At 50.2% G+C, this 47,099-nt stretch carries 40 protein-coding genes (1 of these 40 cut by a window edge); 23 read left to right on the top strand and 17 right to left on the bottom strand.

Annotation, left to right across the window (positions count from 1 at the left end; genetic code table 11):
* Positions 1 to 121: 121 nt before the first annotated feature.
* From EHT25_RS24140 to EHT25_RS24130, 3 genes are read right to left on the bottom strand one after another with little or no spacing between them, the layout of a single operon-like run.
* Positions 122 to 1,768 carry a M1 family metallopeptidase gene (locus tag EHT25_RS24140; protein ID WP_124877721.1) on the bottom strand — a complete coding sequence of 549 codons (1,647 nt, stop codon included), beginning with the start codon at positions 1,766 to 1,768 and terminating at the stop codon, positions 122 to 124.
* Between the two features lie 39 nt (positions 1,769 to 1,807).
* On the bottom strand, positions 1,808 to 3,994 hold the full coding sequence (locus EHT25_RS24135) for a S9 family peptidase (RefSeq protein WP_124877720.1): 2,187 nt from the start codon (positions 3,992 to 3,994) through the stop codon (positions 1,808 to 1,810).
* 4 nt (positions 3,995 to 3,998) lie between these two features.
* Positions 3,999 to 4,862: an AraC family transcriptional regulator gene (locus EHT25_RS24130; RefSeq protein ID WP_124877719.1), complete on the bottom strand. Its 864-nt coding sequence runs from the start codon at positions 4,860 to 4,862 to the stop codon at positions 3,999 to 4,001.
* 213 nt (positions 4,863 to 5,075) lie between these two features.
* On the opposite strand from EHT25_RS24130, the gene EHT25_RS24125 reads away from it, so the two are divergent.
* From EHT25_RS24125 to EHT25_RS24070, 12 genes are all read left to right on the top strand, one after another.
* Positions 5,076 to 5,987, top strand: coding sequence for a dihydrodipicolinate synthase family protein (locus EHT25_RS24125; RefSeq protein ID WP_124877718.1), 912 nt, complete (start codon positions 5,076 to 5,078; stop codon positions 5,985 to 5,987).
* Positions 5,988 to 6,012: 25 nt separating this feature from the next.
* A complete protein-coding gene (locus tag EHT25_RS24120; RefSeq protein ID WP_124877758.1) occupies positions 6,013 to 7,014 on the top strand; it encodes a 4-hydroxyproline epimerase in 1,002 nt (333 codons plus the stop codon).
* The gene (locus EHT25_RS24115; protein WP_124877717.1) at positions 7,011 to 8,258 is read left to right on the top strand and encodes an NAD(P)/FAD-dependent oxidoreductase; all 1,248 of its coding nucleotides are present in this window, start codon (positions 7,011 to 7,013) and stop codon (positions 8,256 to 8,258) included. Before EHT25_RS24120 ends, EHT25_RS24115 begins: the two co-directional genes overlap by 4 nt.
* Before the next feature lie 224 nt (positions 8,259 to 8,482).
* Positions 8,483 to 8,803 carry a hypothetical protein gene (locus tag EHT25_RS24110; RefSeq protein WP_124877716.1) on the top strand — a complete coding sequence of 107 codons (321 nt, stop codon included), beginning with the start codon at positions 8,483 to 8,485 and terminating at the stop codon, positions 8,801 to 8,803.
* A gap of 474 nt (positions 8,804 to 9,277) precedes the next feature.
* Positions 9,278 to 10,417: an FIST signal transduction protein gene (locus EHT25_RS24105; protein WP_124877715.1), complete on the top strand. Its 1,140-nt coding sequence runs from the start codon at positions 9,278 to 9,280 to the stop codon at positions 10,415 to 10,417.
* A 3-nt stretch (positions 10,418 to 10,420) separates the two neighbouring features.
* Positions 10,421 to 11,944 carry an ATP-binding protein gene (locus tag EHT25_RS24100; protein WP_124877714.1) on the top strand — a complete coding sequence of 508 codons (1,524 nt, stop codon included), beginning with the start codon at positions 10,421 to 10,423 and terminating at the stop codon, positions 11,942 to 11,944.
* Positions 11,945 to 11,982: 38 nt separating this feature from the next.
* Positions 11,983 to 12,363: an Hpt domain-containing protein gene (locus EHT25_RS24095; RefSeq protein WP_124877713.1), complete on the top strand. Its 381-nt coding sequence runs from the start codon at positions 11,983 to 11,985 to the stop codon at positions 12,361 to 12,363.
* A gap of 306 nt (positions 12,364 to 12,669) precedes the next feature.
* Positions 12,670 to 13,065 carry a response regulator transcription factor gene (locus EHT25_RS24090; RefSeq protein WP_124877712.1) on the top strand — a complete coding sequence of 132 codons (396 nt, stop codon included), beginning with the start codon at positions 12,670 to 12,672 and terminating at the stop codon, positions 13,063 to 13,065.
* 57 nt (positions 13,066 to 13,122) lie between these two features.
* The gene (locus EHT25_RS24085) at positions 13,123 to 14,304 is read left to right on the top strand and encodes a sugar transferase (RefSeq protein WP_124877711.1); all 1,182 of its coding nucleotides are present in this window, start codon (positions 13,123 to 13,125) and stop codon (positions 14,302 to 14,304) included.
* The gene (locus EHT25_RS24080; protein ID WP_124877710.1) at positions 14,283 to 15,236 is read left to right on the top strand and encodes a glycosyltransferase family 2 protein; all 954 of its coding nucleotides are present in this window, start codon (positions 14,283 to 14,285) and stop codon (positions 15,234 to 15,236) included. Before EHT25_RS24085 ends, EHT25_RS24080 begins: the two co-directional genes overlap by 22 nt.
* Before the next feature lie 12 nt (positions 15,237 to 15,248).
* Complete coding sequence (locus EHT25_RS24075) at positions 15,249 to 16,448, top strand: glycosyltransferase family 2 protein (protein ID WP_124877709.1); 1,200 nt, start codon at positions 15,249 to 15,251, stop codon at positions 16,446 to 16,448.
* Positions 16,449 to 17,408: 960 nt separating this feature from the next.
* The gene (locus tag EHT25_RS24070; RefSeq protein WP_124877708.1) at positions 17,409 to 20,927 is read left to right on the top strand and encodes a carbohydrate-binding protein; all 3,519 of its coding nucleotides are present in this window, start codon (positions 17,409 to 17,411) and stop codon (positions 20,925 to 20,927) included.
* 96 nt (positions 20,928 to 21,023) lie between these two features.
* Here the strand turns inward: EHT25_RS24070 and EHT25_RS24065 are convergent, their stop codons facing one another.
* The 8 genes from EHT25_RS24065 to EHT25_RS24030 all read right to left on the bottom strand — a co-directional run bounded on the left by EHT25_RS24065 (position 21,024) and on the right by EHT25_RS24030 (position 29,631).
* Entirely contained in the window at positions 21,024 to 21,803 is a 780-nt protein-coding gene (locus EHT25_RS24065; RefSeq protein ID WP_124877707.1) for a glycosyltransferase family 2 protein, read from the bottom strand.
* A 34-nt stretch (positions 21,804 to 21,837) separates the two neighbouring features.
* Positions 21,838 to 22,620, bottom strand: a complete 783-nt coding sequence (locus EHT25_RS24060) for a glycosyltransferase family 2 protein (RefSeq protein WP_124877706.1) — start codon at positions 22,618 to 22,620, stop codon at positions 21,838 to 21,840.
* Positions 22,621 to 22,622: 2 nt separating this feature from the next.
* On the bottom strand, positions 22,623 to 23,624 hold the full coding sequence (locus EHT25_RS24055) for a T9SS type B sorting domain-containing protein (RefSeq protein ID WP_185731467.1): 1,002 nt from the start codon (positions 23,622 to 23,624) through the stop codon (positions 22,623 to 22,625).
* 16 nt (positions 23,625 to 23,640) lie between these two features.
* Positions 23,641 to 24,540, bottom strand: coding sequence for a glycosyltransferase family 2 protein (locus EHT25_RS24050; protein ID WP_124877704.1), 900 nt, complete (start codon positions 24,538 to 24,540; stop codon positions 23,641 to 23,643).
* Between the two features lie 24 nt (positions 24,541 to 24,564).
* Positions 24,565 to 25,092: a PKD domain-containing protein gene (locus tag EHT25_RS24045; protein ID WP_185731466.1), complete on the bottom strand. Its 528-nt coding sequence runs from the start codon at positions 25,090 to 25,092 to the stop codon at positions 24,565 to 24,567.
* Positions 25,093 to 25,188: 96 nt separating this feature from the next.
* Complete coding sequence (locus EHT25_RS24040; RefSeq protein ID WP_124877702.1) at positions 25,189 to 26,625, bottom strand: MOP flippase family protein; 1,437 nt, start codon at positions 26,623 to 26,625, stop codon at positions 25,189 to 25,191.
* 24 nt (positions 26,626 to 26,649) lie between these two features.
* Positions 26,650 to 28,872, bottom strand: a complete 2,223-nt coding sequence (locus EHT25_RS24035; protein ID WP_124877701.1) for a GumC family protein — start codon at positions 28,870 to 28,872, stop codon at positions 26,650 to 26,652.
* Between the two features lie 9 nt (positions 28,873 to 28,881).
* Positions 28,882 to 29,631: a TolC family protein gene (locus EHT25_RS24030; protein WP_229311781.1), complete on the bottom strand. Its 750-nt coding sequence runs from the start codon at positions 29,629 to 29,631 to the stop codon at positions 28,882 to 28,884.
* Between the two features lie 463 nt (positions 29,632 to 30,094).
* Between EHT25_RS24030 and EHT25_RS24025 the strand changes: the two genes are divergently transcribed.
* Both EHT25_RS24025 and EHT25_RS24020 read left to right on the top strand, forming a co-directional pair.
* Entirely contained in the window at positions 30,095 to 31,297 is a 1,203-nt protein-coding gene (locus EHT25_RS24025) for a glycosyltransferase (protein ID WP_124877700.1), read from the top strand.
* A 13-nt stretch (positions 31,298 to 31,310) separates the two neighbouring features.
* Entirely contained in the window at positions 31,311 to 31,952 is a 642-nt protein-coding gene (locus EHT25_RS24020) for an acyltransferase (RefSeq protein ID WP_124877699.1), read from the top strand.
* A 7-nt stretch (positions 31,953 to 31,959) separates the two neighbouring features.
* Here EHT25_RS24020 and EHT25_RS24015 read toward each other — a convergent pair whose 3' ends face one another.
* From EHT25_RS24015 to EHT25_RS24005, 3 genes are all read right to left on the bottom strand, one after another.
* On the bottom strand, positions 31,960 to 33,675 hold the full coding sequence (locus EHT25_RS24015) for a GMC oxidoreductase (RefSeq protein WP_124877698.1): 1,716 nt from the start codon (positions 33,673 to 33,675) through the stop codon (positions 31,960 to 31,962).
* A 13-nt stretch (positions 33,676 to 33,688) separates the two neighbouring features.
* Positions 33,689 to 34,261, bottom strand: coding sequence for a gluconate 2-dehydrogenase subunit 3 family protein (locus EHT25_RS24010; RefSeq protein WP_124877697.1), 573 nt, complete (start codon positions 34,259 to 34,261; stop codon positions 33,689 to 33,691).
* A 135-nt stretch (positions 34,262 to 34,396) separates the two neighbouring features.
* Positions 34,397 to 35,863, bottom strand: coding sequence for an O-antigen ligase family protein (locus EHT25_RS24005; protein WP_124877696.1), 1,467 nt, complete (start codon positions 35,861 to 35,863; stop codon positions 34,397 to 34,399).
* 518 nt (positions 35,864 to 36,381) lie between these two features.
* On the opposite strand from EHT25_RS24005, the gene EHT25_RS24000 reads away from it, so the two are divergent.
* From EHT25_RS24000 to EHT25_RS23990, 3 genes are all read left to right on the top strand, one after another.
* Positions 36,382 to 36,789, top strand: a complete 408-nt coding sequence (locus EHT25_RS24000) for a response regulator transcription factor (RefSeq protein ID WP_124877695.1) — start codon at positions 36,382 to 36,384, stop codon at positions 36,787 to 36,789.
* Between the two features lie 279 nt (positions 36,790 to 37,068).
* Positions 37,069 to 38,295, top strand: a complete 1,227-nt coding sequence (locus EHT25_RS23995) for a glycosyltransferase family 2 protein (RefSeq protein ID WP_124877694.1) — start codon at positions 37,069 to 37,071, stop codon at positions 38,293 to 38,295.
* Positions 38,296 to 38,352: 57 nt separating this feature from the next.
* On the top strand, positions 38,353 to 39,549 hold the full coding sequence (locus tag EHT25_RS23990; RefSeq protein WP_124877693.1) for a glycosyltransferase family 2 protein: 1,197 nt from the start codon (positions 38,353 to 38,355) through the stop codon (positions 39,547 to 39,549).
* A gap of 103 nt (positions 39,550 to 39,652) precedes the next feature.
* On the opposite strand, the gene EHT25_RS23985 is transcribed toward EHT25_RS23990, so the two are convergent.
* From EHT25_RS23985 to EHT25_RS23975, 3 genes are all read right to left on the bottom strand, one after another.
* A complete protein-coding gene (locus EHT25_RS23985) occupies positions 39,653 to 41,365 on the bottom strand; it encodes a GMC oxidoreductase (protein WP_124877692.1) in 1,713 nt (570 codons plus the stop codon).
* 14 nt (positions 41,366 to 41,379) lie between these two features.
* Complete coding sequence (locus EHT25_RS23980; RefSeq protein WP_229311780.1) at positions 41,380 to 41,934, bottom strand: gluconate 2-dehydrogenase subunit 3 family protein; 555 nt, start codon at positions 41,932 to 41,934, stop codon at positions 41,380 to 41,382.
* A 365-nt stretch (positions 41,935 to 42,299) separates the two neighbouring features.
* Entirely contained in the window at positions 42,300 to 42,917 is a 618-nt protein-coding gene (locus EHT25_RS23975) for a DUF4242 domain-containing protein (RefSeq protein ID WP_124877691.1), read from the bottom strand.
* Between the two features lie 339 nt (positions 42,918 to 43,256).
* Here EHT25_RS23975 and EHT25_RS23970 point away from each other — a divergent pair, with 339 nt between their 5' ends.
* From EHT25_RS23970 to EHT25_RS23945, 6 genes are all read left to right on the top strand, one after another.
* Positions 43,257 to 44,285: a dienelactone hydrolase family protein gene (locus EHT25_RS23970; protein ID WP_229311779.1), complete on the top strand. Its 1,029-nt coding sequence runs from the start codon at positions 43,257 to 43,259 to the stop codon at positions 44,283 to 44,285.
* Positions 44,286 to 44,305: 20 nt separating this feature from the next.
* Entirely contained in the window at positions 44,306 to 44,878 is a 573-nt protein-coding gene (locus tag EHT25_RS23965; protein WP_124877689.1) for a YeeE/YedE family protein, read from the top strand.
* Positions 44,879 to 44,893: 15 nt separating this feature from the next.
* Positions 44,894 to 45,376, top strand: coding sequence for a YeeE/YedE family protein (locus EHT25_RS23960; RefSeq protein ID WP_124877688.1), 483 nt, complete (start codon positions 44,894 to 44,896; stop codon positions 45,374 to 45,376).
* A 109-nt stretch (positions 45,377 to 45,485) separates the two neighbouring features.
* Positions 45,486 to 45,698 carry a YgaP family membrane protein gene (locus EHT25_RS23955; RefSeq protein ID WP_124877687.1) on the top strand — a complete coding sequence of 71 codons (213 nt, stop codon included), beginning with the start codon at positions 45,486 to 45,488 and terminating at the stop codon, positions 45,696 to 45,698.
* A 33-nt stretch (positions 45,699 to 45,731) separates the two neighbouring features.
* A complete protein-coding gene (locus tag EHT25_RS23950; protein WP_124877686.1) occupies positions 45,732 to 46,367 on the top strand; it encodes a Crp/Fnr family transcriptional regulator in 636 nt (211 codons plus the stop codon).
* A gap of 72 nt (positions 46,368 to 46,439) precedes the next feature.
* A protein-coding gene (locus EHT25_RS23945; RefSeq protein WP_124877685.1) for a sulfite exporter TauE/SafE family protein crosses the window boundary here: on the top strand, positions 46,440 to 47,099 show its 5' portion. It continues 138 nt past the right edge of the window; only the first 660 of its 798 coding nucleotides appear in the window; its start codon is at positions 46,440 to 46,442; its stop codon lies off the right edge, out of view.

Genomic DNA, 47,099 nt, shown 5'->3' with positions numbered 1-47,099 from the left:
CCGAACAGAGCCGTTAAGCCCCGTTACGCCGATGGTACTGGAGTCACTTCCGGGAGAGTAGGTTGCCGCCACCACAGAATACCGAGTCCGCATCTAAACCAGATGCGGACTTTTTTTTGCATTAGGGTTTTAGCTGAACAAATACGTAATAATTGGGATCACTGGTCAATCGAGTAACTCCCGACGTTTGTAACGTTTGCCAGTCTGTAGATGGGTTTAAATTTTGAACTGGTCCCGAATTGTTTAAACAGACTTGAAGAGGCATATTGAATCCCGCGACGCAATTGGTCCAACGGTATTGCACCTTATTTTTTACAATTTTATACTCTAAAGTGGGAATGCGGTTATCCCGCAGGTATTGATCGAACACCTTCTGGAGATTTATCGCCGATTCCTGGCTGATGTATTCCTCAATCTGCTTGCCGTCGACCGTCTGGTGGTAAAACGTTTTATTAAGTCCCCGCAGAATTTGCCGCCATTTTTCGTCATTTCCAATGATCTGGCGGATAGTATGCAACATATTCCCTCCTTTATAATACATGTCGCCTGATCCTGAACGGTTTACGTTGTAATAACCAACGATAGGTCTGTCGTTGCGGATTAAAGCCCGAGTTCCCATAACATAGGCTGATCCGGCATCTTTTCCGTAATAGTATTCGGTAAACAGGTTTTCAGAATAGTTCGTAAAGCTCTCATGAACCCACATATCGGCAATGTCCTTATACGTAATGTTATTGGCAAACCATTCGTGGCCGGATTCGTGGACGATGATGAAATCCCAGAGAAGGCCAAAACCGGTACCAGACAAATCCCGGCCCAAATACCCATTGCGAAAGCGGTTTCCATACGTTACCGAGCTTTGGTGTTCCATCCCCAGATAAGGCGTCTCCACCAATTTGTAACCGTCTTCATAAAATGGATACGGGCCAAACCAGTGTTCAAACGCTTTCAACATCGGTTTTACCTGCTGAAACTGCCGACGTGCCGAATCTTCGTGTTCGGGCAGCGCATAAAAATCCAGCCTCAATGGTCCTTTTTCGCCCTGAAAAGTGTCCGACCAGTGAACGTAATTACCGACATTGAGATTGACGCCGTAATTGTTGATCGGATTACTGACAAACCAATCGAAGGTATGGCTGCCATCCCCATTTTCGGTAACCCGCTGTAGACGACCGTTTGAAACATCGCTCAGATCCTTTGGCACGGTAATGCTGATGAGCATGCTATCCGGTTCGTCGTACATGTGATCCTTGCACGGCCACCAGGCGCTGGCCCCCAAACCCTGGCAGGCTGTTGCGATAAACCATTGCCCGGCTTTATCCCGTTTCCAGACAAAACCGCCATCCCAGGGAGCCCGTTTGGCAACGTGGGGCTTTCCGCCATACGAAACGATCAACGACTCTTTTTGCCCCGCTACCTGCTTTTTCTGAAGCGTTACAAAATAGGCGTTCCCGTCCTGCCGGAACGATAGCTCTTTGCCATCCTGCACAATTTTCTGAACGCTGAGTGGCCGCTGCAAATCGATTTGCAGCGTTTGGCTGGGTTTCAGAACGCGGTACTGAATGGTTGTACTGCCGCTGATTGCGCTGTCGGCCGGATTCAGTTTGACCTGCAAATGATAAAAGGCCAGATCCCACCAGGCCCGTTCGGGAGTGATGGAACCGCGCAGCGTATCGTCGTGGGTAAACGCAAACTTTTGGGCGGAAGCCGCAACCGAAAAGAACAGGCCGAGCAGCAGCCAGGCGGTTTTATGAAGTTTAGCAGTCATAAGGTAACGTAAACGATATGAAAATTAACTTATTGGGCATCAGCGAGCGCCGGGCGGACAGTTCCTGAGTAAATAATTGGTGTAGAGCGTGCGAAGATGTTTGGTTGTCCCTTCACCCTCCGAAATACCGTGTGTTCGGTTTGGATACGGCATGACCTGAAACTGCTTATTATACTTAACGAGCTCATTGATAATTACTTCTGCATTGGAGTAATGCACATTGTCGTCGCCCGTTCCGTGAATATACAGCAAATTTCCCCGCAAGTTTTTAGCGTAGGTAATGGGGGAACCCGCCACAAAATCCTCTCGATTTTCCTGGGGTAATCCCATATAACGTTCCTGATAAATGTTGTCATAAAATAGCTGATTGCCAACAGCGGCTATGGCAATGCCTGTTTTGTAAATTTCAGGATATTGAAACAGCAATTGAAGCGTGGTCGATCCTCCTCCGCTCCAGCCCCAAACCGCTACCCGACTTGTATCCAGATAGGCCCGTTGTTCGAACAATTTTTTGGCACCCATCGCCTGATCGCGGACATTAATCCGGCCTATTTGGCGGTAAATGGCTTTCCGCCAGGCTGCCCCTTTAAGCGTCGGCGTTCCCCGGTTGTCCAGCGCGACGTAACAATAACCCGCTTTTGCCATATCGCCATCGAATTGTGCGTTGCTACCTGCCGAAAAAACATCGTTGGTCGTTGTGGAAGCCGGTTCGCCATAGACAAAGAAAACCACCGGATACTTTTTCGTACTGTCAAAATCAACTGGTTTTCGCATCCAGCCATCCAGTGTAATTCCATCGGAAGTTTTGATCGTAAAAAACTCGACATTTCGTGGCGTTTGCGCAGCCGAAGAGGGGCGGGGAATGGCCCGAACGACCTGGTGATCCGGCAAGCGAACCCACTCGGTTTTCATGGGAACCCGGTGGCTATTGAACGAATGCTGCGCAAACTGGCCGCCGGGCGCGATGTCATACGTGTGCGTGCCCACTTCACTGGCCGTTGAAATCCGCTCCAGTTTCCCTTTCCCGTCCATTTTCGTCCGGTACAGATACCGCTGTGTCGGCTGATTGGGCGAGGCAATGAAATAGATATAGCGGTTTTTTTCGTCAATAGAGCTGATGTGGGCGATGTCGAAGGGCCCCGGTGTGAGTAGTACTTCCTTTTTACCGTCGCGGCTGAGTTGGTACAAATGCCGCCAGCCATCCTTTTCAGAAACCCAAATGAACGATTTGCCGCCGTCCAGCCATTCCCAGCCGCTCGGATTGCCCCGGTTCCAGCTTTCTTTCGTGTCGATCCAGGTAGTGCTGGTTTCTTCGTGAATCGGTGTGACCGACCCATCGGAAGCCTGGGCGACGAAAACGATGCTGTGATTTTGTTTTCGGTTTAACTGCTGAATAATCAGTTCATTGGTACTGGGAAACCATTCCATGCGAACGAGGTAGTGCTGCTGCGGATCGCCGGGAATAGCCAGCCAGCGGGTTTCGCCACCCGTTGCCGGAACAACTCCAATGCGGGCAGGCGACGGCGATTCGCCCACTTTGGGGTATTCGACCGGAACCACGCGTGAATACACCGAATCGGTCGTATTGAGCATCAGATAGTCGCGGATGGTGCTGGCATCGATCTGCCAATAGGCAATCTGCTTGCTGTCAGGACTCCAGCGAAAACCGTCACGACAGCCAAATTCTTCTTCGTAAGCCCAGTCAAAGGTGCCGTTGATGCGTTTACGCGTACCATCGGTGGTTAATGGAATCGTTTTTTCGGTTGCGATATCTTCTACAAAGAGGTTATTCCGGCTTACATAGGCCACCTTGGTTCCGTCGGGCGACAGCTTGGCGTAGAGCAGCGATTGACTGGGTTGACTCTTCCCCACCTGCCGCAACTGACCGGTTTTTCGGTTGAGCAGGTAATAATCACCGCGGCTGTTGTAGCGCCAGACCCGGGCCGTATTCGTGAAAATCAAGACGGTGGAGGAGTCCCGGCTAAAGGCAAAACCGGCTACGGTCAGCGGTTTTGTGGTACCAGCGGGCGTCAGTTGTTCTTTGGAAACCAGGGTTGTTTCCTGTCCGGAGACGACGGCGGTTTGAACGATGGATTCCCGATTAACCGACAGATAAGCTTTGCCGTCGGAAGTCCAGCGTACTCCCTGGGCTTGTGCCATCAATTCCTGATTTAAACTGGTAACAATAAGTAAACCGAGAAGAACGATTCTGATTATCAGCTTCATAGTTTTAAAATAGGGCTTTGATGTACTGACCGGGTGTCAGGTTGTTGATGAGTTTAAATTGGCGGTTAAAGTTGGATAAATTCGTATAACCACACGAAAAAGCAATTTGACTGATGGGTAATTTGGATTCCTGCAACAGCCGGCACGCGTGCTCAATGCGTACCTCGTTGAGCAGTTGCGAAAACGTTTTCCGGGTATGAAGCCGGAAAAACCGGCAAAAAGCGCTGGGCGTCAAATGCGCCTGAGCGGCCACATCTTCCAGCGTAATCGGTGATGCGTACTGGTTCAGAATAAATGTAAAGACATTGTCCAGCCGCTGATGGTCGTCGGGTCGGCGGGGTTGTTCGTAGGCCGTCATCGACAGGAGTTCCCGGTTGGGGTCGGAAGCCATGCGGTCCAGAACCGTCAGCAACGTCATCAACTGCTCGAAGGGCCGGAGCGTGTGCAACTGCTCCAGATGCGTCGTGGTGGAAACCGGTTCGTTAAATCGAATCCGGACGCCGTGCCGGGCTTCCTGAAAAAGTTGATTGAGATGATTCAGTTCCGGCAGGCCGAAAAACGATTCCTGTAGCTGTTCGGGACGCAGGTATACCGAATAAGAAAGCGCTTGATGGGCGGTTTTTTGGGCGAAATAAGCCGGATCATTGCGGAAAACATGGGGCAAATTAGCTCCTAAAAGCAGCAGATCGTAAGGCCGGAATCGGTCGATGCGGTCGCCGACCACCTGCGTTCCTACACTTTCCTTGATCAGCGTCAGTTGCAATTCCGGATGAAAATGCAGCCGGTCGTAAAAATGCGGGCCATCGTCGACCTGCACCCGAAACGAACGGTCATCAACAGTAGGTACCCGAAACAGCAACGGTTTCATCTGGTCTGGGAAAAGCTTAGCGATACGCGGCTGAACAAAGTAATGATAAAACGAATAAGTGGTACACAATTGGTCGAATAACTGCGTTTAAATGGGTAAACTGGTAAAAATAATATTAGTATCAATCAACTCCTGTGAAGTTACCCACGCTTCTTTTTACCAATTTTGTTTACCTGACTTCTGACAATCAACTCTGATTTAATCCTGCATTTTATGGCTATTAACGTAAACTGGAAAGGCGTTTATCCCGCCCTGCTCACGCCCTTCACGGCCGACGACGAACTTGATTTGCCGCTGTTTGCCAAAAACTTACACGCTCAGCTCGACGCGGGCGTTCACGGAATGATCATTGCCGGATCGCTGGGCGAGGTCAGTACGCTGAGCGGGCCGGAAAAACTGGCGCTGCTGGAAACCGCCCTGGAAACCACCAACGGCCGGGTTCCGGTAATCATGAACGTTGCCGAAGCGGTTACGAAGGATGCCGTTCGGGGCGCGCGTGAAGCCGAAGCCGCCGGTGCCGATGGCCTGATGCTGTTGCCGCCCATGCGGTATTTTGCCGATTCGCGCGAAACCGTAGCGTTTTTCAAAACCATCGCGCAGGAAACGTCGCTACCGATCATGATTTACAACAACCCGGTCGATTACAAAATCATGACGACGGTCGCCATGTTTGAGGAGCTGGCCGAATTGCCAAACATTCAGGCGGTGAAGGAATCGACCCGCGATCTGACCAACATTACCCGCATGCGGAATGCCTTTGGCGATCGGTATCGGATTCTGGGAGGTGTTGATACGCTGGCGCTGGAAGCACAACTGTCGGGGGCCGACGGCTGGGTAGCCGGACTGGTCGATGCGTTCCCGCAGGAGACCGTTGCCATTTTTGAACTGGTCAACGCCGGACGGATTCAGGAAGCACTCGCTATTTACCGCTGGTTTATGCCCTTGCTGGAACTGGATATTCAGCCTAAACTGGTGCAATACATCAAGTTAGCCGCAGCCGCAACGGGTATTGGTTCGGAATACGTTCGGGCTCCGCGCCTGACGCTGGTGGGCGAAGAGCGGGCGCGCGTGCTGGCCGTTATCGATGCTGCACTGGCAACCCGACCCACCTTACAAGCGGTTTAAGCACGGTTTTCGGACATACGGTTTTATGAATTACAACTTTTATTGCATCGATGCCCACACCTGCGGCAATCCGGTTCGGGTGGTGACGGGCGGCAGCATTCCGCACCTGACGGGGGCGACGATGAGCGAAAAGCGCCAGCATTTTCTGCGCGACTACGACTGGATTCGGAAGAGCCTGATGTTTGAACCGCGCGGTCACGATATGATGTCGGGCAGTATTTTGTACCCGCCCAGCGACCCGGCCAACGATGTGGGGGTGTTGTTTATCGAAACCTCGGGTTGCCTGCCCATGTGCGGCCACGGAACCATCGGAACCGTGACGGTCGCGATTGAACAGGGGCTGGTGGTACCCAAAACGCCGGGCGTCCTGAATCTGGAAGTGCCCGCCGGTCTGGTACGGGTCGAATACCGGCAGGAAGGCCGCAAGGTGAAGTCCGTGAAAATCACCAACATCAAATCGTATCTGGCGGCTGAAAACCTGACCGTCGAATGCCCGGACCTGGGAACCTTGACGGTCGATGTAGCCTACGGCGGTAATTTCTACGCCATCGTCGATCCGCAGCCGAATTTTCCCGGTTTGCAGCATTACAAAGCCGAGCAACTCATTGCGTGGGCGCGGGTGATGCGGCAGCGGATGAACGAGCAGTACACGTTTGTGCATCCCGAAAATCCGACCATCAACGGTCTGAGCCATATTTTGTGGACCGGCGAGCCGCTGGCGGCTACTTCTACGGCCCGTAATGCGGTTTTTTACGGCGACAAAGCCATTGATCGTTCGCCCTGCGGTACCGGAACTTCGGCAAGGCTGGCGCAATGGTACGCCAAAGGCTGGTTAAAACCGGGCCAGGATTTTATTCATGAAAGCATCATCGGTTCCATTTTTACGGGCCGGATCGAGCAGGAAACCGAGTTGGCGGGAAAACCAGCCATTGTTCCGAGCATCGAAGGCTGGGCGATCATCCACGGGTTTAACCACATCATGCTGGACGAAGACGATCCGTACGTCCACGGTTTTCAGGTCATATGAAACACATCGGGATTATTGGTGGAGGTGTAATCGGTTTATGTTCAGCTTACTACCTCGATAAAGCAGGCTATAAGGTAACGGTTTTCGATCGGAACACGCTGACCGACGGCTGTTCATTCGGGAATGCCGGAATGATTGTGCCGAGCCACATTATTCCGCTGGCACAACCGGGCATGATGGCGAAAGGCATGCGGATGCTACTGAAATCGACCAGTCCATTTTACATCAAACCGCGCCTGAGCGCCGACCTGCTGCGCTGGGGCTGGCTGTTCTACAAACATTCGACGCCCGAACACGTTGAACGCTCGATTCCGGCCTTGCGGGACATCAGTTTGTTGAGTAAAAAACTGTATCAGGAACTGGCTGAATCCGGCGATCTGTCGTTCGGCTGGCAGGAAGTTGGCCTTTTGATGTTGTATAAAAACGCGGCTACCGAACACGAAATGGCCGAGGAAGCGGACGTCGCCAACCTGGCCGGTATCGAAGCGCGGCAGTTGTCGGGGGCGCAGGTGCAGGAGCTGGAGCCGGATGTCCGGGTGAATGTGCGGGGGGCGGTTTTTTATCCCGGAGATGCGAACCTGAATCCCGGCCAGTTGATTCGCTCGCTGGTCGCGTACCTGAAAAAGCGTGGAGTGACAATACTGGAACGGCAGGAAGTAACCAATTTGGGTCAAACCGGTTCCCGCATTACATCCGTGCGAACGGTTTCGGGCGAGCAATCCATCGACGAACTGGTGATTGCCGCCGGAGCCTGGTCGCCGGTGCTGACGCGGTTGCTGGGCCTGTCGCTGCCGTTACAGGGCGGGAAAGGCTACAGTTTTATGCTGCAAAATCAACACCCGACTATCCGGGTTCCGGCCATTATGCTCGAAGCGCGGGCCACGGCCACGCCGATGGGGGCCGATTTGCGGTTTGCCGGAACGCTCGAGGTGGCCGGAACGGATTTGTCCGTTAACCTGAATCGGGTACGCGGCATTGTCAATTCCATCCGGAACTATTACCCCGATATGCCCGCCGAACTGCCGGAAGTGTCGAATGTCTGGAGCGGTTTGCGGCCCTGTTCGCCCGATGGATTGCCGTATTTGGGCCGGGTTTCGGGTTTCGAAAATCTCGTGTTGGCAACCGGGCACGGGATGATGGGGGTTAGTCTGGGGCCCGCTTCCGGAAAAATAGTGGCTGACGTCATCGGAAATCAGGCTCCGGCGATGGACCTGAATACCTTTAATCCGGAACGGTTTCGGTAAAAACAGGAGCGGTTTTTAGTAATTGAATCAATAAACAGCCGGAAAGGGACAGAATTCGAAGAAAAACCGACTTTCAGACATACTATTTGTATTTAAAACCGTTAACTAACATGTAGTTACCTACAAATGAAAAAAATAGTACCTTCCATTTTCTGATTCTACTTGACGTATTTGAAAGAAACGCTCTACTTTTGTGTAGTTATGGACTATAACTATCCCATGCCATGAAAATCAGCCCGCCACAAGTTGGCCGATATTATTACGTTGGGAATGAACCAACGCTTTTCACCGAAAAACTTCTGCAGGAAATCCTGCCGCATCACCGTCCCCAACCCATTCGATTGACCAAGCAGTGGTTAATTGAATTTGGCTTTCGGCCGGATTCAGCCCGCCATTTCTGGTTTTTTCAGGATTTGAAATTAGTCCCTGGTCTCAATTGCTGGCTATGCGTGAGCAGCCGCCGGTATCTGCATTACGTCCATGAATTACAGGAGTGCTTTGCCGATATTTACCAGATGGAACTTCCCCTTAAAATCCAGTCGTAAGTATTTTCATTCGTTAAGCAATTTTACGTTTTACATTCCGTCCCCGCTGCGTACAAAAAATAGTTGATTCTTCGACGTTTGAAGGGATTTAGCACGATATTTGCGTGAGTATGATGTCTGATAATTAAGTGCGGATTAGGTAGAGGATTGACTGAATCAGGCAGCAATGGTGTCGGAATGAACCACCCAAATTGATGGGGAAATTGGCCAAAAAACCGGATCGGTTGTTTAAAGCGGCCAAATGAGTACATTTACGCTGTCTGACAATAATTGCTGGAATCAATTGAAGTTGCTTACTACAAACACGCCACACCACGAATCCCCGGTCGTTGTTCACTAGAATTTCTAAATTTTCAAAATAAGTTACCATTTAGTTGCATCTAGTACATTTTTTGTGATAAACAGGCTCAGATTCCCTTGTCTTGAAACGGTAAGTTTCAACATACCCACCTAACTTTTTATTTCACGATAGAAATGAAACTGAATCAATCTGTTTTTAAAGATCATTCGTGGACTTTTATTTCAGAAACAGCCGGTTTTCTGGCTGATAATGCCCAATTGGTCCTGGCATTCGGGGAGCGGTTTTTGCTGGAAAAATCTGCTATCTACGATCAGTTGCGGGCTCAATATCCCAAAGCCGACATTGTCATTAACTCCACGGCAGGCGAAATCTACCTCGACAAGGTACACGATGGTTCGGTCATTGTGACAGCTATTGAATTCGACAAAACGCGCATTCGAACGGTGCAAATCGATGTCAGTAAACATACGGAGAGTTATGCCGCAGGTGAAAAAATTGCCCGGGCGCTGGACGAACCGGATCTGGCGGCTCTTTTTCTGATTTCTGACGGCAGTTGGGTGAACGGCAGCGATTTAATTGAAGCGCTCAATCAACTTCTTAAACATCCTGTTCCGATCTCGGGTGGCTTAGCCGGCGATGCAGCCCGCTTTGAACGAACGGTGGTTGGCCTGAACCAGAATCCGGCAGCGGGTAAAATTGTCGGGATTGGTTTTTATGGTCAGGACCTGAAAATCGGACATGGATCGATGGGGGGCTGGGATGTTTTCGGACCGGAGCGTGAAGTAACGAAAGCGGAGTATAACGTTCTGTACCAAATCGATGACAAACACGCACTGGATTTGTACAAGGATTATTTAGGCAAATACGCCGAAAGTTTACCGGCTGCGGCCCTGCTTTTTCCGCTTTCCATGCGGGTAACGGCCGATTCGGAACCGCTGGTGCGGACCATTCTGGCCATTGATGAGGAAGCGAAAAGCATGACTTTTGCGGGAGACATGCCCGAAAAAGCGCTCATCCGGTTTATGACGGCCAACTTCGATCGGCTCATTGATGCGTCGGCGGTGGCGGCCCAAACCTCGATGGCGCAATTGAATTTTGCGCCCGAACTGGCGATTCTGATCAGTTGCGTGGGGCGAAAACTGGTCTTGGGCCAACGAACCGAAGAAGAAGTAGAAGCCGCCCGGGAAATATTCGGGACCGATGCGGTGATGACCGGATTTTATTCGTACGGCGAAATCTCGCCCTTACAATCCAACGCCCGGTGTGAACTGCACAACCAAACGATGACCGTAACGGTCTTTTCTGAGAATTAATTTATGGAAACAACGACCCTGCATAAACTGCTGGCCCGACAAATCAATAAGCACCTGACGGAAGAATGCCTGCAACATGAGCGGTTTCAGCAGTTTGTAAAAGCCGTTAACGATTCGTATCTGAACTTTGACCGGGATAAAGAACTGTTCGAACATTCTTCGTTTCTGAACGAAAAAGAATACGCAACGATCAACCTGAAGCTCAAGGAAGAAATCAGTCAGCGTCGGCAGTCGGAAGAAAAACTGATTGAAGCCATCAAATCGATGGAAATTCCGGGTGATGATGAAATGCCGGTTTTTGGTCCCGAAAATCTGGTCGCGTTGGTTGATTTTCTGCAAAAACAGATTGAAAACCGCAAGCAGATCGAGATTGAACTGCGGACGGCGAAAGAAATTGCGGAGAACGCGACGCTGGCAAAATCGGATTTCCTGTCGATGATGAGCCACGAAATCCGGACGCCCCTCAACGGTATTGTCGGCATGACTTACCTGATGAGTCAGGAAGAAGTACCGCCCGCACTGGCCGAAAATTTGAAAACGCTTCAGTTTTCGATTGAGCACCTGCACGCGCTGATCAATGATATTCTGGATTTCAGTAAAATTGAAGCCGGAAAAGTGGAGCTGGAAGAAACCAGTTTTGATTTTAAGCACCTGGTTTCCAATATCAAACGCGCCCATCAGTTTAAAGCCGAAGAAAACGGAACGCGGATCAAGCTGATGGTCGACGACGATATTCCCGACTCGTTGCTGGGCGATTCGCTGCGGATTGGGCAGGTTTTGTCCAACCTGGTTTCCAACGCCATCAAATTCACAAAAAAAGGTACGATCACAATCGAGTTGTCGCTGCTGCACAAAGATGATGAGGTGGCGTCCATTTATGTTTCGGTGCAGGATACCGGGATTGGTATTGCCCCTGAAAAACAGGAGGCCATTTTTGAAATGTTTACACAGGCCAATTCGGCCACGACCCGGCAGTTTGGCGGAACCGGCCTTGGGCTGGTGATAACCAAGCGGTTATTGGAGATGCATGGCAGTAAAATTGAAGTAGAAAGCGAAGAGGGGAGAGGGGCGAAGTTCTTTTTCACCCTCGATCTGCGGATCAGCTCCGGCGTCAAGCAGTCGTATGTGCTGACGGATACCATCAATGATCAAACGCTGAAAGGCGTCCGGATTTTGCTGGTGGAAGATTATCCGGTTAATGTTAAAGTGGCGCTCAAGTTTCTGAGCCGCTGGGGAGTGGTGGTCGATGTGGCCGAAAACGGGCAGATCGGCCTGGAGAAATTCCTGGCGGGTTCCTACGACCTCATTCTGATGGATCTGCAAATGCCGGTGATGGATGGCTACACCTCGACGCAGCAAATCCGGGAAACCGATACGAAAATTCCGGTGATCGCGCTGACCGCTTCGGCCACCTACAGCAACCGCGACCGGGCCATCAACGCGGGCATTAACGACTACGTAACGAAACCGTTCAATCCCAACGATCTGTTTCATAAAATTGCCAAATACTGCCATCGGCTTAATTGAAACTCCATCCACTCCGCACGTTTTAATTTTGGGTAGGTATGTCTAGTTCCATCGATAACCTGACTGACCAGCTGGACCGTAAGCGTTTGCTGCAATTCTACGAGGACGATACTGAAATGATGATTTCGGCCATGGAGATGTTTCTGGACGAAGTGATTCCCAATTTTCTGGAATTGGAAAAACTTGTTGAACAGCAGGATTGGGAGGCTCTAACCAGTTTAACCCACCAGATGCGGCCCTGGCTGGGTATGGTGGGACTGACCCTGCTGGAAAATAAACTCTGCGATATTGAAACGATGGCTAAGCAAAGTCCTAATCTTGAAATTATCATGATATCATGTACTAATTTCAATGAAAATCTGGCACAAATGTCGTCGGTTCTCAAAATGGAATTAGCCGAGTTGTCGAATAAGCTGTAATCTGGAACGGTTTTGATCAATACGGTTTTTTGGGTATAGTTTATGTCTATATTCAGATTGTAAGTTGTTGGAGTAGAGTCAAATAATGCCTTTTTTGAGCATTTTGGCCTATTTTCCGGAAAACCGGGTGATAATTATCAGACAAAATTTAATTCCCTCAAAATTTTAGTATGATTTTTGTTACAAGAAATAATGGTGATCAGTAGGAAAATTTACGTCATCCGAAACTGTTGATTTTGTTTGTTTTTTATACCCGCTCTGTTCACCAATCCAACCGTAATTTGTTATAAGATCATTACCTTTTTTATGGAAAATAAATACCATGTACTTGTTGTCGAGGATGATACCTACATTCGTAAAGTCCTTCTTCATACATTAAAAGCGGAGTTCGTTGTCACCACAATGAACAATGGCATCGAAGCGATGGACTGGCTGGAAGCGGGCAATCCGGTGGATATTATCATCACCGATCTGCAAATGCCTTACCTGAGTGGGCAGGATTTGATCAAGACCATTCGGGCCAGTTCATTAATGCGTCAGGTTCCGATCATTGTACTGTCAACGTTTACGGACAGTGCCACAAAAATTGCCTGCCTGGAACAAGGGGCGGATGACTACATGATCAAGCCGTTCAACCCACTGGAAGTTAAGGCAAAAATCAACGCCATGATGCGTCGGTCGGCCGATAAAAAAGCGGCTTAATCTACTCTCTTAAGCGGAATCAGACCAGCTTTCTACTTCTTTTAGCTCTTCATTAAAATGCTGACGGTTTTAGCCAACGGAACAACTTTTCGGGTCTTGTATGTAGAGGACGACCAGCAGATGGCCGCGGCTTTTTATCAGGCATTTAGCGAAACCGCATCCATTACCATCGTCGCCAGTCTTCAGGAAGCACTTTATTATTTAAAGGCTGACCCCAATATCGATCTGGTGGTTTTTAACGACCGGTTGAACAGCACCTCCTTTCTGAATGCCATTCGGGACAACCAGCAAATTGGCAAGTTGTCAACCATTTTGTTGACGGGCGAATCGGCGGTTGACCTGAATGCCGAACCCTACCGGGGGCGAGTCATTGATGTGTTCCATTATGGGTATTCGGAAGCGGCTTTTCAAACCCGCCTTTCGTACCTGATTCTCAAGAAGCAGTATGCGGAAAAAAAACATTCGGCCGAAGACGAAGAACACGAGCACGCACAGGGCCGTATGCCGATTGGCAAGCGGCTTTTCGACATCACGCTCTCGTTTCTGCTGCTGTTGATGATTTCACCCCTTTTGCTGGTGGTCGCCATTTTGGTGAAACTCGATTCGAAGGGGCCGATCTTTTATGGATCAAAACGGGTCGGAATGGGGTATAAAGTGTTCAGTATGTACAAGTTCCGGACCATGCGGACGGATGCCGATCAGATGCTGGCCAGCATGGCGTCGAAGAACATGTATAACGTGAAAAAGGTCGAAGAAGCCACGGATCAAATTTGTGAGGAATGCCAGCTGGCGGGTGGTATCTGCCAGCGTCCGCTGTTTCTCGACGACAAACAGGTGTGCGAAAAAGTGCATTTCCGCACCGAGAAGGCCAAGGCCATGTTCTCGAAATTCAAGGAAGATCCGCGCGTGACGCGGCTGGGCAAAATTCTGCGGAACACCAGTATCGACGAATTACCCCAGTTTTACAATATTCTTCGGGGCGACATGTCGTTCGTGGGCAACCGGCCCCTGCCGCCCTACGAAGCCGAGAAACTGACGGCTTCGGGATACGCCCGGCGGTTTGCGGCTCCGGCCGGTCTGACGGGCTTGTGGCAGGTAACCAAGCGGGGGGGAGCGGCCGTTTCGGACCAGGAACGCATTCAGCTCGACGTACTTTATGCCAAAAAATACTCGTTCAGGACAGATCTGATGATTGTGATACGAACCCTCAAAGCGGTATGGCAAAAGGAGAACGTCTAGACAGTGTCCCACTGATTTCGCTGATTACGATCAATTACAATCAGGCTGCCGTCACCTGCGCCCTGCTGGAATCGACCCGCCGGTTAAACTACCCGCGTTTCGAGACCATTGTGGTCGATAACGCATCCGTCGAAGATCCGACTGCCCTCATCAAGCAGGGCAATTATCCGAATGTGAAAGTGGTCGTCAGTCCGGAAAACCTCGGTTTTTCGGGGGGCAACAACCTCGGTTTGCAGCACGCGAAGGGCGATTATTTTTTTTTCCTGAACAACGATACGGAAGTGACGCCGGATTTACTGGATCAGTTGCTGGCTCCCTTTCTGACCAATCCGAAAATTGGGATCACCTGCCCCAAAATCCGGTATTACGATCATCCCACCATTATTCAATACGCGGGGTATCATCCGCTAAACCGCTATACCGGCCGGACCTGGTCGATCGGTCTGGGCGAAACCGATCAAGGGCAGCACGACAAATCGGGTATCACCTCGTTTGCGCACGGTGCGGCCATGATGGCCAGCCGCCGGGCCGTTGAGCAGGGGGGCGCCATGAGCGAAGCCTATTTCCTGTATTACGAAGAACTGGACTGGTCGATGCAGATTCAACGGGCCGGTTTTCAGATTTATTACCAGGCTTCGGCCCTGATTTACCACAAGGAATCCCTCAGCGTCGGTAAAACCAATCCGCTAAAAGTTTACTACCACACCCGAAATCGCCTGTTGTTCATGCGCAGAAATGTTGGCGGTTTTTCCCTCTACTTCTTCATTCTGTATTATTTCAGTTTCGCACTGACCAAAGCGGTTATTGTTTATACCCTGAAACGACAGACGGCCTACCTCGTTGCGCTGAAAAATGCGGTTCTCTGGCATTTCAGGAACAAGATTCGACGACCGGAAAAAGAGGTGTTTCCATCAGCGGTTGCCGCGATTTAACGGATCTTTTTTATGGAAATCGTATTGGCTGCCAGCGCCGGGCTTGTTCTGTATACGTACATTGGCTACGGGTTGCTGGTGTGGCTGCTGGTTCGGATCCGGGGCCGTCGCCAGCCGATTGACACGCCTGCGGTTTTTACGCCTGAAGTAACCCTGATTATTCCGGCTTACAACGAACTGGCGTTTCTGCCTTACAAAGTCGCCAATTCATTTGCCCAGCTCTATCCAACCGATCGTCTTCATTTTCTGTTTGTGACAGAAGGGTCAACAGACGGTTCGGACGATTTCCTGCGCAAAGCCTACGGTGCCAGCATTGCGGTTCTGGGCGGTGATGTTCGTCGGGGCAAAGTGGCCGCCATGAACCGGGCCATGCAGCAGGTAACGACGGAACTGGTGATTTTTACCGATGCCAATACGGTTTTGAATCCCGAGGCTGTTCAGAATCTGGTCAACCAGTTTCGTGACCCGAAGGTCGGAGCCGTGGCGGGGGAGAAGCGGATTTTGACCAACGACAGCGAATCGGCGGCTGGTTCGGGCGAAGGTTTATATTGGAAATACGAGTCTTTTCTGAAGCGACTGGATGCTGAACTGCATACGATTGTGGGTGCAGCGGGTGAGTTATTTGCCATTCGAACGGAATTGTACGAACCGGTGGAGACGGATACCATTCTGGATGATTTCATCATTTCGTTGCGAATTGCCGGACAGGGCTACCGCGTAGCCTATGAACCGGAAGCCTATGCCATGGAACGTCCTTCGTTTTCGATCATTGACGAACAAAAGCGGAAAATCCGGATTGCTGCGGGTGGTTTTCAGTCCATTGTTCGTCTGAAATACCTGCTGAACCCCTTTCGCTATGGCTGGTTAACCTTTGAATATGTTTCGCACCGCGTGATGCGCTGGGCCATCGCCCCGCTGTGTCTGCCGGTTATTTTTCTGGCCAACGGTTTTCTGGCCGTTCAAGCGTTTCTGTCACCTTCGATCTGGGCGCACGGCTGGTCGCTGCTCTTCATGCTGCAATGCGGTTTTTACGGCGCAGCCTGGGTCGGATACGGTTTGGAGAAAAAACAGTTAAAGTGGAAAACCCTTTTTGTTCCCTTCTATTTCACGTTCATGAACGCGTGTATTCTGGCGGGTTTAATGCGGTATTTAAAAGGGGCACAATCCGGAACGTGGGAGAAAGTTCGGCGGGCCGATGAAATAAGAGTCTAGGCTTGTCTGATTCGACTTTCCGGCAATTAGGGAGTACGAATTACTTCTTCTGCTATTCGGCGGAGCGCAAATGATCGTAGTATGCGTTTTAAAAATAAATGCTTCCAGTGATAAGAATCACTCACCCGAAACAGTCAAGAACCATTTTAGTTTTAAAGTATATTTTCTGTCCGATATTCCGAAAAGTCTTTCTTTACTTATTTGCACAAATAAGTAAAGAAAGAATAAGCTGATTGATGCTACTTTTAGTATTGACTTGTTTGCTGGTGTAAAAGATTGACTACCTGATTACCAAATCAGATGCGGTTTTTAGAGAAAACAGCCCCATTGAGCAAAGAATGATAAATAATTGGGAGGAGGTAAAGTGGGGCAATGTTTTAAATGCTTTTGGCGTTCACGATGGATTGTCTACTTTTAATCCTTCCACGCCCTCAAGCTGAGCCTCCTGCCCGTTACCATCTGCCCTTCCAACTGCGAAAACAACCTGCACTGCGCTTTGGCGGATTGGATATTATCCAGATTCCAGGTGCGAATGATATTGACTTATTTCCCCGGGAAAACCTGCGCTACAGGTGAAAAGCACATCAAAATAGCCATGCCAATTCCCGAAGGTTAAGGCATTTTCTTTTTAAAAACATAAGACAACAATACCTGACATTAAAATTTTAGTAAATCTTGGGTTAGATCGAAGGAGGATGGTAAAAATATTTTCATATAAGTTTTGGGATTTGCAAGGAAGAGCTGGCTTTGAATTTAAATTTGGTTATAATCTGACTATTTTTCAAATTATTATTTTGTCTGAGAATTGAGCAATTAGATTGCTAAATGTCCATTAAAAATTAATACGAAAAACCGGTATGATTTTTGACAATATTAACAAACAAATGAGTAAAATACTTTGCAAAACTGATATATAATCAGTTGTTTTTTAGTTAAATTCCGTGTATTAATACTTAAAATATGAAACAAAAACTACTTCTCTGTTACCTCCTTATTGCCTGTGTTATTTCTTCGATAGCGGCTATCGCACCCCTTGAGCGTGAGGCTGCGATGAACGGGAATTCGATGTTTATGACCTCCCGTAAAGTCCACTATTATGGTATTGCGTTAAATGCGCTGACCAACTTTAAACCACTCCCCGGGAAAATTGAAGCGGAAAGCTACGACGCCATGAGCGGAGTTTCGACGGAAAATACGTCGGATGTGGGCGGTGGTTTGAACGTGGGCTGGATCGATGTAAACGATTGGATGGATTACAATGTCAACGTTCCAACGACCGGAATCTATACCTTAAAATTCAGATTGGCAACCGGCCAGCCGGATGGCAAGCTGGAACTGCGGAGCGCAACCGGAGCGGTGTTGGGAACCCTGAATGTGCCCCAGAGTGGTGGCTGGCAGGGATGGACCACTGTCAACATGACGGCAGCGCTGACGGCCGGTGATCAGATCGTGCGGGTTTTTGCGAAACAGGGAGCCTGGAATTTTAACTGGTTCGAAGTGGTAGCTGCCCGGACGGTTCCGGCAAAAATTGAAGCTGAAACATTCGACACCTCCGGTGATGTCAAAACGGAAACCACTTCGGATACGGGCGGTGGGCTCGATGTGGGCTGGATCGACGATGGGGACTGGATGGATTACAATCTGAAGGTGGGCTGGACCGGTTCGTATCAATTCAATTTCCGGGTGGCCCGGAGTTACGGCGGAAACGGTACCATCCAGATCAAAAATGCGATTGGTACGGTTTTAAGTACGATAACGGTTGCGCCAACGGGCGGCTGGCAAACCTGGGCGACGGTCAGTGGAACCCTGAATTTGAATGCGGGCGATCAGGTAGTGCGGATTCACGCATTGTCGGGCGGCTGGAATTTCAACTGGTTCCAGGTCGTTAGTCTGACGCCCCCGCCGGTTCAGTCGGTCATTTCCTTTGCGGCATTACCCACCAAAACCGTGGGCGATGCGCCCTTTAACCTGGTAGCAAGCAGTAATAACACCCAAACGCCGATCACGTTTGGGTCGTCTAATCCGGCCGTCGTTTCGGTTTCCAACAGCACGGGTAGCTGGAAAGCAACGGTTGTGAGCGCCGGTACGGCGAATATTACGGCCTCTCAGGCCGGGAACGGTAGTTACCTTGCAGCCGCCAACGTGGTGCAGTCCCAACTGGTGCAGGCAGCTCCGGTGACTCCTCCACCTTCGTCGCTGGGTACAAAAATTACGATCGACCCCAAGCGGTGGTATCAGCTCAACAACATCACCTACGGAATGGACGGGTTATTCGACGGCGTAACGAATGTGGTTGTCAATACCGGTTATGGCAAGATTCTGGAGAATTTCGACGCTTATTATCCGCTGCAGGCAGGGGAGCAAATGACGCTGAAAGGGGTGAAGTTTTACGACGGCGAAGGTGTTATGTCCGATAAACCCATGACGCTTTCCGTCATTACGGATCAGTGGCAGCGGATTCCCATCGCTACCTTTACCGGACAGGAATACAATAACTGGGTCGGGCCGGACCCCAACCGCCAGGCTTCGGGCGACGCCAAGTTTCTGCTAAATACGACGATTACGAACGCCCGGTATCTGGTGATCAATGCCTGGTGGGGGTATCCGACCGAAATCGAACTGTACGGATCGTATACGCCACCGACCAATCCGGTAACACCGGCTCCGCTCAAGTCCATCAAACTAAAGGATGTGATGCACGTCAATGCCTTCGAATGGGACGTGGAAGATGCGCAGACGTCGTTGGTCGATGAGTCGAAAATGACGGCGCTCAAAACGTTCTCGGGCATCCGGCATTACATGGACTGGGAAAAGCTGGAGTCGACCGAAGGCGGTTACACCTTCAATCCGACCCACAGTGGTAGCTGGAACTATGACCTGCTGTACGAGCGCCTGAAGGCCGAAGGCGTGGAGGTTCTGGCGTGTTTGAAGACGATTCCACCCTGGATGCAGGCAACGTATCCGGCTGGCGACCGGGATTCGGAAAATGTGCCGGTTCGGTTTGGAAAAGATTTCTCCGACCCGCTTTCCTACATCGAACAGGCCAAAGTGGCTTTCCAGTACATCGGTCGGTATGGGTACAATCCGAACGTCAATCCTGCGCTGATGAAAGTCAATACGGCCCAGCGCTGGAACGGCGATCCGATCAACACCGTCAAAATTGGATTGGGTTACATTAAGTATATTGAGTGCGATAACGAGCGCGACAAGTGGTGGAAGGGCCGGAAAGGCTACCAAACCGCCTACGAATACGCAGCTAACCTGTCAGCTTTCTACGACGGTCATAAAAACACGATGGGCCCGGCGGTGGGTGTCAAAAATGCCGATCCGAACGTCAAAGTGGTTATGGGCGGTCTGGCCGGTGCCACAACGGGTGCGGATTATGTCCGGGCAATGGTGGAATGGTGCCGCCAAAACCGGGGGTATAAAGCCGATGGTTCGGTAAACTTATGCTGGGATGTCATCAACTACCACCTCTATTCAGACAATGCAAACTCGTTGCAGAGTGGCACTTCGACGCGGGGAGCGGCTCCGGAAGTAGCGATTACGGCCGAGGTGGCCAAAGGATACGTGCAGATGGCGCACCAGTACGTAAAAGATATGCCGGTTTGGATGAGCGAAGCCGGGTACGACGTCAATCAGGGAAGCCCGCTGAAAGCCATTGCGATCGGCAGCAAAACCGTGCTGCAAACCCAGGCCGACTGGATTCTGCGGACGTCGTTGTTGTACGCCCGCGCTGGAGTCGAAAAAGTGTTTCTGTATCAGGTCTACGACGATTATGCGCTCAGTCCCGGTCAGTTTGCTTCAATGGGATTGATCAACACCGACAAGACCCGGAAACCCGCCGGTGACTTTATTTACCAGACTAAGAAAGCATTCGGAGACTTTGTGTTTAAGCAGACGCTGAGTACCAACCCGATTGTGGACCGCTACGAATTGAACGGAAAATCGGCCTACATGCTGGTAGTACCGGATGAAGTGGGTCGGACGGCTGCTTATACGCTGGATTTGGGAACGGCAACGCAGGCCAAAATATACACCCCGAAAGCCGGTAGCAACGCGATGGATATGCAGTTGGTGAACACCACTCAGGGGAAAATCGCCATAACCGTAACGGAGACACCGGTTTTTGTTACTGCTTCTGATGTGGTTGTGAACAACAGCGCAAGCGCCCGGATGGGGATTGATAAAAACCTCGGTTCGGCAGAAAGCATCCGGTTGAACAACGCGATCAAAGTGTATCCGAATCCGACGGTCGATTACATCAGCATTGATCTCGAAAACGAAAGCGACAGCAAACTGGAAGTCAAACTGTTCAGTGCAGCGCTCGGAACGCTCCACAAGGAGATTAATATTGATAAACAGGCCGCGGCTTTTTCTGGAAAGATCGACGTGTCGTCGTTACCAACGGGCGTTTATATTCTCGAAATCAAGCAGGGAGATGACCGGGCTTTCCGTAAAATCCTGAAGTCAAAATAACCGACTTAGAAACCGTTTCAACTGATTAAAAGAAACCGGTCGCAGCATGCTGTGACCGGTTTTTGTTTTGGTAAATAAATGAGGGAGACTGGCGATTTACGGGGCAATGTGAAGGTCATAATTGTATTTAATCTGCCGGTAAACCGTTCGCGCCAGACTAATAAGCGGGTTCGTACTTTGCTGCCGCCAGTTATTTCGCGTCACTGTACTGGGCTCGTCCGACGAATTAATCTGATCGAACATGGAGCTGAAATCCGTCAGGAAAAGACCTTTTCCTTTTTTGCGAATAAACGAAAGACACATTAAATATTCGGCTTTGTCGGATTTGATGCCTTCCACATAGTTGCCAAATTTCTTCAGAAATGTGCTTCTTCGCAGGTGCGGATGATCGCTGTAATAGTAGACTTTATTGTAATTACTGAACCAGGGTTTGTAGAGCATCTGGGAGAAATGCCGGATATATGGGCGCAAATACGGATAGGAAAAATAGGCGTAAAACCGGACGATATCCAGATCCGATTCCTGTTTCATGATCAGCAACGCTTCGCCAAAAAGCTCGGCAAAACTGGCTTTAGGTACGAAATCCTCCTGCACATAAAGCGTATACGGTGTTTTAACGGCCTCCTGACCTTTGTTCAGATTATTGGCTAATCCTTTGTTTTTCGGCGTGCCCACCAGACGGAACTCATACGTTCCCAGCATCTTCTGAATCGCCTGCTGGTGGTCAGGCTTGCTGGCGTCATCCGAAACAATAATCTCCCCAAACGAACACTTTAAATCCTGAAAAGCTTTCAGCAATCGCTCGAGTGAACTGCTCCGGTTGTAGTGAGTGATCAGGAGCGTAACTTCCGGAAAATGATGTTTAAGGGGAGTCATAACAGTGTATCGAAATAGCTTAATGAATCGATTATTATTTGGTAGTGGCTAATTCAAAACTGTTTTTAACCAGCCTGAATTTTAAGTAAAACCACCGGACGAAAAGGAACAGAATACTTTTGTTCTGCCGCCAGTCACTTCGTCCGATGGTGCTGGGTTCCGCCGATGAATTGACCTGATCGAACATCTCGCTGAAATTGGTCAGAAATAGCCCTTTCCCTTTTTTATGCAGGAAGGAAAGACACATTAAGAACTCGGCTTTATCCGATTGAATACCTTCCATATACCGACCGAATTTGTCCAGAAAGGAGCTTCTCCGTAAGTGCGGGTGATCGCTGTAATAATAAAACTTCAGGTGATCGGCGTGCCAGATACCCGGTTTATAAAGCATGTGCGAAAAACCGTTCTTATACGGCTTCATGTAGGGGTACGGATGATAGGCATAAAACCGCACAATGTCCAGATCCGACTCCTGCTTCATGATCATCAGCGCGTCGTGGAAATGTTCGGCAAAGCTGGCTTTGGGCACGAAATCTTCCTGCACATAAAGCGTATACGGCGTCTTAACCGCATCCTGACCCTTATTGATGTTGTTGGCTAACCCCTTATTTTTGGGTGTGCCTACCAACCGGAACGCATACGTTTCCAGCATTTTCTGAATGGCCTGCTGGTGCTCAGGTTTGCTGGCGTCGTCGGAAACAATGATTTCGCCAAATGAACAGTTTAAATCCTGAAAAGCTTTCAGTAAACGCTCTAACGAACCGCTTCTGTTGTAGTGCGTTATCAATAAGGTAACCTCCGGAAAATGATGTTTCATAACTACCTAAATAGTAGAACTTGTCCTCTCTTTGTATATTCTTTAGCCTGATGATTCAGGTCTTCGATGGTATAGTTAATAACCCAGGTGTACAGCCCGGATTCACACGGTTTCTCCAAATAGATTCCATTCCATTTATTCTCCGGATTTGTACTCAGGAAAATTACTTTTCCCCAGCGGTTATAAATCGTTAGTTCCGAAGAAATAATTTCAACGTAATAGATATCCAGAAGGTCATTTATTCCATCGTTGTTGGGGCTAAAAGCATCCGGTACATAAATCTTGGAGGCTCGACAGGAGCTACATTGTTTCAGTTGAATGTCGTCTAAAACAAAGTCATTACCGCAACCACCCAGTTCATTGTTAATCAGGTTGATAACCATTTGATCGGTATTGGCCGGAACAGTAAAAAGGACAGAGCAACGAATCCAGACCGGCGATTGGGTACGGGGAATGATACCCGTATGGCCCGTTTCAATTAAACTCCCGTCAACGGTTTCGATTTGCATCGATAGGTTGGGGTCGTGGGGTATTTCCAATCCGCATGTTCCGGCGGGCATAATCCGGTTTAAATTCAGCACCCACATCGATAATTCGTACGTCGTGCCGCTGCAAAGGCCGGACGAAAGCTGTTTATAAAAACTCCCTTTATAAGGAGGATTAATAACCAGCATATTCCCATTCTGATCATCCGGCGTATGATCCTGATCAACACCGTGCCAGCTTGACGCATAGCAGGTTTTATCAACCGAACTGCGGACGGTATAGTGCCCGTCATTGGGGCAACCATCCGTAACGTAGGTGTACGGAATTTGATCGGGGGTTAACGAATTTATGCTATTGGTACCAAACGTCTGATTGTCAAGAATCTCGGCTGATAACCGATTGCAGGTCTGGGCAAAGCAAACCGTTGAATACGTATTGATAAAAAAATAAATGACAACGAATGCGACGGCTACCCGTTTAAAACCAACAAGCGGAAAGCGGTTTGTACAAAAAGACATGACTTTCGAAGTTGAATCATGACGGCGTCGAACTCGAAGGTGAAAGATAAAAGCCAAGCTCGCGAATGGCCTTCCCGACCCGAACCATAAACGCTTTTCCGAGATTCCCATCGGCAACCAACCGGCGGTCGCTTGTCCAGACCCGGGCTTTGGGATCGGTAACCCGGAAGGTCGCACCCTTGCCCTGCTGTTGCAGTGAAAGCGACATCAACCCGTCTTCGCAACGACCGGTCGGAGGAGGAGGGGTGCCAGCCGCAATCAGTTCAGCGACGGAACCTTCCCGGCCCGAATCCAGTTCAAAACCGCCGATGGCCAGCGCATCGGCCCGGCGAAAGGCGAAATTGAAACCGTATACATTCAGATACGCTTTGTTCCGGTTTCGCACCCAACTGATCAGCTGAGCCGCCACTTCGTAACACGCGAGGGCCAGCCGAGACGACTTGGGACCGGGCAAAAACGAATATAAACCGTACGTACAGGCAATATCGGGCGTATTAAGCGGAGCCGTAAGAGCCTCGGCCCATCCGGCCGGATACAGGCAGTCGGCGTCGGCATTGGCGTGAATCCGACCCCGGGCCGCCATCAGACCTGCCTGACGGGCGTAAGCCACACCGGGTTGTTTCTCGAGAATGGACCGCACCCCACAGCGGTCGAGCAGTTCCTGCGTTCGATCCGACGAGTTGTTGTTAACTACAAGTATCTCCGTCGGCACAGAAACTTTCTGATCAGCCAGCGACGATAAGGTGTTCAGAATGTTTGCTTCCTCATTATACGCCGGTATTACAATGGAGATCTCCGGATCATCGACCTGAAACCGGGCTAATCGGCTCCGGAGGTCGTAAATTCGCTGTTCGGAAACGTTGTCGGCCTGATACGTAAATGTATGCTTGGAAAGCCACCCGGGTAACATACTCATAGCGTTGTCAATTTAGGGTTCTGCTTAACGGGGAAGTAGTTTCAGATTACAGACTCCGTTTACGATGGTGACCGTTCCCGACCAGGAACGGCGTCGGGATTTGGCATAGAACGAATACGTACCTTGGGTGCGGTAGTACGTCACATACCCATCGGTTCCGCAGCCGCCCGGCGTGCCCGTAGGCAGGAATGTCGTAATCGCTCCCTGTAATGTGTTATCCACATAAACTTCAATATCGGTGCTGTCTCCACGGGCGTTGGTCCAGAACATAACGCTTCCGGCCACGTTTACCCCTTCGACATTGATGCTGTTGGCTGCGTCATCGCTTCCGACTTCATTTTTGGCCGTCAGCTGAACGTTATAAATTCCGTTGGTCCGGTATTGAACCGTTGGGTTTTCTTCGGTCGAGGTTTGGCCATCGCCAAAGTTCCATTGGTACCGATCGGCGTGTTGTGATTTATTCGTTAGTTTAAACGATCCGGCTTTACCCGTTACGGCTTCAATGCTAAAATTGGCAATGGGTTTTGGTTTAACGGTAGGCTGGCAACTCATTACGGTTATTAAAATCACAATAAGGCAGCTTAACGAGATGATCAGACTTTTAGTTTGTGTGGCTATTCGTTCTGGATTTTTCATGGTTGGTTTCATTCAGAGAGATTTTCGTAACGCTTTTATTTCAACGAGCGGTATTTTATACATCAGTGTTAAGCCGATGTAAATAAAACCACCTATTAAAATCTGGCTTACGGTATTGATAATTCCTTCGTGCCCGATATAGGTTTTATAAACCGTCAGGATCACATACATAATCAGGCAGAATAAAACCGGTTTGATGAAATTCGAAATGAAATCCTGCATAAAATCTCCGATTAAATAATGAACAATGGCGAAATTAATGGCCACGTTAATAATAGTAGCTGCCAGAAACGCCAGCGCAATTCCCGTAATGCCCCAGTAATGGGCAAATAAGTAGATAAGCGGGATTTTAATAATGAGCGTGGCTAAATTCAAATAGAAGAGCAGGTTCGGTTTTCCTTTCGAAAAAGCCAGTGTAAACAGCGGATGACTTAAACAGCTAAACAGGCTTACAAACACGAAAATTTTGATCAAATCGATGGTTTGCTCCCAACCGGGGCCATAGAACAAAGGAACCAGGCTATCGGCCGTGATGAATAAACCGGCCAGTAGCGGCAGATTTAAATAGCTGATTAGGTCGAGGATCTGTAAATACGATTTTTTTAACTCTGAATTGCTTTCCTTCATCTTGGCAATAAGCGGGTAAGCTACCTGCAAGACAATCGGATTTAATTTCGTCATCGGAAAAACCGCTAACTGATAAGCGATGGTATAATAGCCCAGTAGTTTAACCCCGAGCATATTACCGACAATAATGTTATCGGAATTGGATTGAATAAAACCTAAAACCCCGTCACCTACGTTATAAATACCGAATTTTAAGTGCTCCTTGATGGTGCTGATGTTGAAATACAGTAGCGGTACAAAAAGCTTTATGCCCAGACCGATACAGAGAATGGTTCGGACGGTTTGCATGGCAAGCTGTCCGAAAATTAGAGAGGTCTCTTCGTAGCCGTTGAAAGCCAGTGTAATGGCAACCGCCGTGCCACTAACGGCGCCGGTAATCTCAATTAACGCAACGGATTTGAACCGTAACTCTTTCTGAAGAATGAATAAATAAATCTGGCCGAAATAAATAATGATGAAATAAAAAGAAGCAATCTTGATGACTTTATCCAGCCGGGGCTCATTATAAAACGCAACGACCAACGGAGAGCTGAGAAATACAATAATAAAGATCGTAGTGCCCAGAATCAGCCCCATGAAATACAGGGTGGACAGCACCTTCCGGTCGCTTTCCTGCTTGTAAATAATGGAATTGGAAAAGCCCAGATTACTGAAAATGTAGAAAAAGTTAATAATCAGCGTGCTGACGCTCACCACCCCAAACACGGAAGGTTCCAAAAGCCGGGCCAGAATCGAAACCTGTACGAACTGAAGTACGGTGGAAATAACGGTCGAAATCGTTATCCACTTCCCGCCACTGATTGCTTTTTGTTTATTGTCCATAATCGGAATACCGGCTGGATTGGGTTACGTCAGTTTGCCGTATCGAAGGGTGCGCTGTTGCTCCAGCGACCGCATGGAGCGCTGGAGTTCCACGGAACTTTCCGGTTGGATGGGTCGTTGGCGGGCATCGGCCCGGCTGGGTGCATCGATGTAACTGCCATCGACCCGATTCAAAACCGTCAAAACCGGATGATTGACACTTTTCAGGTACATGCCCAGCAGTTGCTTCTCCGTTCGTGCCCAAATGCTGTTGACATCCGCAATGAGGAGCGAAACCGTGCTGAGGTGGAGCAGATACACCGGAATCGGGCTGGTGATGATGGCCGGGATTTCGAGCAGAATCTTGTCGTATTGCGTGGGGTCAAATTTCTGGCCGTTGTCAAATAATTCTTCCAGATCCGTCAGGTTCATAAAATCCGTGCGACGCGTGTACGGGTAGAATGTAACTCCTTCCTGGTCAACAATTTGTTGTTCATCGTTCAGACGGGGGTAACAATAGGCAATTCGCTGCCCCGATTCGGCGTAAATCCGGGCCAGCCCGTTGGCCGTCCAGGTTTTTCCCTGTTTCGAACGCACGCTGAACAGTGTAATCACCGGCGGATAACTGCGTGTGATTCCGATTTTGGCCAGTTCAATATTGATCGCGCTGCAAAGCTGTTCGAACATGCTGAAGGCCGTCCGACCCGAGATTGAATCGACTGTAAATTTCCGAACAGTGGGAAAAAGGGCGGCAACCGGCCGTCCAATCATCGTTTCGGCGTGTTCCGGCGAACTGATCCGGCGGTCGAACCAATACCGGCAGGCGGCTAATAACAGCGCCAGGAAAATACCGATGGCCCCACCGAGCGCGACAAACAGCCACCGTTTTGATTCGGCCGTAACCGGAAAACCGGGTGGGTCCAGAACCGTTAACGCTCCGTCGACCAGCACATCCTGCCGACGCGTGGTCGCCTGATTCATGCTCTGGACGGCGGCCAGGTATTCCTTTTCGGCAATACCCAATTCGCGGTTGAGTTGCCGGAGCTGCGATTCGAGCGGGCTGTATTGCCGCGTTTTCGCATCGTAATCGTCGATCTGCTTTTTGGCAACCTCCAGTCGGGCGGCCGATTCTTCAAATTCAATTACTTTGGTCAGCCATTCGTTGATCAATAACTGCTGTGGAACGGCATCGGGCGAATCCGTGGCGGCATAGTATTTGGTTGCGATGACCTTCATTTCTTCCGAAATCTGGTTCACCCGCGCTTTCAGCCGATCGATCGTGGCTTTGGGTTGCCCGTACGCCTGTCCATTAATCAACTGATTTTCAGCTTCCGTCAATGCAGCCTGTTTGGCTTTCATTTCACTGTTGACGGCCAACAAAGCGCCCCGCTGTCCCAGTCGTCGGTTCAGAACATCGACGGCGGCTTTGGCGGCTTTATTCTTCATCAACTCCTGGTTGTATTCGTTGGAAATAACCTCCTTCGAATCCGCCATGTTTTTTGATTCTTCCTGAAAATCAAGTACTTTATACTGTACGCTGAAGGCCTGAATGCGGGCTTCGGCATCGTCCAGCTTCTGCTTCGCTTTCTTGAACTGATCGCTGTAATAATTGACAACGGTATTGGTTTCGGCGGTTTTGAGCGACGTATAGCGTTTGTTCAGAATGTCGATGGCCAGACTGATGATTTTCTGGGCGATGGCCGGATCTTCCGATTCATATTCCAGATCGAGCATATCACTCGAATTTTTTCGGCTGGCTTTCAGCTTTTTAGCAATGACGAGCGGGCTGTACTCCGATTCTGGTTTTACAAACAGTTTTTTGATTGGATTGTCGGTTTCTGTTTGCGACAGGCTGTCAATTTTGGCATACAGCCTGCTTTTGTCGTTGATGAGCGAAAGCCGCAGATTTTCCGGAACCGCCTTTCGCAGTTTTTGAAAACCGGGTGCCGACAAAACCGGGAGTCTCGGAGCTTCCAGGGGCAGGTGAAGGGCCAGCAGGCTGATGCCGATCTGGCGCATTGTTTCCTGCGAATTGAGCGTCGTTAATAAATTTTCAAAAGAAGCGGCCGAGTGGTCAATGTAGCCATTTTGGTTGTCAGTCAGCAACGAATAACCCGATGCCAGTCCGGTGTAGAGCGTGGCCTGGGATTTATAAACTTTCGGAATATCCTGAGTAAGGAAAAAAACCGTAACTCCGGTAATGCACGGCAGCAGAATAAACCACAATGCATGTTGTTTTAGGAGTCGCAGGAAAACCCGTGGTGTCATACGAATGGCTTAATTGCGTTTTAAACGTTGAAGTGGAACGCCGACCATGGCTTCGAGGTAATAGATATTCTTCATCAGTTCGCCCTTGGCCGATTCCGTGATCGACTTCACCTGGGCGTAGCTGTTGTTGGCGCTCGAGAGGGCGCGGGGTTCTATTTTCCCCTGTTGCATTTCCGCTTCGGCAACCCGGAACGCGGTGAGCGCCGACTGCTCGTCCTGAATCCGGACCATCAGAACCCGTTGCGCCGTCAGCATATCCTGGTAAACCGTAATCAGGTCGCGCTTCAATTCCATGGCTACCGATTCTTTTTTGTGAATAGCCGCCTGGTAGTTGGCCCGGTTGAGCCGGAGCTGCTGGCGTCGTCCGAAAACATCAAACAGACTCAGGTTGACATTGACACCCGCCCGGTACCCATTGGCGATCTGACCCAGCAAGTCGGACGTATACGTATTGGACGAAAAGATAGCCTGGTTTCCCATCGAGTAATTCACAAAGCCGTTCGCATTCTGCAAAACCTGAAGTTTGGAAACCCGGTAGGCCGCTTCCAGCGAAACTGCCGTTTCGTTTTCCAGCTTAATTAAAGGCGAATGGGCAACGGCCAAATCATAGATGTCGTCGAAGGGCAATAGCTGCCCCGACAAATCCTGCGAGACATCAAGACCGGTTTTGTCGTCCGGTAACGCCATTGCCTGACTCGTAGAGACCGGTTTCGAGACCGGCGCTTTCTGTCCGTAGCTTTGAGCCGTAAGAAAAAGCAAATAACAAGACAGGAAAAAGATCTTGCGGCTGGTTGAAGCCCACAATCCGAAGACGCTCGCCATCATTTTTGAAAGTCTGACAATACTGGTAACAGGAAAGTATTAGAAATAGTAACTGAATAGCAAAAACAATACCACTCTCAAAAAACCGTTTGTCGCCAGGTAATTACTAGTAAAAGGTTTATGTATCTGTAAATCAATTATTTGTATTAAATATCGTGGATTATTAAGGTAAATAATCTTTAATAAATTCAATTATCAGACATTTTTTAAAAACCGCTGATCCTATTTTTTTTAAAATCAGCAGCTTTTTAAGAAGGTACTTTCTATGGAAATTCAAGCATAATATTTGCTTTCAGTCAATCAGGAACGTGCAATTTGGCAAGTTTTATTATCAGACAAGTATTATATGTTTATTCTGCAATTTGATTCCTGTCTAGCATCCACCTAAGCTATTGGTCGAATGAACTTCGTTATCACATCCCGTCAAGCCTGGGAGGAAAAAAATTTAGGAAGTAATATTCGGGATATGGCCCGAAGTTTATCCAACGAACATCAGGTTCTGTTTATCAATGATCCGCTGGATTGGTCGTCGAAATTTGCCAAAGATTCGCCCCGCGTGCAGCAGCGAAGCGCCTTGATCGAGCACAATAAGGGCGAACGACTGGTTCAGGCAGAGAAGAATCTCTGGGTGTTGAGCCCCCAGAGCCAACTGGCTTCGATCAACTGGCTGCCGGATGGCGTGGTTTACGACCAGATGAACCGGTACAACGGGAAGCTGATTGCTGCCGAAATCAAATTGGCACTGAAAAAGCTAAAGTGGGGTTCGTTCGTGCTGCTGAATGATAATGATATGTTGCAGGGATTCTATCTGAAAGAATTTCTGAAACCGCTGGCTGCGGTTTATTACCTGCGGGATAATTTTCTGGCGGTTGATTACTGGAAGCGGCACGGCGAACGGCTCGAACCGAAACTGATGGGCAAGGTGGACCTGGTTGCCAGTAACTCCATTTACCTGGCCAATCAGGCAGCCCGGTACAATCCGAATTCGGTGTACGTGGGCCAGGGCTGTGATTTGAGTCTGTTCGATCCGGCGAAAGTCGGCGAAGTTCCGGCGGATATGGCCGTCCTTCCCAAACCGATCGTGGGTTATGCGGGCGCCTTGACCGGCTTGCGGCTGGATGTTGACCTGATCGAAACCGTGGCCATCCGGCGTCCCGAGTGGCAGATTGTTCTCATCGGTTCAACCGACGATTCGTTTCAGAAAGAACGGCTGGAGGCTGTTCCCAACATTAAGTTTCTCGGTTCCAAACCGTCCCACCAGATTCCGGCGTATGTCGCGGGCATGGATGTGTTGATTAACCCGCAGATTCTGAACGAAGTAACCATCGGAAATTATCCGCGCAAGATTGACGAATACCTCGCGATGGGAAAACCGGTCGTGGCCCTGAAAACGGAGACGATGTCGTTGTTTGAAAAACACGTTTACCTGGCCGAAACCCCCGAGCAGTTTATTACCGGTATTGACAATGCGCTGAACGGAAAGCAGCTTTCAACACCCGAAGAACGCATTGCCTTTGCCCTCGAACACACCTGGGAGAATTCACTGGGACTGATGATCAATGCCATTGAGCAGCTGATTGCGGCACAACCCCAAACGGCCTAACCGGATCGCGTGTATGAATCTGAAAGCTTATATTGACGACCGACCGGGATTCAAACAGTTTATTCACTGGCTGCTGATTCCCCGGCATCAGGCTCGTCCGCGCCGGTGGGTGAGCTGGTTTGTGAATCCATTTATCCACAAACGCCACCGGACGGCAGCGATTCGCTCGTCGGTCCGGCTGGATGTGCTGCCTTTCAACCCGTTTACGCTGGGGGCGCACAGCACCGTCGAAGCGTTTAGTGTGGTAAACAACGGCGTCGGCAGTGTCCACATCGGCGCAAACTGCACGGTCGGCATTGGTTCGGTGGTCATTGGACCGGTTGCGATTGGCGATGACGTCATTATTGCCCAGCACGTGGTGTTGTCGGGGCTGAATCATTCGTATGAAAACATTACGGTATCGATCCGGGAACAACCGGTAACAACCCGGCCCATCGTGATCGAAGCCGAGTGCTGGATTGGGGCCAATGCGGTGATCACCGCCGGAGTGACCGTTGGCAGGCATTCGGTCGTGGCGGGGGGGAGTGTTGTCACCCGCAATGTGCCGCCCTACTCGGTGGTCGGAGGGAACCCCGCCCGGGTTCTGAAACAGTATGATGAAGCAACCGGAAGCTGGATAAAACCGGTTGCCAAATCGGTGGAGGTATCTGAATAGCCGATTTCTACAGGTTTAATTTCTTCATTTCCTCCACGGCGTGCGCACAGGCCCGCGCCGTTAATGCCATGTACGTCAGCGAAGGATTCTGGCAGGCCGACGAAGTCATGCAACTACCGTCGGTGATGTACACATTTTTGACGTCGTGCATTTGATTGAAGGCATTGAGAACGGACGTTTTGGGGTCGTGGCCCATTCGCGCCGTGCCCATTTCGTGCACCGCCGAACCAGGAGGCAAATCATAATAAAATTGCTGAACGTTCCGAAAACCGGCCTTCGTCAGCATTTCTTCCGCACTTTCCTTGATATCTGCCCGCATGTTGATTTCGTTTTCGCGGTATTCCAGTGCCACTTTCACCAGCGGCAAGCCCCACTGATCGGTTTTCTGGTCGTCGAGCGCTACCCGGTTTTCGAAATACGGCAGCGTTTCCCCCCAGGCCCCGATAAACATGGTCCAGGGGCCGGGTTTGGCCAGTTTCGCCTTGAAATCCGCACCAAAACCGCCTTCCAGTTTGTAGCGATCCGACCACTCGGCACGCTCGCCGTCGCCCTGGTAGGCAAACCCCCGCCGGTAATCTTTGCGCTGGGTTTCGGGGCTGATATTTCGAAAACGTGGGACGTAAAAACCGATCGGCCGACGACCGGCGTAATACTGATCGGCAAAGTCGGTGTGTTCGCCCATCGCACCCCCCATCATAAAATGGTCCATCAGGTTATGACCGATTTGTCCGCTTGTATTGCCCAAACCGTTTGGAAAACGGGAAGAAGCCGAGTTCAACAGAATCGCCGAGGTGGCAATGGTGGAAGCATTCAGGAAAATAACCCGGGCAAAATAATCGGTCACGGCTTTGGTATGCGCATCAATCACGCGGACGCCGATGGCCCGGTTGGTTTTAGCGTCCAGCAACACTTCCGCTACGATCGAATCCGGTCGCAGGGTCAGATTGCCGGTGGCAGCCGCCATCGGTAAGGTTGCCGAATTGCTGCTGAAATAACCGCCATACGGGCAACCCCGGCTGCACAGGTTGCGGTATTGGCACGGCCCGCGACCGTTCCAGCCCCGGGTGAGGTTGGCGGTTCGGGCGATGGTCACCAGCCGGTCTTTGTAATGTTGCCGGACTTGCTTTGCAAAATGGGTTTCGATGCAATTCAGCTCCATGGGCGGCAGAAACTGCCCGTCAGGGAGGTGCGAAAGTCCTTCGGCCTGCCCGCTGATGCCGACAAATTTCTCGACGTAATCGTACCAGGGCGCCAGGTCTTTGTAACGAATGGGCCAATCCACGGCGATTCCGTCCCTGGCGTTGGCTTCAAAATCAAGGTCGCTCAGGCGGTAACACTGCCGACCCCAGGTCAGCGACCGACCACCCACCTGATAGCCCCGAATCCAGGTGAACGGTTTTTCCTGGATATACGGATGGTCGCGGTCACTGACAAAAAACGGTTTGGTGTCTTCGCTGTACGCCGAACAACTGCTCTGCACCGGGTTTTCGGCCTGATCCTGCCGACTGCCCGTCAGCCGAAACGGAAAATCCCACGGACTTTTCATCGCGGTGGGGTAATCAGTAATGTGTTCCACATTCCGGCCTCGCTCCAGCACCAGCGTTTTTAATCCTTTTTCGCACAATTCCTTGGCCGCCCAGCCACCGCTGATGCCTGACCCAACCACAATGGCATCATAAGTATGTTCTTTTTTGCCTTTGGTATTCGTAAAAATGGGGTCCATGTCGTTGAGTAGGTTATTTGGTTGCCCAGGATTTTTGGCCGGGCGCGAGTGGAATACAGGCGGCAAAACGCCCGGGAACGAGTTCGTAGGCTAATCCCTGCGTCATGCCCACTTCCGAAGTGCAGTAGCCGATGCAGGTTAATTCTTTTAAAATGGTGAAAAAGGAATTGCCCAGTACTTTCCGTTCCACTTTTCCGGGAAGGCCGCTGAGCGGTTTTCCCTGTTCTTCAAAATGCCGCATCACCTCGTTTTGCTGGGCTTTGCTGCATTGCGCATACGGTTTTTGGTGTACTTCGACGCTGTACGCATCAATGTCCTTCAGGCCGTTGATGAAGCGGTTCTGGCTCACGACGGAGGTGTTTTCCAGGATCATTTTCATGATAAAATCGGGCACGCCGGCGTCGATGGCTCCGGGTGTATCGGTGGCAGGCAGGATGGTTTCGGCGAGCGCGGCCAGCAAGGGCTTCTGTTGGTTGAAGTAGGCAAAGTCGGGCTCCCTGTGCCAGGAAAACCACTTGAAACCGCCGAATGCGGCCACGGTACTTCCAACCAAAGCAATGCCCCAAAGAGCCTGGCGACGTTTCATAAAGCAAAAACCGGTTTATAGTGAAAGGTTTGTTGTTTAGGGTGTGACTGAAGTAACTTAATTGATAGTTAGAGGAATAGCGCCCGGTTTTTGAACTCGTAGGCCATCAATGAAAAACCGGTTAGCTACCTGAAATCAGGCAGGCACGGGTTCCGGTTCCGGCTTTTTAACGGGCGTGTCCCAGCGTTCGCAGGAGGTGAACAGAACGGTGCTGATAAAGATGATGGTGCCGGTCGGGAATTGACCCAAAACCGGGTTGGAATACCCCATCACCATGATTCCCACGAATTCGCACAGGAAAACCCGCATCACTTTGAGCGTCCAGGGGTCCTGTAGTTTCAGGACTTTCCGAACGCCTATTCCGGCGATGGCAACCAGCATCGCTACGTAAATCCAGACGCCGACAATCCCGGTTTCGATCCAGAGTTCAACATACCAGCTGTCCGGGGCAATCTGAGAAGCAAAGTGCCAGGGCGAATACCGTACGCCCACACTTTCAGATGTGCCCAGCCCGGCCCCAAACGGCAGGCGTTTCATCAGCCGGGATAGTTTTTCCTGATTTTGCAGACGAAGAATGAACGATGGATCTTCGAGGGGCCGGACGGCGGTGCGCATGCGCTGGATCTGGTAGTTCCCGCTGCCGATTTCCGTGAATTTTAGAATAACAAACAATGGAATGGCCACAGCCGCCCCGAGGGCCAGTTTGGTAACGTCCCGCTTCAGGAGCAGGTAAAACGGAAAACCGGCGAGAATGACGAACAACGCACTTCGGGTGCCGGAAACGGCAAAACCCCAGAAATAGACTAATGTGAGAAATAAATAGAATGCCTTGTAAATCAGTTTCTTTTCTTCGAGCACCAGAATGAGGGCAACCAGAGTAATCCCGGCCATTTCGGCCCCAAATTGGGCCGCGTCGGAATAGAACGAAAAACTCCGAAGGTGGCCAAACAACAGGTGGGTTTTGGCTCCCACGGTATTCATCCAGATTTGTTCGGCGGTCGTTAAGCCAAGGTATTGCTGTTTGAACGACCACAACGCGGCCAGAAATGACCAGAAAAGCCAGGTGGCGAGCAGGTACTGAATGTCACTTTTCCGGATCGGATTGACCAGAATGATGCAGGCGGCAAAAATCCACTGCATGGAAAACGGTCGGATGTGGAAAAACCAGGCCGGTCGATACGGTGCTTCCGGATTGAAATATTCGAGACAGGTGTAAACAAACCAGAAGCCGACCAGGTAGATGATGGGATGCCGAAGGTTTTGCCACGCCATTCGCTTGCTGTTCAGGAGCAGGCTGATCATGGTGAGGGCCAGAACCCCATCGACCATCATACCGAACGGGAGGCTCAGCGGCAAAAACCGGGCGAAGACATTGACCAGAAAACTGACCTGAATATAAACCAGAAAGCCAACCCGAGGCTCCGAAAGTACGCCGGCAATCAGGACCAACGCTACCGGTACGACCACAACCAAAGCTGCTCCAACCACTTCCAGCTTGCCAATTGCGAATCCCGCCAGCAACGCACAGACCGTTCCGATGAGGCTGAATAGCCAGAACCTGTTTTGTGACCGGTAAGATGAAGAGGCTACTAAATCAAGCATCAGGTAATTGGGAGTCGCCTAGATATCGCACAGGCACAACCACAAAAATCCGGCCAAGATCGGAGCGACCTGGTCTCTTTGTTGAATGGATATAATTTATGCAGAGATAAGTCCAAAATTGTAAAATTTATATTTCTGAAAAATCGAACATGGAAACTTTTTCGTACGTCTTCGGATTTAATGCTTAGATTTAATACTTAAAAAGCAGAAATAATTTACACTTTATACCTAGATTCTGACTTGTTGAAATTATATTTGTCTCGTTGTTTGATAATTGGGGAAGGTACGAAAGGGAAATTATTGAAACCTTCTACTTTGGGACGGTAAAGTACAAATAATTCAAATAATATTAGCTTATTTCAAGTTGATGTTTGTGAAATAGTTAGGCTAGTATTGAAGTTATGTACTGTTAATGTAAACCAGATGGATTTTTATTCTGAGTAATAATTACTATTGAGCAGAATAAAAATTCAAAATACAGTGATCAATTGATTTGAGTAATTGAAGTCCATGCAATCATGAAAGATCTAAAGCTGAATTTACTTATTGCGGAGCAAAATCCATTTTTGGTACGCATTTTACGGCAAACGCTTTCGTCGGAATTTAACATTCAGGTGGTGACCAACGGTGCGGAAGCGATGGAATTTATCGAACAGGGAAAACGGACGGACTTTATCATAACCGAACTGAACCTGCGCCATTTCGATGGCATCGACTTTATTCGGCAAATCCGGGGAAGTCAGCAGCATAAAAACATTCCAATCCTGGCGCTTTCCGGTTCTTCGGATAGCATGCTCCGGGTGAAAAGCCTGGAAATGGGCGCGGACGATTGTGTGGCTAAACCGTTTAATCCGCTGGAAATCAAAGCACGGATGATGGGGATGATCCGGCGGACGGAATACTACACCAATCGCATGATTGCCTGATTCAAAAACCGCCACATTTCGCTTCCCATTTCTTCGAATACCGGACACCGGCGTCGACCGGACAGAACCCTCATTCCGACCAAACGATAGGGACTAGTCCCGTTGATTTTTTGTCAGCTAGCTATATTACAGCACATTTACTAAAAAAAAACAGCTCTGGCATTTATTTTGTCGTAGAATAAATAACGGCATCTTCTCTATTTTATCAGACGAATTTTTTCCTTTGAACGACGACTGTCCCAACGTGAATGATCTATCGGATTACTTCTATTCGTTTCTATGAACTTAACATCTATCATTGAGATTTTAGTTGCCATTTGCATTCTACTGGTTTTTTACACGTATTTGGGTTATGGGATTGTGGTCTGGGGAATGGTTGTGTTCAAGCGTTTTTTTGTCAAACATGCAGCGCCCGTAGCCGGACCGGCGTTTGCGCCTGAGGTGACAATGGTGGTGCCCGCTTTCAATGAAATGGCCTACATCGCGGATAAGGTCAGCAATTGCCTGAATCAGGATTACCCCGCCGATAAGTTACACCTGATGTTTGTCGATGATGGGTCAACCGACGGAACGGGTGAATACCTGGATCAGATTGTAGCCTCTTCTTCGCGCATAACGGTGGTGCGGGGTGGCAAACGGATGGGGAAAATCGGGGCCATTAATAACGCGATGGGGAAGGTTCATACGCCGATTACTATTTTTTCGGATGCCAATGCCAACCTGAACCTGTCGGCGGTCAGCAACATGGTTCGACATTACCAGGACAAAAAAGTGGGGGCGGTGGCCGGTGAAAAACGGATTTTGACGTCCGAAGCCGATTCGGCGGCTGGCAGTGGTGAAGGGATTTACTGGAAATACGAGTCGTTTTTGAAGAAAATGGATTCCGAACTCCATTCCATCGTGGGAGCCGACGGTGCGCTTTTCTCCATCCGTACGGAACTCTACGAAACCGTGGCCACCAATACTTTATTGGACGATTTCATTATTTCCCTCCAGATCGCGGGCAAAGGGTTTCGGGTGATTTATGAGCCGGATGCCTACGCCCTGGAAAGTCCATCGTTCTCGGTTGGGGATGAGAAAAAACGCAAGGTTCGGATTGCGGCCGGTGGTTTTCAGGCCATTAGCCGGTTGTCTTACTTACTGAACATTCTCAAATACGGTATTCTGAGCTTCCAATACATTTCGCACCGGGTGCTCCGATGGGCCGTTACGCCCTTCTGTTTACCGCTGATCTGGCTCCTAAATGGTATCATTTTTTTGAGTCATTCCAACGTGCATTCGCCCACCCAAACCCTGGTTTTCTGGGGTGGTTTGTTACTGGCGCAAACTGTCTTCTACGCCTTTGCCTACATGGGCTATTTGCTGGAAAACCGCAAAATGCGCTGGAAAATCGCCTTTGTGCCTTATTATTTTGTGTTCATGAACTGGTGCGTCATTCTGGGTTTTATCCGCTACCTGAAACAGAACGAATCGGGTATCTGGGAAAAAGCCCGCCGGGCGGTGTAAGAAATTTGGTATAGAAAATGCTATGTTACTAATCGTGCTTAATTAGTTAACATTCTTATGGAGCTGCTCGGGTTGGTTCTGATTTTACTGGTTGGATCCTATTTACTTTTTAATGTAAGCTACCTGCTCATTTGTGCGATAGCGGGCCACTTTGGCGGAAAAGACGACCAACCGGCCACGAAGCAGCCCCGGCAAATCCGCCGGATTGCGGTTTTAATCCCGGCTTACAAAGAAGATACCGTCATTCTGGATTCGGTTCAGGTCAATCTGCAACAAAATTACCCGACCAGTTCGTACGATCTGTTTGTCATTGCCGATTCGTTCAAGCCCGAAACCCTCGAAAAACTGGCGCAACTGCCCATCAAAGTGATTGTGGTAAGTTTCGAGCAATCGACGGTTCAGAAGTCAATTACCCAGGCTTTGCTGCAATTACCGCCGAACGTTTACGACATTGTGTTGATTTCCGATGCCGACAATCACATGGCGACCGACTATTTGCAACGCATCAATCTGGCGTTCAACAGCGGTTGGCGGGCAGTTCAGGGGCATCGGGTCGCCAAAAATACGAACACGAGCGTAGCGGTTTTTGACGCGATGAATGAGGAGGTCAATAATCATTTGTTCCGGGGTGGTCAGCGGGCGCTGGGTTTGTCGGCTTCATTGATCGGCTCCGGAATGGCCTTCGAACCCGAAACCATGAAGCGCCTGATGACCAAAATCCAGTCGGTAGGCGGTTACGATAAAGAGCTGGAAATGTTGCTGTTGAGCGAAGGAATCCGAATTGGATACCTCAAAGAAGCCTTGATTTACGACGAAAAAGTCCAGAATCTGGAAGTGTTCGAACGGCAGCGCACCCGCTGGATTGCGGCTCAGGTTCACTTTGTCAAACTTTATTTTGGCGTCGGTCTTCGGCAGTTGCTGAACGGCAATGCACACGCTTTCAACGCGTTCCTGAAATCCCTGCTCATTCCGCGCGTCCTGTTTTTAGCGTTTTTGTCCTTTGGCTTTTTGGTCGGATTGGTCGTTGGTTATCAACCGGTCTGGGGGTTTTTCGGCATCCTGCTCGCAACCCTGCTGTTCAGCCTGTTGATTTCGATTCCCGGTTATTTGTGGCAGAAGATTTCCATGAAGGACGTGCTGACGTTCCCGCTGCTGGTTTTCCGAATGGTCCGGTCGTTACTGAAGATCAAAGCCGCTGGCAAGAAATTCCTGCATACTCCCCACGGAGAGCCTACGGTGAAAGAGAATATATAGTTGTATCGCGGAGATACGCGGAGAAAAAAGAGTTAAGCAGAGTTTTATATTTCTCCGCTCAACTCTTTTTTCTCCGCGTATCTCCGCGAAATAATTCCCAAACTTACAAATTCATCTTCTTCATTTCCTTCACCGCGTAATCCGCAGCCCGGGCCGTCAGGGCCATGTAAGTCAGCGACGGGTTTTGGGTCGAGGTCGAAGTCATGCTGGCACCATCGGTCACGAACACATTTTTGCAGTGGTGCAACTGGCTCCACTTGTTGAGCATCGACGTTTTCGGATCTTTGCCCATCCGGACTCCCCCCATTTCGTGAATATCTATGCCCGGATTGCGGTTTTCATCGCGAACGCGGAGATTCTTGAAACCGGCCGCCGTGAACATTTCCATCATCTGCTCCTGATAGTCCTTGACCATCTTGTCGTCATTGTCGTCATAGGCAACGGAAAACCGTATTTGCGGAATGCCGAACGGGTCTTTCAGGTCTTTGTCGAGGGCCACGAAGTTCGTCACTTTCGGGATGGTTTCGCCCATCATGTGCGAATTGACGCTCCAGCCGCCCAGCGTCGGATTGGCTAGGCTGTTCTTCAAATCCACCCCAAAACCGTCCTGATTCGTCCGGGACATGCGGTTGGCCGAAAAACCGGCCGCGTAACCCCGCAGAAAGTCGGTTTCCTGTTTAAATACGTTACGGAACCGCGGAATGTACGGGCCGTTGGGCCGGCGTCCTTCGGTGGTCGAATCCAGAAAACCGTCGTATTCGCCCGAAATGCCCGCCCGGTAATTATGAAACGCCACGTATTTTCCCAACACGCCACTGTCGTTGCCCAAACCGTTCGGGAAGCGGTTCGAAGTCGAGTTCAGCAACACCAGATTCGTATTCATGGCTGCGGCATTCACAAAAATGATCCGCGCGTAAAATTCGATCATTTCCTTTGTGTTGGCATCGATGACGCGCACGCCGGTGGCCTTGCCTTTTTTCTCGTCGTAAATAATCGAGTGAACCACCGAATGGGGGCGCAGGGTCAGCTTACCGGTTTTGGCCGCCCAGGGAAGGGTGGATGCGTTGCTGCTGAAATAACCGCCGAACGGACAGCCGCGCACGCAGATGTTTCGGTGCTGGCATTTCGCCCGGCCCTGCTGTAGGTGAATCGGCTGCGGCTGGGTAATGTGAGCGGCTCGGCCCATGATGACGGGACGATCCTTGTATTTGGCCGCCATTTGCTGGCTGAAGTATTTTTCGACGCAGTTCCATTCGTGCGGAGGCAGAAACTCACCGTCCGGTAATTGGGCCAGCCCGTCCTTGTTGCCCGTAATCCCGGCAAACTTTTCGACGTGGCTGTACCAGGGAGCGATGTCGGCGTAGCCGATGGGCCATTCAACGGCGAAACCATCGCGGGCCGGGCCGTCGAAGTCAAACTGGCTCCAGCGTTGGGTCTGGCGGGCCCACAACAGGGATTTTCCACCGACCTGATAACCGCGAATCCAGTCGAACGGTTTTTCCTGAACGTAGGGATGTTCGGCGTCTTTTACAAAGAAATGGGCCGAAGCCTCATGGAAAGCGTAGCATTTTCCGACAATCGGATTCTCCTGCCGGATACCCAGCGGAAGTTGCCCCCGGTGTTCCATCTCCCAGGTGTTGAGCATGGTGGTCGGGTAATCGACCACGTGTTTGACGTCGCGGCCGCGTTCCAGCACCAGGGTGCGTAAACCTTTTTCGGTCAATTCTTTCGCAGCCCAGCCGCCACTGATTCCCGATCCGATCACGATGGCATCGTAGGTAGTTGCTTTTACTGCATCGATTGCAAAATTTGCCATGTCTGTTCGGGCTGCTATTTATTTTGTTGATTTTTTGAGGTCGAATTTTTGGCCACCACCGGCACGCATCCATGGTAGCGACCAGGGACGAACTCGTAGTGCGTGATGTTGTTCATGACGTATTCCGAGGTCATGTAGCCCTGGATAGTCATACCTTTCACCATCGAAAAGAATCCTTTCTGATCCGGTTCCGTGGATTGACTGACGGTTTTGAGCAATTCCGTTTTTTGGGCGGCATCGAGCGACGCGAACGACTTGCTGTAGGTTTTCTGAGCGAGCGCTTCAACCGCTGTCAGTCCTTTGGTCAGGCTTTCCTGCGCCGAAGGTTCCATACAGTCCGTTACGATTTTCTGGATAAATGTATGAACGCCAAGTGCTTTCGCGCCCGGGGTGTCGGTTGTTGGAATGATAACTTCCACGACTTCGGCCAGGAGCGCATCGGCATTCGGAGCCAGAAACGACTGCCCTGACGGAATGCCTGCCCGGTTCCAGCTGCTTGCCCAGCCCGGCAGACTCACCAGCCCACCAACGGCCACCGCCAAACTTTGTAATGCTTTTCGTCTTTCCACGAGGTGAATGGTTAGAAATAGGTTCAGTTTTTAGATACAGTTTTCGGTATTCCGTTTACGGTTTTCGCCGGGCCACCGAAATGTTGGCTAACACCCCGATTTCGCGATTCAACATTCTGTATTCGCTATTCGATAGTAGAAGAATGAACGCGTTACCACTGAAAATGGAAAACCGTATACCAAAAAGGAAAGTAAGATTGGATTTTACCTATAAAAAACGGGATGGATAATCTAACAAAGATAATTAAAAAGTACGATGGAATAGGACAATCGGAAGAGAACTTGTTCGGGGAATGCAAAATGAAAAGAAACAAAAAAAGACCTGTCATGGCTGACAGGTCCTTATTCCCACAAGTGGAACGAAACTATTGACCCTGTTTGACCGGGTGAACTTCGACCGGAATCAAGCCGTGGGCTTCTTTGTGCGTGTTGATGACCGAATTTGCGTCTTTGGCTTCCGAGAGACACATGACCGTACCGGTTTTTTCGTCCACCCAGTAATTGATAAAATTCACGTTGTATTTGCCCTGAACCGCCAGGTCCTTGGCGTGTGCTTCGGCAACGGCTTTGGCCGTTACGTTGCCCGGTCCGAGCTCGTGAATATCCAGAAACAGGGTCGGATTAGCGCCCATCGCTGATTCGTGACCCGTGCTGACGGGCTGGACCCGCGCCGGAACCAGTCCGTGCGCATCCTGGTGGGTTTTGTAAACCGAGGCCGAATCCGGCGACTCCGACAGGCAATAGACCTTACCGGCTGCTTCGTCTACCCAGAATTTAACAAAATTGACACCGTATTTTCCCTGGGTTGCCAGGTCCTTCTTGTGGGCTTCCATCACGGCTTCGAACGTCACCTTGCCCGGTTCGAGGTTATGCACGTCCAGGAAAAGATACTTCTTTTTGGTTGAATCAACGCTTTTGGCATCTTTGTGACAGGAGAAAGAAAGAAGACTCAACGCGATCAATAGTAGGTTTACTGTTTTCATTATTTTACTGTTGTGTGTGAAAGTGTGTATTGCATTTTTGCGCTACAAAGGTCACGCTTTCCGCATTTCCGGAAATCACCGAAAACCGTGATTTGCTATCCCTGAATTCCGTGATTTTTCTCCCAAATGACACTTTCGTCCTCATTTTTCGGCCGTTGTTGGCTTTAAAAACCGCTCATTCGTCCAGGTTCTTTATATTTTCGGAAGCGGGGTTTCGTTTCAATTGCTTTTGTTCTAATTTCAGACCTTTCGAAAATGTATAATTGATAATCAGACAGAACCCGGCTTAATCGTATGAAGCGCACTTCTTCTTCCTCGAAACAAAACCGTCGGCGCTTCATGAAAGCGCAACTGGCCTTTGGTCTGGGCGCCCTTTCCACCGCCGGTAAGCTGTCGTCAGACGATGATTCGATGAGCGACCCTCCGGTTTTGTCCCAGGCTGCTTTAAGCAAACAGTACCAGACCTGCTTAGGTGGCCCATTTCCAAAAGCGACTCCGCTGCTTCCGCAACTCCGGGAAACGATCCGGAAAGATGGCTACCGCATTGAATCGCTGACGTACGAAACGGAACCCAACAACCGCGTTCCGGCCTTGTTATTGATACCGGATTCGGCCACGGCCAGTCGCCCGGCACCGGGCATTGCCGTCTGGCACCAGCACAACGGGGAATACCACCTGGGCAAATCCGAACCGGCCGGGCTGGCCGGAAATCCAATGCACCACACCGCCGTGGCGCTGGTGCGGGAAGGCTACGTGGTGCTGTGCCCCGATGCACTTTGCTTCGAGGAACGGCAGGACCCTACCGGAAAGCTGAAAAAAGGCGATTTCGAACGCTTCGAGTTTCTGCGCGAAGTGGTGCGGGGCCGCAGCATGGCCTGGAAAAATGTGCTGGAAATGCGCCGGGCGGTCGATTACCTGGCCGGTCGCCCGGAAGTAATTGCCAGCCAGCTAGGTTGTTACGGCCATTCGATGGGATCGACGCATGCGTGGCTGGTGGGGCCGCTGGAACCCCGGTTGAAGTGCATTGTTGGCAACTGCTGCCTGCCGAGTTATGCCGCCATCGAACACGAACACCTGCTGCACTGCTTCCCCAACTTTGTGCCCGGCTGGCATCCGTTTGGCGATACGCCCGACATTGCCGCCCTCATAGCCCCGCGCGCCCTGCACCTGAACTTTGGCGAGCAGGATTCCGGTTCACCGATTGATTTTGTGCGTAAAAGCCTGCCCCGCATCGAAGCAGCGTATAAAAAGGCGGGTGCCGCGGGAAATTTTACGTCATTTATTGAAGCCGGACAGGGCCACGTGCTCACCGAAACGATGTGGAAACACGTGAAGGAAACTTTTGCGCGCCATCTGAAGTTCACCTAATCGTAGCGAATAGATAAACTATGGATTTACTGGAATTAATCCGCAAACCCTGGCCGTGGTACGTGGCCGGGCCGTTGATTGGGCTCACTGTGCCCGCGTTGCTCCTGGTCGGCAACAAATCTTTCGGTATTTCGTCGTCGCTCCGGCACCTCTGTGCGGCCTGCGTACCGGCCGGGCTACCGTTTTTTAAGTACAACTGGCGGGATGGAATCTGGAACCTGGTTTTTGTAACCGGAATCCTGATCGGCGGTTTTCTGACGGTTCAGTTTCTGGATAATCCGAACAACATGCAGATTGCTCCCCAAACCGTTGCCGATCTCAAAGCGCTGGGTGTCAGCAGTTTTTCGGGATTAATGCCGTCGGATATTTTCAGTGTCGCTAACGTATTCAACCTGAAGGGCTTCTTCTTTTTTGTCCTGGGCGGTTTTCTGGTGGGCTTCGGGACGCGCATGGCTGGCGGTTGCACATCGGGCCACTCCATCATGGGAATTTCCAACCTGCAAGGACCGTCGGTCGTGGCCACCTGCTGTTTTATGGCGGGCGGTTTTGCCATGACGCACCTGTTTTTGCCGTACATCATGCAATTGTTTTAAAATCGGATCCCAACTATGGAAACTAAACTAGCACCAGATCCCGCGGTGGTCGACGAAACCGGTAACGACATGAAACGGCCGGAAGGGCTGGCCGGAAATCTGAAATACGGTATTCTCGGGATTCTGTTTGGGATCGTCTTTGTCAAAGCCGAAATCGTCTCCTGGTTCCGGATTCAGGAAATGTTCCGGCTGCAAAGTTTCCACATGTACGGCGTCATCGGCTCGGCCATCGCCGTGGCCATGCTGTCCGTCTGGCTGATCAAACGGTTCAAAATCAAAACCATAGCGGGCGAAGAAGTGGTTTTCCACCCGAAAACGTTCCGGCCCGGCCAGGTTTACGGGGGCTTGTTGTTCGGCCTGGGCTGGGCGTTGACCGGCGCCTGTCCCGGCCCACTATTTGCCCAGATCGGAACGGGTTATGGGGTGGTAATCGTGACGCTCCTGAGCGCCATTGCCGGAACCTGGGTATACGGTTTTTTCCGGGATAAACTTTCGTAACCGAACCCACTGAGGCCGGTGGCTACAATTCCCGAAAGTCAGATCGGTTTGTGATATTTATCACAGACATCAGGCCCGGATCTCCGTTACTTCGTCATAAAAACCGGAAATGGAAAAGAACGTAGGTTTTCGTGATAAGGTGGTTCGTTTGCTGATTGCGAGCGTTTTGATCGCCCTGTTTATTGCTGATGTGATCAATGGAATTTGGGCGGTGGTAGCACTGATTGGAGCGGGATTGCTCGTTGTTACCAGCCTGATGAATTTTTGTCCGATGTATGCGGTTTTCAGAATTGCCACGAATCGCCGAAAAAAAGTGTGTTAGGAAGAACTCGGTGAGGTACAGGATAGATAGGGAATGATAAACGACAGTCAGCTGGTAAACCGCGCGTTTCGGGGCGATTTTGAACCCGCCTTAATCGAAGAAATAAACCGGGTCGGGATCTATCAGGAAGTTGAAGAAGGAGATTACCTGATCCGACCCGGTAGTTACATCCGCTCGGTGCCGATCATTCTGAGTGGTTCCGTCAAAATTATGCGGGCCGATGCGGGCGGCAATGAAGCGTTGCTCTACTACCTGAGCGGGTTGGATTCCTGCGCCATGTCCATGACGGGCGGCCCCGCCAATAAGCCCAGTGAAATTACGGCGGTTGCCGAAGAAAAAACCCGTCTGATTTTCATCCCGCTCGAAAAAGTCGATGAGTGGATTTGCCGCTTTCCGACCTGGAAACAGTTTGTATTTCGTACCTACCAGCGCCGGTTCGACGACATGATTGCTACCATCGACAGCATTGCCTTTCAGAAACTGGACGAGCGGTTACTGACGTACCTAAAAAAGAAAACCCAGAGCTGCCAGTGTACGGTTTTGCAGGTCACCCACGAAGAAATTGCCCGCGAAATGGCAACATCACGGGAGGTGATTTCCCGCCTGCTGAAGCAGTTGGAACGGGTGGGCTATCTCAGATTGTCCCGAAACAAAATTGAAATTTTGTAGATCGCTCGCGTCTGTGTGACATATATCACGGAAAAAGGCGGACTTCATGGCGTGCTTTGTTGAAAAAACGGCATGAATTCGCACGAAATCCTGGGCTTTGGGGCGTCGATCCTGATCGGGATGACGCTGGGCCTGATTGGCGGAGGGGGCAGTATCCTGACGTTGCCGGTGCTGGTGTACCTGCTCGGCATCAACCCGACAGTCTCAACCACCTATTCGTTGTTTGTGGTCGGAACCACCTCGCTGGTCGGTGCGGTCCGGTATATGCAGCAACGATTGGTCAATTACCGGGCTGCACTGGCCTTTTCGCTGCCTTCGCTGGCGGCCATTTACCTCACCCGCACGTACGTGGTACCGGCCATTCCGGACCCGGTTTTTTCAACCCCGGTTTTTTATGTCAGTAAAAACGTCGCCATCATGGTCGTGTTTGCCCTGGTGATGCTGGCGGCATCCGGCTCCATGATCCGTCCCCCAAAAACTGGAATGGAGGCTGGCGCGAGCCGGATCAGCCCCTCGTTGCTGGCGGCTGAAGGCGGACTGGTCGGCATCCTGACGGGCGTTGTGGGAGCCGGGGGCGGTTTTCTGATCATTCCTTCGCTGGTCTTGCTGGCCCGTTTACCCATCAAAACGGCGGTGGGAACTTCGCTGCTGATCATTGCCACCAATTCGCTGATCGGATTTCTAAGCGGACTGTCCCGTACCACGATCGACTGGCGGTTTTTGATGGAATTT

It is taken from the genome of Larkinella rosea (assembly GCF_003858635.1).
Classification (GTDB): domain Bacteria; phylum Bacteroidota; class Bacteroidia; order Cytophagales; family Spirosomataceae; genus Larkinella; species Larkinella rosea.
Note: the sequence above shows the minus strand (reverse complement) of the source record. Positions and strands in the feature narration are given on the sequence as shown.

Excerpts from the sequence above, each read along its gene's own strand:
- EHT25_RS24140 (WP_124877721.1), bottom strand. The coding sequence starts at position 1,768 with ATGACTGCTAAACTTCATAAAACCGCCTGGCTGCTGCTCGGCCTGTTC.
- EHT25_RS23990 (WP_124877693.1), top strand. The coding sequence starts at position 38,353 with ATGGAGCTGCTCGGGTTGGTTCTGATTTTACTGGTTGGATCCTATTTA.
- EHT25_RS23985 (WP_124877692.1), bottom strand. The coding sequence starts at position 41,365 with ATGGCAAATTTTGCAATCGATGCAGTAAAAGCAACTACCTACGATGCC.
- EHT25_RS23970 (WP_229311779.1), top strand. The coding sequence starts at position 43,257 with ATGAAAGCGCAACTGGCCTTTGGTCTGGGCGCCCTTTCCACCGCCGGT.
- EHT25_RS24115 (WP_124877717.1), top strand. The coding sequence starts at position 7,011 with ATGAAACACATCGGGATTATTGGTGGAGGTGTAATCGGTTTATGTTCA.
- EHT25_RS24105 (WP_124877715.1), top strand. The coding sequence starts at position 9,278 with ATGAAACTGAATCAATCTGTTTTTAAAGATCATTCGTGGACTTTTATT.
- EHT25_RS24130 (WP_124877719.1), bottom strand. The coding sequence starts at position 4,862 with ATGAAACCGTTGCTGTTTCGGGTACCTACTGTTGATGACCGTTCGTTT.
- EHT25_RS24035 (WP_124877701.1), bottom strand. The coding sequence starts at position 28,872 with ATGACACCACGGGTTTTCCTGCGACTCCTAAAACAACATGCATTGTGG.
- EHT25_RS24000 (WP_124877695.1), top strand. The coding sequence starts at position 36,382 with ATGAAAGATCTAAAGCTGAATTTACTTATTGCGGAGCAAAATCCATTT.
- EHT25_RS24095 (WP_124877713.1), top strand. The coding sequence starts at position 11,983 with ATGTCTAGTTCCATCGATAACCTGACTGACCAGCTGGACCGTAAGCGT.
- EHT25_RS24025 (WP_124877700.1), top strand. The coding sequence starts at position 30,095 with ATGAACTTCGTTATCACATCCCGTCAAGCCTGGGAGGAAAAAAATTTA.
- EHT25_RS23975 (WP_124877691.1), bottom strand. The coding sequence starts at position 42,917 with ATGAAAACAGTAAACCTACTATTGATCGCGTTGAGTCTTCTTTCTTTC.
- EHT25_RS23960 (WP_124877688.1), top strand. The coding sequence starts at position 44,894 with ATGGAAACTAAACTAGCACCAGATCCCGCGGTGGTCGACGAAACCGGT.
- EHT25_RS24125 (WP_124877718.1), top strand. The coding sequence starts at position 5,076 with ATGGCTATTAACGTAAACTGGAAAGGCGTTTATCCCGCCCTGCTCACG.
- EHT25_RS24045 (WP_185731466.1), bottom strand. The coding sequence starts at position 25,092 with ATGAGTTGCCAGCCTACCGTTAAACCAAAACCCATTGCCAATTTTAGC.
- EHT25_RS24075 (WP_124877709.1), top strand. The coding sequence starts at position 15,249 with ATGGAAATCGTATTGGCTGCCAGCGCCGGGCTTGTTCTGTATACGTAC.
- EHT25_RS24050 (WP_124877704.1), bottom strand. The coding sequence starts at position 24,540 with ATGAGTATGTTACCCGGGTGGCTTTCCAAGCATACATTTACGTATCAG.
- EHT25_RS23965 (WP_124877689.1), top strand. The coding sequence starts at position 44,306 with ATGGATTTACTGGAATTAATCCGCAAACCCTGGCCGTGGTACGTGGCC.
- EHT25_RS24090 (WP_124877712.1), top strand. The coding sequence starts at position 12,670 with ATGGAAAATAAATACCATGTACTTGTTGTCGAGGATGATACCTACATT.
- EHT25_RS23950 (WP_124877686.1), top strand. The coding sequence starts at position 45,732 with ATGATAAACGACAGTCAGCTGGTAAACCGCGCGTTTCGGGGCGATTTT.
- EHT25_RS23955 (WP_124877687.1), top strand. The coding sequence starts at position 45,486 with ATGGAAAAGAACGTAGGTTTTCGTGATAAGGTGGTTCGTTTGCTGATT.
- EHT25_RS24135 (WP_124877720.1), bottom strand. The coding sequence starts at position 3,994 with ATGAAGCTGATAATCAGAATCGTTCTTCTCGGTTTACTTATTGTTACC.
- EHT25_RS24080 (WP_124877710.1), top strand. The coding sequence starts at position 14,283 with ATGGCAAAAGGAGAACGTCTAGACAGTGTCCCACTGATTTCGCTGATT.
- EHT25_RS24040 (WP_124877702.1), bottom strand. The coding sequence starts at position 26,625 with ATGGACAATAAACAAAAAGCAATCAGTGGCGGGAAGTGGATAACGATT.
- EHT25_RS24055 (WP_185731467.1), bottom strand. The coding sequence starts at position 23,624 with ATGTCTTTTTGTACAAACCGCTTTCCGCTTGTTGGTTTTAAACGGGTA.
- EHT25_RS24100 (WP_124877714.1), top strand. The coding sequence starts at position 10,421 with ATGGAAACAACGACCCTGCATAAACTGCTGGCCCGACAAATCAATAAG.
- EHT25_RS24065 (WP_124877707.1), bottom strand. The coding sequence starts at position 21,803 with ATGACTCCCCTTAAACATCATTTTCCGGAAGTTACGCTCCTGATCACT.
- EHT25_RS24070 (WP_124877708.1), top strand. The coding sequence starts at position 17,409 with ATGAAACAAAAACTACTTCTCTGTTACCTCCTTATTGCCTGTGTTATT.
- EHT25_RS24110 (WP_124877716.1), top strand. The coding sequence starts at position 8,483 with ATGAAAATCAGCCCGCCACAAGTTGGCCGATATTATTACGTTGGGAAT.
- EHT25_RS24005 (WP_124877696.1), bottom strand. The coding sequence starts at position 35,863 with ATGCTTGATTTAGTAGCCTCTTCATCTTACCGGTCACAAAACAGGTTC.
- EHT25_RS24085 (WP_124877711.1), top strand. The coding sequence starts at position 13,123 with ATGCTGACGGTTTTAGCCAACGGAACAACTTTTCGGGTCTTGTATGTA.
- EHT25_RS24060 (WP_124877706.1), bottom strand. The coding sequence starts at position 22,620 with ATGAAACATCATTTTCCGGAGGTTACCTTATTGATAACGCACTACAAC.
- EHT25_RS23995 (WP_124877694.1), top strand. The coding sequence starts at position 37,069 with ATGAACTTAACATCTATCATTGAGATTTTAGTTGCCATTTGCATTCTA.
- EHT25_RS24015 (WP_124877698.1), bottom strand. The coding sequence starts at position 33,675 with ATGGACCCCATTTTTACGAATACCAAAGGCAAAAAAGAACATACTTAT.
- EHT25_RS24020 (WP_124877699.1), top strand. The coding sequence starts at position 31,311 with ATGAATCTGAAAGCTTATATTGACGACCGACCGGGATTCAAACAGTTT.
- EHT25_RS24010 (WP_124877697.1), bottom strand. The coding sequence starts at position 34,261 with ATGAAACGTCGCCAGGCTCTTTGGGGCATTGCTTTGGTTGGAAGTACC.
- EHT25_RS24120 (WP_124877758.1), top strand. The coding sequence starts at position 6,013 with ATGAATTACAACTTTTATTGCATCGATGCCCACACCTGCGGCAATCCG.